The 55,149-nt window shown below is 65.7% G+C and carries 57 protein-coding genes (1 of these 57 cut by a window edge); 29 read left to right on the plus strand and 28 right to left on the minus strand.

Annotation, left to right across the window (positions count from 1 at the left end; translation table 11 throughout):
* Positions 1 to 122: 122 nt before the first annotated feature.
* From I8J34_RS08250 to I8J34_RS08265, 4 genes are all read left to right on the plus strand, one after another.
* Positions 123 to 1,130, plus strand: a complete 1,008-nt coding sequence (locus tag I8J34_RS08250) for a TRAP transporter substrate-binding protein (protein ID WP_214360921.1) — start codon at positions 123 to 125, stop codon at positions 1,128 to 1,130.
* A gap of 108 nt (positions 1,131 to 1,238) precedes the next feature.
* Positions 1,239 to 1,928, plus strand: coding sequence for a TRAP transporter small permease (locus I8J34_RS08255; RefSeq protein ID WP_214360922.1), 690 nt, complete (start codon positions 1,239 to 1,241; stop codon positions 1,926 to 1,928).
* A 3-nt stretch (positions 1,929 to 1,931) separates the two neighbouring features.
* The gene (locus I8J34_RS08260; RefSeq protein ID WP_214360923.1) at positions 1,932 to 3,293 is read left to right on the plus strand and encodes a TRAP transporter large permease; all 1,362 of its coding nucleotides are present in this window, start codon (positions 1,932 to 1,934) and stop codon (positions 3,291 to 3,293) included.
* Between the two features lie 128 nt (positions 3,294 to 3,421).
* Complete coding sequence (locus I8J34_RS08265) at positions 3,422 to 4,693, plus strand: GGDEF domain-containing protein (RefSeq protein WP_214360924.1); 1,272 nt, start codon at positions 3,422 to 3,424, stop codon at positions 4,691 to 4,693.
* A gap of 7 nt (positions 4,694 to 4,700) precedes the next feature.
* On the opposite strand, the gene I8J34_RS08270 is transcribed toward I8J34_RS08265, so the two are convergent.
* From I8J34_RS08270 to I8J34_RS08310, 9 genes are all read right to left on the minus strand, one after another.
* Positions 4,701 to 6,083: an Lcl C-terminal domain-containing protein gene (locus I8J34_RS08270; protein ID WP_214360925.1), complete on the minus strand. Its 1,383-nt coding sequence runs from the start codon at positions 6,081 to 6,083 to the stop codon at positions 4,701 to 4,703.
* A 7-nt stretch (positions 6,084 to 6,090) separates the two neighbouring features.
* Positions 6,091 to 6,906 (minus strand): ABC transporter substrate-binding protein, encoded by an 816-nt coding sequence (locus I8J34_RS08275; RefSeq protein ID WP_214360926.1) that lies wholly within the window; start codon positions 6,904 to 6,906, stop codon positions 6,091 to 6,093.
* On the minus strand, positions 6,888 to 7,607 hold the full coding sequence (locus I8J34_RS08280) for an ABC transporter ATP-binding protein (protein ID WP_214360927.1): 720 nt from the start codon (positions 7,605 to 7,607) through the stop codon (positions 6,888 to 6,890). Before I8J34_RS08280 ends, I8J34_RS08275 begins: the two co-directional genes overlap by 19 nt.
* Entirely contained in the window at positions 7,604 to 8,308 is a 705-nt protein-coding gene (locus tag I8J34_RS08285) for an ABC transporter permease (RefSeq protein ID WP_214360928.1), read from the minus strand. The genes I8J34_RS08280 and I8J34_RS08285 overlap by 4 nt, the downstream gene beginning before the upstream one ends.
* A gap of 6 nt (positions 8,309 to 8,314) precedes the next feature.
* A complete protein-coding gene (locus I8J34_RS08290; protein WP_214360929.1) occupies positions 8,315 to 8,620 on the minus strand; it encodes a hypothetical protein in 306 nt (101 codons plus the stop codon).
* A gap of 2 nt (positions 8,621 to 8,622) precedes the next feature.
* A complete protein-coding gene (locus tag I8J34_RS08295; RefSeq protein ID WP_214360930.1) occupies positions 8,623 to 8,874 on the minus strand; it encodes a MoaD/ThiS family protein in 252 nt (83 codons plus the stop codon).
* Positions 8,871 to 10,139, minus strand: a complete 1,269-nt coding sequence (locus I8J34_RS08300) for an NAD(P)/FAD-dependent oxidoreductase (RefSeq protein WP_214360931.1) — start codon at positions 10,137 to 10,139, stop codon at positions 8,871 to 8,873. The genes I8J34_RS08295 and I8J34_RS08300 overlap by 4 nt, the downstream gene beginning before the upstream one ends.
* A 112-nt stretch (positions 10,140 to 10,251) precedes the next feature.
* Complete coding sequence (locus I8J34_RS08305) at positions 10,252 to 12,099, minus strand: aldehyde ferredoxin oxidoreductase family protein (protein WP_214360932.1); 1,848 nt, start codon at positions 12,097 to 12,099, stop codon at positions 10,252 to 10,254.
* 12 nt (positions 12,100 to 12,111) lie between these two features.
* Positions 12,112 to 12,594 (minus strand): 4Fe-4S dicluster domain-containing protein, encoded by a 483-nt coding sequence (locus I8J34_RS08310; protein WP_214360933.1) that lies wholly within the window; start codon positions 12,592 to 12,594, stop codon positions 12,112 to 12,114.
* Positions 12,595 to 12,891: 297 nt separating this feature from the next.
* On the opposite strand from I8J34_RS08310, the gene moeA reads away from it, so the two are divergent.
* A complete protein-coding gene (moeA, locus tag I8J34_RS08315) occupies positions 12,892 to 14,133 on the plus strand; it encodes a molybdopterin molybdotransferase MoeA (RefSeq protein ID WP_214360934.1) in 1,242 nt (413 codons plus the stop codon).
* 67 nt (positions 14,134 to 14,200) lie between these two features.
* On the opposite strand, the gene I8J34_RS24950 is transcribed toward moeA, so the two are convergent.
* From I8J34_RS24950 to I8J34_RS08335, 4 genes are all read right to left on the minus strand, one after another.
* On the minus strand, positions 14,201 to 14,752 hold the full coding sequence (locus tag I8J34_RS24950; RefSeq protein WP_214360935.1) for an OmpA family protein: 552 nt from the start codon (positions 14,750 to 14,752) through the stop codon (positions 14,201 to 14,203).
* 198 nt (positions 14,753 to 14,950) lie between these two features.
* On the minus strand, positions 14,951 to 16,195 hold the full coding sequence (gene icd / locus I8J34_RS08325; protein WP_214360936.1) for an NADP-dependent isocitrate dehydrogenase: 1,245 nt from the start codon (positions 16,193 to 16,195) through the stop codon (positions 14,951 to 14,953).
* Positions 16,196 to 16,454: 259 nt separating this feature from the next.
* Positions 16,455 to 18,692, minus strand: a complete 2,238-nt coding sequence (locus tag I8J34_RS08330) for an NADP-dependent isocitrate dehydrogenase (RefSeq protein ID WP_214360937.1) — start codon at positions 18,690 to 18,692, stop codon at positions 16,455 to 16,457.
* A 262-nt stretch (positions 18,693 to 18,954) separates the two neighbouring features.
* Positions 18,955 to 19,683, minus strand: a complete 729-nt coding sequence (locus I8J34_RS08335) for a GntR family transcriptional regulator (protein ID WP_214360938.1) — start codon at positions 19,681 to 19,683, stop codon at positions 18,955 to 18,957.
* Between the two features lie 152 nt (positions 19,684 to 19,835).
* On the opposite strand from I8J34_RS08335, the gene I8J34_RS08340 reads away from it, so the two are divergent.
* The 10 genes from I8J34_RS08340 to aceK all read left to right on the plus strand — a co-directional run bounded on the left by I8J34_RS08340 (position 19,836) and on the right by aceK (position 33,218).
* Positions 19,836 to 20,633 (plus strand): cyclase family protein, encoded by a 798-nt coding sequence (locus tag I8J34_RS08340; protein ID WP_214360939.1) that lies wholly within the window; start codon positions 19,836 to 19,838, stop codon positions 20,631 to 20,633.
* Positions 20,630 to 21,622: a fumarylacetoacetate hydrolase family protein gene (locus I8J34_RS08345; protein ID WP_214360940.1), complete on the plus strand. Its 993-nt coding sequence runs from the start codon at positions 20,630 to 20,632 to the stop codon at positions 21,620 to 21,622. The genes I8J34_RS08340 and I8J34_RS08345 overlap by 4 nt, the downstream gene beginning before the upstream one ends.
* 32 nt (positions 21,623 to 21,654) lie before the next feature.
* Entirely contained in the window at positions 21,655 to 23,373 is a 1,719-nt protein-coding gene (locus I8J34_RS08350; protein ID WP_214360941.1) for a DUF1302 domain-containing protein, read from the plus strand.
* 21 nt (positions 23,374 to 23,394) lie between these two features.
* Positions 23,395 to 24,759 (plus strand): DUF1329 domain-containing protein, encoded by a 1,365-nt coding sequence (locus I8J34_RS08355; protein WP_214360942.1) that lies wholly within the window; start codon positions 23,395 to 23,397, stop codon positions 24,757 to 24,759.
* A 303-nt stretch (positions 24,760 to 25,062) separates the two neighbouring features.
* Positions 25,063 to 26,034, plus strand: coding sequence for a WD40/YVTN/BNR-like repeat-containing protein (locus I8J34_RS08360; RefSeq protein WP_230411759.1), 972 nt, complete (start codon positions 25,063 to 25,065; stop codon positions 26,032 to 26,034).
* A complete protein-coding gene (locus I8J34_RS08365; RefSeq protein ID WP_214360944.1) occupies positions 26,031 to 28,502 on the plus strand; it encodes an efflux RND transporter permease subunit in 2,472 nt (823 codons plus the stop codon). The genes I8J34_RS08360 and I8J34_RS08365 overlap by 4 nt, the downstream gene beginning before the upstream one ends.
* A complete protein-coding gene (locus I8J34_RS08370; RefSeq protein ID WP_214360945.1) occupies positions 28,495 to 29,895 on the plus strand; it encodes a spinster family MFS transporter in 1,401 nt (466 codons plus the stop codon). The genes I8J34_RS08365 and I8J34_RS08370 overlap by 8 nt, the downstream gene beginning before the upstream one ends.
* A 12-nt stretch (positions 29,896 to 29,907) precedes the next feature.
* Positions 29,908 to 30,588, plus strand: a complete 681-nt coding sequence (gene atoD / locus I8J34_RS08375; protein WP_214360946.1) for an acetate CoA-transferase subunit alpha — start codon at positions 29,908 to 29,910, stop codon at positions 30,586 to 30,588.
* 1 nt (position 30,589) lies between these two features.
* A complete protein-coding gene (locus I8J34_RS08380; protein ID WP_214360947.1) occupies positions 30,590 to 31,258 on the plus strand; it encodes a 3-oxoacid CoA-transferase subunit B in 669 nt (222 codons plus the stop codon).
* A 184-nt stretch (positions 31,259 to 31,442) separates the two neighbouring features.
* Positions 31,443 to 33,218: a bifunctional isocitrate dehydrogenase kinase/phosphatase gene (gene aceK, locus I8J34_RS08385; RefSeq protein WP_214360948.1), complete on the plus strand. Its 1,776-nt coding sequence runs from the start codon at positions 31,443 to 31,445 to the stop codon at positions 33,216 to 33,218.
* Here aceK and soxZ read toward each other — a convergent pair.
* A complete protein-coding gene (soxZ, locus tag I8J34_RS08390) occupies positions 33,205 to 33,516 on the minus strand; it encodes a thiosulfate oxidation carrier complex protein SoxZ (RefSeq protein WP_214360949.1) in 312 nt (103 codons plus the stop codon). The two genes, aceK and soxZ, sit on opposite strands and share 14 nt — an antisense overlap.
* A 17-nt stretch (positions 33,517 to 33,533) precedes the next feature.
* Positions 33,534 to 33,989: a thiosulfate oxidation carrier protein SoxY gene (locus tag I8J34_RS08395; RefSeq protein ID WP_214360950.1), complete on the minus strand. Its 456-nt coding sequence runs from the start codon at positions 33,987 to 33,989 to the stop codon at positions 33,534 to 33,536.
* A gap of 103 nt (positions 33,990 to 34,092) precedes the next feature.
* Between I8J34_RS08395 and I8J34_RS08400 the strand changes: the two genes are divergently transcribed.
* Both I8J34_RS08400 and I8J34_RS08405 read left to right on the plus strand, forming a co-directional pair.
* Positions 34,093 to 34,416 carry a c-type cytochrome gene (locus tag I8J34_RS08400; protein ID WP_214360951.1) on the plus strand — a complete coding sequence of 108 codons (324 nt, stop codon included), beginning with the start codon at positions 34,093 to 34,095 and terminating at the stop codon, positions 34,414 to 34,416.
* Between the two features lie 4 nt (positions 34,417 to 34,420).
* Positions 34,421 to 35,692: an NAD(P)/FAD-dependent oxidoreductase gene (locus tag I8J34_RS08405; protein ID WP_214360952.1), complete on the plus strand. Its 1,272-nt coding sequence runs from the start codon at positions 34,421 to 34,423 to the stop codon at positions 35,690 to 35,692.
* Here I8J34_RS08405 and I8J34_RS08410 read toward each other — a convergent pair.
* From I8J34_RS08410 to coaBC, 3 genes are read right to left on the minus strand one after another with little or no spacing between them, the layout of a single operon-like run.
* Positions 35,689 to 36,138 (minus strand): NUDIX hydrolase, encoded by a 450-nt coding sequence (locus I8J34_RS08410; protein WP_214360953.1) that lies wholly within the window; start codon positions 36,136 to 36,138, stop codon positions 35,689 to 35,691. The two genes, I8J34_RS08405 and I8J34_RS08410, sit on opposite strands and share 4 nt — an antisense overlap.
* On the minus strand, positions 36,135 to 36,584 hold the full coding sequence (gene dut / locus I8J34_RS08415; RefSeq protein WP_214360954.1) for a dUTP diphosphatase: 450 nt from the start codon (positions 36,582 to 36,584) through the stop codon (positions 36,135 to 36,137). Before dut ends, I8J34_RS08410 begins: the two co-directional genes overlap by 4 nt.
* Positions 36,585 to 36,593: 9 nt before the next feature.
* Entirely contained in the window at positions 36,594 to 37,793 is a 1,200-nt protein-coding gene (gene coaBC, locus I8J34_RS08420) for a bifunctional phosphopantothenoylcysteine decarboxylase/phosphopantothenate--cysteine ligase CoaBC (protein ID WP_214360955.1), read from the minus strand.
* Positions 37,794 to 37,845: 52 nt separating this feature from the next.
* Between coaBC and radC the strand changes: the two genes are divergently transcribed.
* From radC to rpmG, 3 genes are all read left to right on the plus strand, one after another.
* Positions 37,846 to 38,520, plus strand: a complete 675-nt coding sequence (radC, locus tag I8J34_RS08425) for a RadC family protein (RefSeq protein WP_214360956.1) — start codon at positions 37,846 to 37,848, stop codon at positions 38,518 to 38,520.
* Positions 38,521 to 38,613: 93 nt separating this feature from the next.
* Entirely contained in the window at positions 38,614 to 38,850 is a 237-nt protein-coding gene (gene rpmB, locus I8J34_RS08430) for a 50S ribosomal protein L28 (RefSeq protein ID WP_214360957.1), read from the plus strand.
* Between the two features lie 25 nt (positions 38,851 to 38,875).
* Positions 38,876 to 39,043, plus strand: coding sequence for a 50S ribosomal protein L33 (gene rpmG, locus I8J34_RS08435; protein WP_144179834.1), 168 nt, complete (start codon positions 38,876 to 38,878; stop codon positions 39,041 to 39,043).
* A gap of 141 nt (positions 39,044 to 39,184) precedes the next feature.
* Here rpmG and I8J34_RS08440 read toward each other — a convergent pair whose 3' ends face one another.
* Positions 39,185 to 39,388, minus strand: coding sequence for a cold-shock protein (locus I8J34_RS08440; RefSeq protein WP_144179836.1), 204 nt, complete (start codon positions 39,386 to 39,388; stop codon positions 39,185 to 39,187).
* A gap of 373 nt (positions 39,389 to 39,761) precedes the next feature.
* Between I8J34_RS08440 and clpS the strand changes: the two genes are divergently transcribed.
* The 4 genes from clpS (at position 39,762) to aceA (ending at position 44,519) form a co-directional block, all read left to right on the plus strand.
* Positions 39,762 to 40,070 (plus strand): ATP-dependent Clp protease adapter ClpS, encoded by a 309-nt coding sequence (gene clpS, locus I8J34_RS08445; protein ID WP_214360958.1) that lies wholly within the window; start codon positions 39,762 to 39,764, stop codon positions 40,068 to 40,070.
* Positions 40,071 to 40,072: 2 nt separating this feature from the next.
* A complete protein-coding gene (gene clpA / locus I8J34_RS08450; RefSeq protein WP_214360959.1) occupies positions 40,073 to 42,349 on the plus strand; it encodes an ATP-dependent Clp protease ATP-binding subunit ClpA in 2,277 nt (758 codons plus the stop codon).
* 98 nt (positions 42,350 to 42,447) lie between these two features.
* Positions 42,448 to 42,927, plus strand: a complete 480-nt coding sequence (gene rraA, locus I8J34_RS08455) for a ribonuclease E activity regulator RraA (RefSeq protein ID WP_214360960.1) — start codon at positions 42,448 to 42,450, stop codon at positions 42,925 to 42,927.
* Between the two features lie 278 nt (positions 42,928 to 43,205).
* Positions 43,206 to 44,519, plus strand: a complete 1,314-nt coding sequence (gene aceA, locus I8J34_RS08460; RefSeq protein WP_214360961.1) for an isocitrate lyase — start codon at positions 43,206 to 43,208, stop codon at positions 44,517 to 44,519.
* 202 nt (positions 44,520 to 44,721) lie between these two features.
* Here the strand turns inward: aceA and I8J34_RS08465 are convergent, their stop codons facing one another.
* On the minus strand, positions 44,722 to 45,393 hold the full coding sequence (locus I8J34_RS08465; protein ID WP_214360962.1) for a glutathione S-transferase family protein: 672 nt from the start codon (positions 45,391 to 45,393) through the stop codon (positions 44,722 to 44,724).
* 22 nt (positions 45,394 to 45,415) lie between these two features.
* Positions 45,416 to 45,961 (minus strand): RBBP9/YdeN family alpha/beta hydrolase, encoded by a 546-nt coding sequence (locus I8J34_RS08470; protein WP_214360963.1) that lies wholly within the window; start codon positions 45,959 to 45,961, stop codon positions 45,416 to 45,418.
* Positions 45,962 to 46,077: 116 nt separating this feature from the next.
* Here I8J34_RS08470 and gcvA (I8J34_RS08475) point away from each other — a divergent pair, with 116 nt between their 5' ends.
* The gene (gene gcvA, locus I8J34_RS08475) at positions 46,078 to 46,995 is read left to right on the plus strand and encodes a transcriptional regulator GcvA (RefSeq protein WP_214360964.1); all 918 of its coding nucleotides are present in this window, start codon (positions 46,078 to 46,080) and stop codon (positions 46,993 to 46,995) included.
* On the opposite strand, the gene I8J34_RS08480 is transcribed toward gcvA (I8J34_RS08475), so the two are convergent.
* Positions 46,944 to 47,195 carry a LiaI-LiaF-like domain-containing protein gene (locus I8J34_RS08480; RefSeq protein WP_214360965.1) on the minus strand — a complete coding sequence of 84 codons (252 nt, stop codon included), beginning with the start codon at positions 47,193 to 47,195 and terminating at the stop codon, positions 46,944 to 46,946. The genes gcvA (I8J34_RS08475) and I8J34_RS08480 overlap by 52 nt on opposite strands.
* 2 nt (positions 47,196 to 47,197) lie before the next feature.
* Complete coding sequence (locus I8J34_RS08485; protein ID WP_214360966.1) at positions 47,198 to 47,653, minus strand: Spy/CpxP family protein refolding chaperone; 456 nt, start codon at positions 47,651 to 47,653, stop codon at positions 47,198 to 47,200.
* 185 nt (positions 47,654 to 47,838) lie between these two features.
* Here I8J34_RS08485 and I8J34_RS08490 point away from each other — a divergent pair, with 185 nt between their 5' ends.
* Both I8J34_RS08490 and I8J34_RS08495 read left to right on the plus strand, forming a co-directional pair.
* Positions 47,839 to 48,573: a response regulator gene (locus tag I8J34_RS08490; RefSeq protein WP_214360967.1), complete on the plus strand. Its 735-nt coding sequence runs from the start codon at positions 47,839 to 47,841 to the stop codon at positions 48,571 to 48,573.
* On the plus strand, positions 48,570 to 49,892 hold the full coding sequence (locus I8J34_RS08495; protein WP_214360968.1) for a sensor histidine kinase: 1,323 nt from the start codon (positions 48,570 to 48,572) through the stop codon (positions 49,890 to 49,892). Before I8J34_RS08490 ends, I8J34_RS08495 begins: the two co-directional genes overlap by 4 nt.
* Here the strand turns inward: I8J34_RS08495 and I8J34_RS08500 are convergent.
* The 4 genes from I8J34_RS08500 to gcvA (I8J34_RS08515) form a co-directional block, all read right to left on the minus strand.
* The gene (locus I8J34_RS08500) at positions 49,870 to 50,481 is read right to left on the minus strand and encodes a gamma carbonic anhydrase family protein (RefSeq protein ID WP_214360969.1); all 612 of its coding nucleotides are present in this window, start codon (positions 50,479 to 50,481) and stop codon (positions 49,870 to 49,872) included. The two genes, I8J34_RS08495 and I8J34_RS08500, sit on opposite strands and share 23 nt — an antisense overlap.
* Positions 50,482 to 50,525: 44 nt before the next feature.
* A complete protein-coding gene (locus I8J34_RS08505; protein WP_214360970.1) occupies positions 50,526 to 51,899 on the minus strand; it encodes a pyridoxal phosphate-dependent decarboxylase family protein in 1,374 nt (457 codons plus the stop codon).
* Between the two features lie 100 nt (positions 51,900 to 51,999).
* The gene (locus tag I8J34_RS08510; protein WP_230411760.1) at positions 52,000 to 52,485 is read right to left on the minus strand and encodes a DUF3291 domain-containing protein; all 486 of its coding nucleotides are present in this window, start codon (positions 52,483 to 52,485) and stop codon (positions 52,000 to 52,002) included.
* A gap of 91 nt (positions 52,486 to 52,576) precedes the next feature.
* Positions 52,577 to 53,554, minus strand: a complete 978-nt coding sequence (gene gcvA, locus I8J34_RS08515; protein WP_214360971.1) for a transcriptional regulator GcvA — start codon at positions 53,552 to 53,554, stop codon at positions 52,577 to 52,579.
* Positions 53,555 to 53,664: 110 nt separating this feature from the next.
* Here gcvA (I8J34_RS08515) and I8J34_RS08520 point away from each other — a divergent pair, with 110 nt between their 5' ends.
* Positions 53,665 to 54,003: a DUF2917 domain-containing protein gene (locus I8J34_RS08520; RefSeq protein WP_214360972.1), complete on the plus strand. Its 339-nt coding sequence runs from the start codon at positions 53,665 to 53,667 to the stop codon at positions 54,001 to 54,003.
* A gap of 36 nt (positions 54,004 to 54,039) precedes the next feature.
* On the opposite strand, the gene I8J34_RS08525 is transcribed toward I8J34_RS08520, so the two are convergent.
* On the minus strand, positions 54,040 to 54,762 hold the full coding sequence (locus I8J34_RS08525) for a nitroreductase (protein ID WP_214360973.1): 723 nt from the start codon (positions 54,760 to 54,762) through the stop codon (positions 54,040 to 54,042).
* A gap of 285 nt (positions 54,763 to 55,047) precedes the next feature.
* On the opposite strand from I8J34_RS08525, the gene I8J34_RS08530 reads away from it, so the two are divergent.
* On the plus strand, positions 55,048 to 55,149 hold the start of the coding sequence (locus I8J34_RS08530) for an AMP-binding protein (protein ID WP_214360974.1). 1,560 nt of this gene lie beyond the right edge of the window; only the first 102 of its 1,662 coding nucleotides appear in the window; it begins with the start codon at positions 55,048 to 55,050; its stop codon lies beyond the right edge, outside the window.

Genomic DNA, 55,149 nt, shown 5'->3' on the forward strand with positions numbered 1-55,149 from the left:
GGGCCCAATGCTTCAAAGCGGGCTTGGCGTGACCCGAGGTGGTCACCAGCCTTGGTGGCAGGTCCGGACGGGTTCAAAAAACGATCCGGGCATGACCTAAATAATGTTGTGGAGGAGTACAAATGCGCAAACATCTCATCGCAGTAGCTGCAGCCGCTGTCATGGCGGGTCAAACGGGTTTGGTCCAGGCCGAAGGCGCGTGCGATCCGGGCGAAGTCGTCATCAAGTTCAGCCATGTGACCAACACCGACAAGCACCCGAAGGGCATCGCCGCCGAGTTGCTGGCCAAGCGTGTCAATGAGGAGATGAACGGCAAGGCCTGCATGCAGGTGTATCCGAACTCCAGCCTCTACAACGACGACAAGGTGCTCGAGGCGATGCTCAGCGGCGATGTGCAACTGGCCGCGCCGTCGCTGTCGAAGTTCGAGAAATTCACCAAGAAGTTCCGTCTCTTCGATCTGCCCTTCCTGTTCAAGGACATCGACGCGGTCGACCGCTTCCAGAACTCGGCCGACGGCCAGAAACTGAAGGAGTCGATGAGCCGCCGCGGTCTGACGGGGCTGTCCTTCTGGCACAACGGCATGAAGCAGCTGTCGGCCAACAAGCCGCTGATCAAGCCGGAAGACGCCAAGGGCCTGAAGTTCCGCGTGCAGGCCTCCGACGTGCTGGTGGCCCAGTTCGAGCAACTCGGTGCCAACCCGCAGAAGATGGCCTTCAGCGAAGTGTACGGCGCGCTGCAGACCGGCACCATCGACGGTTGCGAAAACCCGTGGTCCAACATCTACGGCCAGAAGTTCTTCGAAGTGCAGGACGGCATCACCGAGACCAACCACGGCGTGCTGGACTACCTGGTGGTCACCTCGACCGAATGGCTCAAGGGCCTGAAGCCGGACGTGCGCGAACAGTTCCTGAAGATTCTCGGCGAAGTCACCACCGAGCGTAACGCCGCGGTGAAGAAGGTCGACGAGGAGAACCGTCAGAAAGTCGCCGACACCGGCACCGTGATCCGTACCCTGACCGACGCCCAGCGTCAGGCCTGGGTCGATGCCATGAAGCCCGTGTGGAAGAAATTCGAGGGCGACATCGGAGCCGACCTGATGGAAGCGGCGCAGAAGGCCAACAAGGGTTAAGCCCGCCGGGGCACGACGGTGCCCCATTCTTGCGCCATCCGTATGCGCGGCGAGCCTCGCTCCCCGCGCATATTTTTGGCCCAACCTTGAGAACAAACGGAGAGGGAAATGACTGGAGAACCGAGCCGATTTTCCCAGATGGTGGAAAACGTCGAAGAGACGTTCATCGCGGTCATACTGGGATTCATGACACTGATCACGTTCGCCAACGTGGTCGCGCGTTATGTCTTCAACAGCAATATCTTGTGGGCACTGGAGGTCACGGTTGTCCTGTTCGCCTGGCTGGTGCTCGTCGGTGCCGCATACGGTGTAAAGAAGACCTTTCACATCGGGGTGGACGTCGTCATCAACCTGCTCCCGCCACCCGTGAAGAAAGTCTTCGCCGTGCTCGCGGTGGCCTCCAGCCTGCTTTTCGCGTTGCTGCTGCTCAAGGGCGCCTGGGAATACTGGTATCCGTTTGCCACCGAGCGGATCTGGATGGAAACCGATGACATCCCGATGCCAAGCATCCTGGCCTGGATCGGCCCGATCATCAACGAGGGCGAGGCCTACGAGAAGATGCCGCGCTTCGTGCCCTACTTCGCCCTGCCGCTGGGCATGGCCCTGCTGGTGTTGCGTCTACTGCAGGCCGGCTACCAAGTGCTGACCAACCAGCGCGACTCGATCATCGCGGCGCATGAAGTCGAGGAAATGATCGAAGAAGCGGCCGACGCCCATTCCGACGGCCACCATCACAACTCGGATCGCGCCATCGCCAAGATGAGCAGCGCGGCACAGAACAATAAAAAGGAGCACTGACCGATGGATATCGCGATCCTCTTTGGCATGGTCATCGGCTTCATGCTGATTGGCGTGCCCATCGCCATTTCGCTCGGTCTGTCGAGCGTCCTGTTCCTGATGTATCACTCCGACGCCTCGCTGGGCTCGGTTGCGCAAACGCTGTTCACCACCTTTGACGGGCACTACACGCTGCTGGCGATTCCGTTCTTCATCCTCGCCTCCAGTTTCATGTCGACCGGTGGCGTAGCGAACCGCATCATCCGCTTTGCCATCGCACTGGTCGGCTCCATCCGTGGCGGCCTGGGCATTGCCTCGGTGGTGGCGTGCATGATGTTCGCGGCCTTGTCGGGGTCCTCGCCGGCCACCGTCGTCGCCATCGGCTCGATCGTCATCGCCGGCATGGTGCAGGCAGGGTACAAGAAGGAATTCGCCGCCGGCCTGATCTGCAACGCCGGTACGCTGGGCATCCTGATCCCGCCGTCGATCGTGATGGTGGTGTATTCGGCCGCCACCGACGTGTCGGTCGGCCGCATGTTCCTGGCCGGTGTCGTTCCGGGCCTGATCGCCGGTCTGATGCTGATCATCGCCATCTACATCGCCGCCCGGGTCAAGAACCTCCCCGCGCAGCCCTTCCCCGGCTGGGGTGAAGTCGGCGAGGCGGCCAGGGATGCCTCCTGGGGCCTGTTCCTGATCATCATCATCCTCGGCGGGATCTACGGCGGCATCTTCACCCCGACCGAAGCGGCCGCGGTGGCAGCGATCTACGCGTTCCTGATCGCCAACTATGTCTACAAAGACATGGGGCCGTTCGCCGACGAAAACAACCGCCGCAACCCGCTGCTGAAGGCCGTGCAGGTGTTCTGGCATCCGGACACCAAGCACACCCTGTTCGAAGCCGGCAAACTGACCATCATGCTGATGTTCGTGATCGCCAACGCGATCATCCTCAAGCATGTGCTGACCGAGGAGCGCATCCCGCAGGCCATCACCGAGGCCATGCTGTCGGCCGGCTTCGGGCCGATCGCCTTCCTCATCGTGGTCAACGTGATCCTGCTCATCGGCGGCCAGTTCATGGAGCCGTCGGGCCTGCTGATCATCGTCGCGCCGCTGGTCTTCCCGATCGCCATCCAGTTGGGCATTGATCCGATCCACCTGGGCATCATCATGGTGGTGAACATGGAGATCGGCATGATCACGCCACCGGTCGGCCTCAACCTGTTCGTGACCGCGGGCGTGGCCCAGATGTCGGTGATGAGCGTGGTCAAGGCGGCCATGCCGTGGGTCGCCATCATGTTCCTGTTCCTGATCATCGTCACCTACGTGCCCTGGGTCTCGACCTGGCTGCCGACCTTGATGATGGGTCCGGAGATCATCACCAACTGATCGCCTCCGGGCGGACTGTCGGGGCCCCGGCATGCGCATCCGCGCGGCCGGGGCCCCGCTTTTTTTGGTCGGATGCCGGTGCGCACGCGCGGTATAGTGTGCCGTCGAATCGCAGCCCCATCCTTCCCATGCCGCCTTTGCAAAGAAAACTGACCGCCGCGCTCCTGGTGACCGGTCTGGCCTCCACGCTGTCGCTCGGCGGCATCGCCCACTGGATGCTGATGCGCGATTTCCAACAGTCGGTGATGGACGAAGCCTTCGCCCACTTCAGCGCCGACGCGCTCGCCTACCTGCAGCGCTACGGCAGCTGGGCGGAGGCCACACGCTACCAGCCCTTCCCCGAGTTCGTCCGCCAACGCCACCGCCCGCCCATGCCGGGCGATGCCCCGCGGCCACGGCAGGGCTTCGATCGCCGCGGCGCACCGCCCTTTCACTTTTTGATCATGGACCCGCAAGGCCGCATCCTGAAAGGCCTGGACGGTCTGCCCGAGGGCACGCTGGCCCCGCCGGAAGTGCGCGCCACGGCGCGGCCGATTCGTGTGGGCGACCGTGTCGAACTGCTCGCCTCACCGCAGGGCGAACCGGTGCTCACCCGACGCGACGAAGACTACCTCGCCGCCATGCGCCAGGCGCTGCTCACCGGCATGGCGGTCGCCGTGGTCCTGGCGCTGGCGCTCGGTCTGCTGATGGGCCGGCGCATGAGCACCAGCCTGCAACTGCTGACACACGCCATCCGCGGCATGCAGAAAAATCGCGAACTGCCGCGCCAGGTGACGGTTCGCTCGGGCGATGAGATCGGCGAACTGGCACAGGCCTTTAATGCCATGAACGCCGAACTGACCCAGGCGCACCGGGACCTGCGTGAATATGCCGAACTGACCGCCAGCCAATCCGCCCGGCTCAAGGAATTGAGCATCCGCGATCCGCTCACCGACCTGTTCAACCGCCGCCATTTCGACGAGCAGGCCAACAGCCTGTACCAGCAGGCGATGCGCTACGGCCATCCGCTGTCGGTGATGGTCGGCGACCTCGATTTCTTCAAGCAGATCAACGACGACTTCTCGCACGCGGTGGGCGACGAGGTGCTGCGCCGCGTGGCTGTGCTGCTGCGCGACGGCACGCGCAAGGCCGACCTGGTGGCACGCTACGGCGGCGAGGAGTTCGTCATCCTGTTTCCCGAATCCACGCTCGCGCAGGCCGCCCACTGCTGCGAGAAGCTTCGCCTGGCGATCGAAATCCATCCGTGGCACGAGGTGCATCCGCAGCTGCGCGTGACCATGAGCATGGGCTTGAGCGACACGCTCGCCGCCGGCAGCGTGGAGAAGATGATCGCCGAAGCCGACAGCTACCTCTACCAGGCCAAGCACGGCGGCCGCAACCGGGTGCTGCCGGCCGCCTAGGCCCCCGTCACGGCGCTGGGCGCACGCAGCGCGCGTAGTTGCGGATTCTCACCTCGTCCTGCTGGCCGCCCCGCCCCGCGCGATAGCGCGACGCCTCTCCCGCCTTGGGGTCGCTGCGCTGACCGCCGGCGCCGTGCACGTCCACACCATCGACGCTGGTGCACTTGCCGAAGCACACATACACCGCCTCGCTCGGCTGCTCGCCATGGGTGGTCGACGTCCAGAACCAACCGCGCGGATCGGCGATGCGGAACACTGACGTATCGATGGCCGGCGCCGGGCGGCCGTAGTCGACCAGGCTTTGCAACTCCTTGGCGTTGGGCAGCCGCCAGTCCTCATGGCCGGCCAGGCGCAGGGTCTCGCAGTAGGCCAGCGCGGCGCGCCAGTCGCGCGGCTGCCCGTCATCGGCCTGCTGCCACATCAAGCCGAAGGCGCGGTCGCTCACCGTGCCGTCGCCATTGGCCGCAAAGTCGTTGTCCCCCCAGGGCGCGCCACGCACGCAGCGGTAGAACAGGGCCGGGCCACCGGCAGCCGTGGGGGCCTGCTTGATGCGCCCGTCGAGAAAGTTGAAGAAGAAAGCCGCCTCTTCACCCGGCCGGTCCCAGTGATCGCCGCGGTAACGCGTGGCGGACCAGGTCTGCCCCATCATCTCGGGCCGGTGCGTGGCGGCGAAACGGTCGCCGCGCAACACATCGGCGCTGGGGGCGGAAAGCGCAAAGCGCGGATCGATGAAGGCGCGCCGGCCGGTCACCCCGGCAAAGTCGGCCAGCGAGAACAGTTCGGTGATGTTCGGCAGGCGCCAGTCATCATGCCCGCCCAGGCGCAGCGCCGTGCAGGCGGCCTGGGCCGACGGAAAATCGCGCCGCTGCGCGTTGTGCCCCTGCTGCCACATCAGACCGGTGACACGATCGCTCAGCGTGCCGTCGCCGTTGTCGCGATAGTCGCGCGGCGCACCCAGGTAGTGGGCATCCTGGCCGTAGTAGGCGGCGCCTGGTGGCGGACAGGGAATCGGGCGGGCGTCGTCGAAGCAACTGCCCTGGCCGGTATCCGGCAGACGGCCGCTCACCCGCGTGGCGCCTGCCGCACGGCTGGCGATCACGAGCTCCGGAGAAGAACCGCCCGGCGAGGAGGCCCCCGGCGGCCGGCCGGCGGTGCCATCCGGGCGCATCGCGCCGCGCGGCCCGTCGCCCGGCACGCACACCAGTGCCGGCTCGCGCATGCGGCGACAACTGCCGCGCACCTCGCCGTGCGGCGCATCGAAGGCACACGCCGCCCCGGCCGGCTGGTTCACGCAGGCGGCGAAGGCCGCCGGCGGCGGCCCTCCCGCCGGCCCCTGCGCCGACACGCAGAGGGGTGCACCGGCGATCAACAGCACACCCAGGCGGCACATTGCGGGCTTACTTGGCCTTCAGCGGGAAGAACAGCTGCTCGCCGTTGAGCTTGAAGTCGGCGATGGCCTGATGGCCGGCATCGGAGGTGATCCAGTCGATGAAGCGCTCAGCCGCCGCTTTCTTGACATGCGGATGCTTGGCCGGGTTGATCAGGATCACGCCGTAGGGGTTGTAGAGTTGCGGGTCGCCCTGGAAGAGGATCTTCAGATCCTGGCGGTTCTTGAAGTTGGCCCAGGAGCCGCGGTCGCTCAGCGTATACGCCCCGACGCCGGCCGCCATGTTGAGCGTGGCGCCCATGCCGGAACCGGAGGCCTTGTACCAGGGCTTGCCCTCCGGGTCCTTGCCCACGGCTTTCCAGAAGCGCAGCTCGGCCGCGTGCGTGCCGCTGCGGTCGGCGCGCGAGGCGAAGGTGCTGCCGCTGTCGGCGATTTTGGCAAAGGCCTCGTCGGCCGTCTTGGCGCCGGCCACACCGGCCGGATCGGCGGCCGGGCCGACGATGACGAAGTCGTTGTACATCACGTCCTTGCGGTAAGCGCCGTAGCCCTCGGCGACGAAGGACTCTTCCTTGGCGCGATCGTGCACCAGCAAGGCATCGGCATCGCCGCGCTTGCCCACGTCGAGCGCCTGCCCGGTGCCCAGCGCCACCACGTTGACCTGGATGCCGCTGGCCTTCTCGAAGATCGGCAGGATGTAGCCGAACAGGCCGGAGTTCTCGGTGGAGGTGGTCGACGCCAGCGTGATGGATTCGCCCGCCTGCACGGTCAGTGCAGCCGCGCTGAGTGCCAGCGCAGGAATGAGGCGCTTCAGAACGCCAGATGCCATGGGAGTTCTCCTTGGATGAACTGCCGCGCCTCTGCCGAGGCCGGCTGGGAAAAGAAGCGGCGCACCGGCACGTGTTCACGCACCCGCCCATCGGCCAGAAAGACAATATCATCCGCGAGGCGGGTTGCCTGTCCCAGGTTGTGCGTCGTCATCAAGATTTTCGTCCCCTCGGTGCGTATCTGCCGCACGATCCGCTCCACCGCTTCGACCGCCGAGGGGTCGAGACTCGAGGTCGGCTCGTCGAGCAGCAGCAGGCGCGGCCGGGTCAGCCACACCCGCCCCAGCGCCAAGCGTTGCTGCTCGCCGCCCGACAGCTGCCGGGCGTTGTCGTTGGCACGGTCGGCCAGACCGATCTGCTGCAACATCGCCATCCCTGCCAGGCGCCGCTCGCGCGCGCCCACGCCGCGCGGCACCAAGCCCAGCGCGATGTTGTCGATTACCGAGCTGCGCAGCATCACCGGGTGCTGGAAGACCATGCCGACGGCGAGCGGGTCGAAGGCGCCGCCGCCCCAGTCCAGCGTCCCGCCGGTCGGCGGGATCAGCCCGCACAGGGTGCGCAGCAGCACGCTCTTGCCCGCCCCGTTGGGACCGAGCACCACCGTGATGCCTTCGCCCGAGAGGGTCAGGTCGACCCCGTCGAGCACGGCACGCCCGTTGGGGCGGAACGTCACATCGCGCAGCTGCAGCGGAAACAGGCTCATTCGAAACGTCGCATCACGGTGGTGCGCAGGGCGAAGGCCCCCGCGTTGAGCAGCAGGATCAGCACCAGCAGGACGATGCCCAGCGCAATGGCCAACGGCAGGTCGCCCTTGCTGGTCTCCAACGCGATGGCGGTGGTCATGACGCGCGTGGCGCGATCGATGTTGCCGCCGACGATCATCACCGCGCCCACTTCGGACATCGCCCGGCCGAGCCCGGCGAGCACCGCCACCGACAGCGAGAAGCGGCAATCATGCAGCAGCACCCGCACGGTGTCCCACCAGCCGAAGCGCAGCGCGGCCAGTTCCTCCTGGTAGTTGCGCCAGGCATCTTCGACCACCTGGCGGGCGATCGCGGCCATCAGCGGCACCACCAGCACCACCTGGGCAATCACCATCGCCGATGGCGTGTACAGCAGGCCGAATTCGCCCATCGGCCCGGAGCGCGACAGCGCCAGATAAACCACCACGCCCACCACGACCGAAGGCAGACCCATGAAGCCATTGATGATGACCGCGGCGGTCTGCTTGCCGGGAAACTGCCCCACCGCCAGGCAGGCGCCCAGCGGCAGGCCGACGGCGGTGCCGATCAGCACGGCCAGCGAGCTCACCTGCAAGGAGCGCAGGACGATCTCGAGCACCTGCGCGTCGAAGCGCCACAGCAGGACGAAGGCCTCGGCAAAGGCCTGTGAGAATCCGCCCAAGATGGTTCAGCCTCCGCCGCGTTGCATGGCGCGGTCGAGCCGCGCGATGAGCGCTGCCCGCGCCTCCCGCGCGCCCGACAGGAACCGGAAATGGGTCTGCAGTACCGGCAGCGCAAACAGGCCGATGCGCCGCGGCGCCTGTGGCGCGGCCGTGATCTCCAGGCAGACATCGCCCGAGCTCACCCGAAAGCTGCCGTTCCCCAGCGATTCGACCCCGCCGGGCAAGGCGGCATGCAGGCTGCGTTCGAATTCTTGCGCACTGGCGCCCACTTCGCGTGAGAACTCGTCCAGTGACGGCGGCGTAAAGGCCAAACTCAGCCCCCCGCGACCGGTGGCCAGATGGCCAGTTCGTCGTTGTCTTCGAGCACATGCGCCGGCCGCTCGGCGGGAGGGATGAAGCGACCGTTGACCAGCACCAGGTGCGCGCACCTTTCGGGCACCTGGTGCTGCTCGATGACGGACTGGATGGTGGTCCCGGCCGGCAGGTCGAGCTCCACGATATTGCCCTTGCGCTCGGGTGGCAGATAGTCGACCAGCGAAGCGAAGAGCTTGAACTTCAATTTCATGCCACCGCCCGCAACAGACTCGTCGATTGGGTCGCCGACACATAGGCTTCGAAGAAGGCCATCGGGTTGGCCAGCAGGCGATCCTTCCAGTGACGCAGATGCAGTTTGCCCTGGATCATCCCGCGCAACGCACCGACATGGTCGGTGAGGCCGATGGCGGTGGCGCCGATCAGCACATCGCCCTTGAACTGCAGGCTGATGTAGCGGTAGGCCGCCTCGTCGCAGCGCTCGACGCCTTCGCCGTCCTTGTCGCCCCACCACTGGCCGAAGGAGGTCGAGATCAGGCCCAGCGTGTCGAGCACGTTGATGGCCAGCACACCGGGCAGGCAAGCTTGGCCGCCGGCCATGTTGAGCGCGGCGATACGCGCCTGGTCGGCCGCGTTGGGCTGGATCGCCGACACCAGATGCGCCCCGGTGAACAGGTCCGGCGCCTCGGCGACGTCGCCGGCCGCGTAGATGCCCGGCACCGAGGTTTCCATGCGCGCATCGACGATCACGCCCTTGGCCACATGCACGCCGGTGCCTTCGAGAAAGCCGACGTTCGGCGCCACGCCGGCAGCGACGATGACCACGTCGCAAGCCAGATGCTCGCCGGTGGACAGCGTCACATCGAGCGGTGCATCGCCGCTGCCGGTGTCGATGCGCTCGACGCCGGCCGAGGTGCGCACCGCGATGCCCTTGGACTCGACCCAGCGCTTGATCATGGCGCCGGCGGTCGGCGTCATCATGCGCGGCACCATGCGGTCGCCCATCTCGACCACCGTCAGGTCCACCCCGCGCTTGGCCAGCGCTTCCATGATGATGCAACCGATGAAACCGGCACCGAGTTGTAGCACCCGGCTGCCGGGCTTGGTCAATGCCGCGATGGCGCGGGCATCTTCGAGCGTCCAACAGGTTTGGGTCTGCGGGCGGTCGATACCGGGAATCGGCGGGCGCACCGGGTGCGAGCCGGTGGCCACCAGCAAGCGGTCGTAGTCTTCAAAGCTGCCATCGTGAAACAGCACCCGTTGGCGCGCGGTATCGACCGACACCGCACGGGCGGCCTTTTGCTGGATATCGAGCGCGGCGAAATGGCCGGCGCGTTTTCTGAGATACGTGCCGGACTCCTGGATGTTGCCTTCGAGCAGGTAGGGGATGGCCATGCGCGAGTACGGCGGCGCATCTTCGCAACCGGCCATGACGATGCGGCCGTCCGGATCGGCCTGACGCAGCGTTTCGGCGGCGATCACCCCGGTCGGACCATTGCCGAGAATCAGATAGTTCATCGGGCGCTCCTCATACACGACATCGACCCGTCCGCCAGAGGCGGCAACGGGCCGACAGCAAGCGAAGCCGGCCGCAGCAAGGCTGCGACCGGCGCTCGGGCCGAGACCAGGGTCAGAGCCCGAGCCGGGCGACAGTCGCCTCGGTCGGCACGCCTTCCGGCGTCCAGCCACGAGCCTGATAGTACTCCGGGATCATCTTGTCGATGCCGCTCACCAGCCCCTTGGCCGGCCCGGTCTTGGCAGGCTCGGTCTTCAAGCGTGGCGGGAGGTCGTCGTCCTTGCGGGTGAAGCCCGCCGCCATGTTGAATTGCCGCTCCATGTTCCAGATACGCTCGCCGACCAGGTTGAGCTTGTCCATCGACCAGTCGCCCTCGCAGGCCGCCTGCAGCTGTGGCTGCACATCGGCCAGTGTCCAGGCGAAGGAGGTGAACACGCAGATGCCCGCCGAATCGAAGACCGCGGTGGCGTCCTGAAAGGCCTTGACCAGCTCCGGTTTGCCCTCGGTGACCAGCGGATCGGTCTTGACCGGGATGCCCAGCACCTCGGAGGCCACGGTGTAGCTGCGCAGATGACAGGCGCCACGGTTGGAGGTGGCGTAGGTCAGACCCATGCCCTGGATGCCGCGCGCGTCGTAGGCCGGGAACTCCTGGCCCTTGACCGTCATCGACAACTCGGGATGCCCGTACTTCTCGCACAGCCGCTTGGAGCCCTGACCGATCTCGACGCCGAAGCCTTCACCATGGGCGGTCATCTCGGTCAGCCGTGCCAGTGCCTCGGCCGAGCCGAAGGGTGCGTCGACACCGATCTGCTCTTTCGTGAGCACGCCCATTTCATACAGCTCCATCACCGCGCCGATGGTCGCGCCGAAGGAGATCGGGTCCATGCCGTCTTCGTTGCACAGCAGGTTGGCGTATTGTAGCGCTTCGAGGTCGCCGACCCCGTTGGCGGCGCCCAGCGCCCAGGCCGCTTCGTATTCCAGGCCGCCGGAGGCGCCCCAGTACTCGGGCTTGTTCACCACCGTGAAGTGCCCCTTGTCGATCTCGGCAATCCGCCCGCAGGCGATGGTGCAACCGAAACAGGCGGCATTGGTCACCAGTTGCGACTTGCCGTCCGACTCGCGCTTCTCGTGCATGGCCTCGGCCGAAATCTTGGCCGCATCCTCGAACTGCACGTCCTTGTGATTGCGGGTCGGCAACGAACCGATCTCGTTGATCACGTTCATCAGCACCTGGGTACCGTATTTGGGCAGGCCCTGGCCGGTCACCGCGTTGTCGGCCAGCACCTTCTTGGCCGCGATGGTGGCCGCCATGAAGCCCTTGAAGTCCTTGATGCCGCCGACGCCCTTGGTGCCGCGCAACGCCACCGCCTTGAGGTTCTTAGACCCCATCACCGCACCCACGCCGGAACGCCCGGCCGCCCGGTGCAGGTCATTGACCACACAGGCGAACAGCACCTGGTTTTCGCCGGCGCGGCCGATCGAGGAGACGCGGATCTGCGGGTCCTGATGCTGCTGTTTGATGGTCTCTTCGGTTTCCCAGCAGGTCTTGCCCCACAGGTGCGCCGCATCGCGCAACTCGGCCCGGTCGTTCTCGACGAACAGATACACCGGTTTGGGCGACTTGCCTTCGAAGATGATCATGTCCCAGCCGGCGAACTTCATCTCGGCACCGAAGAAGCCGCCCGAGTTCGAACAGGCGATGGCGCCGGTCAGCGGGCCCTTGGTGACCACCGTGTAACGCCCGCCGGTCGACGCCATGGTGCCGGTCAGCGGACCGGTGGACATGATCATCTTGTTCTCGGGGGACAAGGGATCGACCTTGGGGTCGATCTCGCTGATCAGATACTTGCTCGCCAGACCGCGCGAGCCGAGATACTCATCGGCCCATTGCATGTTCAGCGGCTCGGAAGTGCACGTGCCTTCGGTGAGGTTCACGCGCAGGATTTTTCTGGCCCAGCCCATGATATGTCCTCCTCAAGCCGCCGCAGCGCCGGTGTTGGTGTTGGCCTTGGCCGCCCACTGGCGCATCTTGTCCAGGCCCGTCCAGTCAGCGTCGATATAGGTGATCGCCGCGGTCGGACAGGCCGCCGCACAGGCCGGATTGTCGTCGCACAGGTCGCACTTCTGGACCTTGCCCGAGTCGTGAACATAGTTGATGGTGCCGAACGGACAGGCGATGGTGCACACCTTGCAGCCCACGCAGATATCTTCATGGACCACCTTGGCGCCGGTGGCCGCATCGAGCTGGATCGCATCGACCGGACAGGCCTTCATGCACCAGGCTTCGGCGCACTGGGTACAGGTGTAGGGGACCTTGCGGCCCTCATCCTCGAAATTGAATACCTTGATCCGCGACTTGGACGGATTGAAGACCCCATGATGCTCGTATGAACAGGCCATCTCGCATTGCAGACAGCCGGTACATTTGGCGGGATCGATGTGGAGAGACTTCAACATCGGCCGACTCCTCCTGACTTGGTTGAGTTCGGGCGACGGGTCTCTGACGGACCGAAAAACGTGCCTCGCAGCCATCCGGCAGCGGCACACTTCGAACATACGCCCGTTATGATTCTCCCTCACGCGCCCGCCGGGGGCCGGCGCGATCGAAACCTCAGCATACGCCCACCGACTCGATTGTCAACGCAGCGAAAACCCGCGCCGGATGGTGCTTTCAGCCAGGATTGCCTACTATTGAGCTGAACGCAGTGCAACACGCCTTCCGCCCTTATTGCCAGACCACCCGGGACGCTCACCATGACCACACCCGCCGACACCACCGCCCGCGCCGCGCTCGATGTCGAGCAAGCCTACGCGCTCATTCATGACGGCCTGAAGCCGGTGCACGGCTGGGAGCAGGTGGCCATTCGCGGCGCGCTCGGTCGCGTCCTCTCGCAAGACGTGATCGCACCGCACAATGTGCCGGCCCACGACAACTCGGCCATGGACGGCTACGCCATTCGCACCGACGACTGCACCTCCGGCGCCACACTGAACATCGTCGGCACCGCCTTCGCCGGCAATGCCTTCTCCGGCATCGTCGGCCCCGGCCAGGCCGTGCGCATCATGACCGGGGCGATGGTGCCGCGCGGCGCCGACTGCATCGTGCCGCAGGAAGAGGTGATTCAGGCCGACAAGCAGACGGTCCAGATTCCGGTCGGGCGCAAGGCGGGCCAGAACATCCGCCGCGCCGGCGAAGACCTGGCCCAGGGCGAGCCTGCGCTGTGCGCCGGCAAGCGCATCGGCCCGGCCGAGCTGGGCCTGATCGCTTCGCTGGGCATCGCCGAAGTCACCGTCTATCGCCGCCTGCGGGTCGCCTTCTTCTCCACCGGCGACGAGGTGGCGTCGATCGGCAAGCCACTGGCGCCCGGCCAGATCTACGACAGCAACCGCTACACCCTGTATGGCGCGCTGACCCGGCTCGGTTGCGAGGTGCTCGACATGGGCGTCATCCCCGACCGGCCCGACATGCTGGAGGCAGCGTTTCGCGATGCCGCCGCCGCGGCCGACGTGATCCTGACCTCCGGCGGGGTCTCGGTGGGCGAGGCGGATTTCATCAAGGAGATGGTCAACCGGCTCGGTCAGGTCGCTTTCTGGAAGATCAACATCAAGCCCGGCCGGCCGATGGCCTTCGGCAAGCTCGACAAGACCTGGCTGTTCGGCCTGCCCGGCAATCCAGTCGCGGTGATGGTGACCTTCTACCAGTTCGTGCAGGACGCGCTACTGGCGCTGATGGGCGTCAGCCCGCTGCCGGCACGGCCGCTGCTGGCGGCGCGATGCACCGCCACGATCCGCAAACGCCCCGGCCGGCGCGAGTTCGTGCGTGCCATCGTGCAGGCGGAGCCCGCGGGCTGGGCGGTGGCACCGACCGGCGCACAGGGCTCGGGCGTGCTGCGCTCGATGTCCGACGCCAACTGCTTCATCGTGCTGCCCGAGGCACAGGCCGACGTCGCCGAAGGCGACGCGGTCGCCGTCCAGTTGTTCGACGGCCTGATCTAAAGCGCACAGCGCCACCAACGACAACGCCGGCATGCGCCGGCGTTGTCGTTTGGGTAAGGTGGGCCGCTCAGTTCGCGCCGATCATCAGCTCGACCCGGCGGTTCGCCGCCCGGCCTTCGCGCGTGGCATTGTCGGCCACCGGCTCATCCTCGCCCCGCCCTTCGGACGACAGGCGCTCTTCGGCCACGCCCCGCTCGACCAGGGCACGGCCCACGGCCGCGGCCCGCGCCTCGGACAAGCGCTGGTTGTAGGCATTGTCGCCTGCGCTGTCGGTGTGCCCGACGATGAGGGCATGCACCTGCGGTACGGTCGCCAGCGCGCCGGCCAGTTTGTCGAGCGCATCGTTGGCGCCCGCGTTCAGCTCGCTGCGCCCCGAGCGGAAGGTCATGGTGCCCGGCAGCGTCACCCGTGCGCTGTCCCCCTCCATCTCGACGCCCAGCCCCAGGTCTTTCAGCCCGGCCAGTTCGGCGGCGAGCAGCTGCATCGCCGTCTTTTCCGGCACCGCGCTGGCAGCACGTGTCGGCTCGGCGGCCGATGGAGCGGCGGCATGCTCCGATGTCGTGGCGCAGGCAGACAACAGCAGGGCGGACAATGCCGCGGTGATCAGGGACGACTTCATGGACAGACCTCTCGGCTAGATAGGGTGGACAATGCGCGGGCCTTTCAGACATCCGTGCGCTTCGCACGGTGTGCCTCAGGAAACCCCGTGATGGGGCCGCATCATACACATCTGCACATGCTATTTCCATATGACATGCGACACCCAGCAAAAGAAAAACCCCGCCGCAGCGGGGTTGGCCTTGTCGTGTTCTGCGCCTCACATGCGCTCGATCATCGCATCGCCGAAAGCCGAGCAGGAGACCTCGGTCGCCCCGTCCATCAATCGGGCGAAATCGTAGGTCACGACCTTGTCGCCGATCGCCGCTTCCATGCCCTTGATGACCCGGTCCGCCGCGTCGACCCAACCCATGTGCCGCAGCATCATTTCGGCGGAGAGGATCAACGAGCCCGGATTGACCTTGTCCAGCCCGGCATATTTCGGCGCCGTGCCATGGGTGGCTTCGAATACCGCGCACTGGTCGGAGATGTTGGCCCCCGGGGCAATGCCGATGCCGCCGACCTGGGCGGCGAGCGCATCGGAGACGTAGTCGCCGTTCAGATTGAGCGTGGCGATCACGTCGTATTCGGCCGGACGCAGCAGGATCTGCTGCAGAAAGGCATCGGCGATCACGTCTTTGACGATGATTTCGCGACCCGTGTTCGGATTGGCGAACTTGCACCACGGGCCGCCGTCGATCTCGGTCGCACCAAATTCGTTCTTGGCCAGGGCATAGCCGAAGTCGCGGAAGCCGCCCTCGGTAAACTTCATGATGTTGCCCTTGTGCACCAGCGTGACGCTGGCACGGTCGTTGGCAACGGCGTACTTGATGGCGGCACGCACCAGGCGCTCGGTGCCTTGCTTGGACACCGGCTTGATGCCGATGGCCGAGGAGTCCGGAAAGCGGATTTTGGTCACCCCCATCTCGTTCTGCAGGAAGGCGATGACCTTCTTGGCGCCATCGCTCATGGCCTGCCATTCGATGCCGGCGTAGATGTCTTCGGTGTTCTCACGGAAGATCACCATGTCGGTCTTGGAGGGGTCCTTCAGCGGCGAGGGCACGCCCTTGAAGTAGCGCACCGGCCGCACGCACTGGTAGAGATCGAGCTCCTGGCGCAGCGCCACGTTGAGCGAGCGGATACCACCGCCGACCGGGGTCGTCATCGGCCCCTTGATCGACACCGAGTATTCGCGCAGCGCGTCGAAGGTCTCCTGGGGCAGCCATTCGTCGGGGCCATACAGCTGGGTCGATTTCTCGCCGGCGAAGACTTCCATCCAGTGGATCTTCTTCTCGCCCCCGTAGGCTTTCTGCACGGCGGCGTCGATCACCTTGATCATCACCGGGGTGATGTCCACGCCGATGCCGTCGCCTTCGATGAAGGGGATGATCGGATGATCCGGGACGGTCTGGCCGGGAACGATCTTCTCGCCGCCGGCGGGAACTTTGATGTGAGATGCGCTCATGGTGTCTCCCTCCTCAAGAACGTGTGTCGAAGGAATCCGCGGACTTCAGCAGGCTTTCGCGGGTGGCGCGCATGCCCTTTCAGGGTGTTGACGAAGCGGACCGGACTCGGGCATGGAGCGCACAATCCAGCCCTGATTATGGCTTAAATCGCACGAAGCTTCTCGCCACGGCCGGGGCCGTGCACAAACACAAACGCCAGCGACCTGCGCTGGCGTTTGTGTGTGACGACGATCCGGCGCGAGCGCCGGTCTCAGGCCATCAGATCATGACCGCATCGAGTGTCGCGTTCAGCGTGGCGCTCGGGCGCATCACGGCCGCGGCCTTTTCCGGGTCGGCCAGGTAGTAACCACCGATATCCACCGCTTTCCCCTGCACGGCGCTCAGCTCGGCCAAAATCTTCTGCTCGTTGTCGGCCAGCGACTTGGCCAGCGGGGCGAAATGCGCCTTCAGTTCGGCGTCTTCGTCCTGTGCGGCCAGTGCCTGCGCCCAGTACAGGGCTAGGTAGAAGTGGCTGCCGCGGTTGTCGAGTTCGCCGGTCTTGCGCGAGGGCGACTTGTCGTTGTCGAGCAGCTTGCCGGTGGCTTCATCCAGCGTCTTGGCGAGCAGCTTGGCCTTGGCGTTGCCTTCCTTGATGCCGAGGTCTTCGAGCGATACCGCCAGCGCCAGGAATTCGCCCAGCGAATCCCAGCGCAGGTGGTTCTCTTCGACCAGCTGCTGCACATGCTTGGGCGCGGAGCCGCCGGCACCGGTTTCGTACATGCCGCCGCCGGCCATCAGCGGGACGATCGACAGCATCTTGGCCGAGGTGCCCAGCTCCATGATCGGGAACAGGTCGGTCAGGTAGTCGCGCAGGATGTTGCCGGTGACCGAAATGGTGTCCTGGCCGCGCACGACGCGCTCCAGGGTGTAGCGCATGGCGCGCACCTGCGACATGTGCTGGATGTCGAGGCCGGTGGTGTCATGGTCCTGCAGGTACTTCTCGACCTTCTTGATCAGCTCGTTTTCATGCGGACGGTAGGGGTCGAGCCAGAACACGGCCGGCATGCCGGAGTTGCGCGCACGGGTGACGGCCAGCTTGACCCAGTCGCGGATCGGCGCGTCCTTGACCTGGCACATGCGCCAGATGTCGCCCTCTTCCACGTTCTGCAACAGCAGCACTTCGCCGGTGGCCAGATCGGTGATGTTGGCCACGCCCGCCTTGGGGATCTCGAAGGTCTTGTCGTGCGAGCCATATTCTTCGGCCTTCTGTGCCATCAGACCGACGTTCGGCACCGTGCCCATGGTTCTTGGGTCGAAGTTGCCGTTGGTTTTGCAGAAGTTGATCATCTCCTGGTAGATACGGGCGAAGGTCGATTCGGGCATTACCGCCTTGACGTCCTTCTGGCGCCCGTCGGCACCCCACATCTTGCCGCCCGAGCGGATCATGGCCGGCATCGAGGCATCGACGATGATGTCGTTGGGCGAGTGGAAGTTGGTGATGCCCTTGGCCGAATCGACCATCGCCAGTTCGGGGCGGTGTTCGTGGCAGGCGTGCAGGTCGTCGATGATCTCTTCGCGCAGCGAACGCGGCAGGTCGGCGATCTTGTCGTACAGATTGACCATGCCGTTGTTGACGTTGATGCCCAGCTCGCGGAACAGGGCAGCATGTTTCTTGAAGGCGTCCTTGTAGAAGATCTTGACGCAGTGACCAAAGACGATGGGGTGCGAGACCTTCATCATCGTCGCCTTCACGTGCAGCGAGAACATCACGCCGGATTGGCGCGCGTCTTCGATCTGCTCTTCGTAGAAGTCGCACAGCGCTTTCTTGCTCATGAACATCGAGTCGATGATCTCGCCGTCCTGCAGCGCGACCTTCGGCTTGAGCACGATGGCCTCGCCGTCCTTGGTGATCAGCTCCATCTTGACGTCGCGCGCGCGGTCCAGCGTCATCGACTTCTCGCCATGGTAGAAGTCGCCATGCTTCATGTGCGAGACATGGGTGCGCGAGGCCTGGCTCCACTTGCCCATCGAGTGCGGATGCTTCTTGGCGTAGTTTTTCACCGCGGCCGGTGCGCGGCGGTCGGAGTTGCCCTCGCGCAGCACCGGGTTGACCGCCGAGCCGAGGCACTTGCCGTAACGGGCCTTGAGCGCCTTGGCTTCGTCGGTGGCGGCGGTTTCCGGGTAGTCGGGAATCGCGTAGCCCTTGGACTGCAGCTCCTTGATGCAAGCCACCAGCTGGGACACCGAGGCGCTGATGTTGGGCAGCTTGATGATGTTGGTGTCCGGCTCCTGCGTCAGACGACCCAGCTCGGCGAGGGTGTCCGGCACCTTCTGCTCGTCGGTCAGGTAGTCGGAGAATTCCGCCAGCACGCGGGCGGCCACCGAGATGTCACTCGTCGTCACGTCGATCCCGGCCGGCGCCGCAAAGGTGCGGATGATCGGCAACAGGGAGCATGTCGCCAGCAAAGGCGCCTCGTCGGTGAGGGTGTAGATGATCGTCGGACGCTTGGTACTCATGCATTTCTCCCTGGTTTTAGTCGTGGCGCAAGGCCGGTCAGATGCAGTGCTGCAGGCCGAGTCTGCCCAAAGCGCACCGTATTCGCGTTCAGGCAGGTCAAGGTTAGCGCGTAATTATAATGCGGGTTCCTTACACCTCGCTGGCAATCCTATGGTTGACTGACCATCGGTCGCAGCGCACGGTCATTTGCATTGGATCGCTTAGCCGTTGCGGCCGTTCGCTCTCGTATCGATCAGCGTTGGGACCAAGCACTTGAGCTTCCTAGGCAAGCTGACGGTTCCGCCTGCTCTTCGGCTCGGCATTGGTGTGGGGCCGCACCCCGTCCGCGCCCTCTGGATAGACGCTTTGCAAGGTCAAGTCGATGTGTTCGGACAGGGCCGAGCAAGCGCGGTCGACATCCCGGCTCAGCACAACGTCGGCAAGTTGCTGGTGCACCTCAGCCGCCTCGTCAAGGCCGTGCCACTGGCGCATCATCACCGCACGATAACGCTGGGCCTGATCGTAAAACAACTGCTGCAACGACAACAGGCGGGGCGAGTCGCAGGCAGCGAGCAAGGCTGTGTGGAACTGGCGGTGAGCACGTTCCACATCGGTTCCGGTCGGCGGGTCGGCCTCGCGCGCCCGCACCGCCAGGCGGTGCAGGCGGGCCGAGGCGGCAACGATTCCCACGTCCCACTCGTCGTCACCGTTGGCGATCGCGCTCTTCAAAGCTTCGCACTCAATGGACTTGCGCACCCGCGTGATGTCCTCCAGATCAGCCTGAGACACCTCGGCAACGCGAAAACCGCGACGGCTGTCGAACACCACGAACCCGTCCGACGACAATTTCGCCAACGCCTCGCGCAGCGGTGACGCGCCAATCTCGTAGCGCTTCTTGAGTTCGGCAATAAGCAGCTTTCTCCCCGGTTGAAGCGCACCGCTCACGATATCGGCGCTCAGGCGCTCGATCGCGACCTCTATCAGTGTCCTGTCCGGTCCTTGTTCGTTCATCCCTCCCTCCATCGGCATTCGGCTTGATTGTCGTTTTCAATTACCTAAACGTCAACATTGACATTTTGTCGATAAAGTTAAAAACTACCGTCAAACAAGAAGTAGAACGATGAACCGCGGCCCGACCGCACCTGAGCTGGAGACCTCTGCAGATGAAGATACGACGCTTCGTTGACCTTTCGGTCACGCTGGAAAACGGCGTACCGGCCGACCCACCCGGACTTCAGCCACAAATCGACTATATCGACCACCGCACCGGAGCTCAGCACCTGAGCGCGCTGTTCCCCGGTCTACGCCCGGAAGATCTGCCCAACGAAGAAGGATGGGCGGCCGAAGATCTGCGCCTTCATACCCACAGCGGCACCCATATGGACGCCCCCTGGCACTACGCGTCCACCATGGACCGCGGCCGTCCGGCCATCCCGATCGACGAAGTACCCCTCGACTGGTGTTTTCGCCCCGGAGTCAAGCTGGATTTCCGTGCCAAGGCAGACGGCCATGTCGTCACCGCAGCGGAAATGGAGGCGGAGTTCCAGCGCATCGGCTACGCGCTGCAGCCGCTCGACATCGTGCTGGTCAACACCTCGGCCGGCGCGGTCTATGGCCAGCCCGACTACATCGATCGCGGCTGTGGTCTGGGGCGAGAAGCCACCCTGTGGCTGCTGAACCGGGGAACTCGTGTCGTCGGCACCGATGCCTGGAGCTGGGACGCCCCGTTCTGCTACACCCGCGAACGCTATGCCGCCACCGGCGACCCCTCGATCATTTGGGAGGGGCACAAGGCGGGTCTCGAAATCGGCTACTGCCAGATGGAAAAGCTCGCCAACCTCGATCAGCTTCCCGATCACGGCTTTCTGGTGAGCTGCTTCCCTTACAAGATCAAGGGCGCCTCGGCCGGTTTTACGCGCTGTGTCGCCCTATTCGTCGGCGAAGAGGAGAATAAGACTTGATACTCGCCACTTTCATCACGCCGGCAGGCGAATTCCGCCTCGCCGTAGTACGCCGCGACGCTCAGATCCTGATCGACCTGCAGGCCGCGTACCGGGCTCGTCACGACACAGATCATCCTGCCCTGACCGGCATGCAAGCCCTGATCGATTCCGGCAACGCCGGACTTGCCTTGGCCAGAGAGCTCGAGCGGACAATAGAAATGCAGGCTGAGTGCACAGTGCCGTTGGCTACGGTACGCCTCGCAGCGCCGCTACCCTGCCCGCCCCAGATGCGCGACTTCTCTACCTTCGAGACGCACATGCGCCAGGCGGCAGTCGGCATGGCGCGTCTGCGCGGAGCACGCCAAGGCAGTACGCAGGCACTGCCGCAACCCTCCGACATCGTGCTGCCCGAAGCGTTTACCCGCCAGCCGCTGTACTACAAGACCAATCGCTTCAGCGTCGTGGGGCACCAACACGAAGTGGTCTGGCCCAGTTATTCCGAGCGTTTCGACTATGAGCTCGAGTTCGGCATCGTCCTGGGCCGTGGCGGACGCGACATTCCACGCGAGCGCGCCGCCGAGCACATCTTCGGCTACACCATCTTCAACGATTTTTCCGCCCGAGATGCGCAGGAATTCGAGATGACCGCCCCTTTTGGACCGACCAAAGGCAAGGATTTCGACACGGGCAATGTGCTCGGGCCGTGGATCGTCACTGCTGACGAACTACCGAATCCCTATGCGTTACGCATGACCGCTCGCATCAATGGCGAAATCTGGTCCGACGGCAACAGCCGCGACATGATCCATCGTTTCGAGGACATGATCGCCCACGTGTCACGCGACGAAACCCTTTATCCCGGCGAGTTCTTCGGCTCCGGCACCAGCGGAGGCGGCTGCGGCCTCGAGCTCGATCGCTGGCTTCAGCCCGGCGATGTGGTGGAACTGGAGGTGGAAGGTATCGGCGTCCTGCGCAACCGCGTCGTAAGGCCTGCGGTCCCCGACTGACCCCGGAGGCGGCCATCTGCAGGCCACCCGTGATGCTCAGTAGCAAACCCAAAATAACCGAGGAGACAAACATGACCAGGCTGTACTTCGATCCCGCACGACGGGCCATCCGCCGCGCATCTGCCCAGGTGCGCCCCACTGTGCTCGCCGCAGCCGTAAGCACCGCGCTGTTGCCCACAAGCGCCGCCCTGGCCTTCGATATCGATACCGGAAACCCGGACATACGGCTGCGCTGGGACAACACCGTCAGCTACACCGCCGGTTTCCGCGCTCAGGATCAGTCCGACACCCTGACCGCGGATCGCAATCAGGATGATGGCAACCGCAACTTCGGCACCGGCCTTATCAGCAACCGGATCGACCTGCTCTCCGAGCTCGACCTCACTTACGGCAACTTCGGTGCCCGCCTCTCCGGCGCCGCCTGGTACGACGACGTTTACAACCGCAGCAACGACAACGACTCGCCCGCCACCGCCAACCACAGTTCGACCGAGCACGACGAATTCACCGACCGCACCCGAGACCTCCACGGCCGCAAGGCGGAGCTGCTCGACGCGTTCGTCTTTGGCCGCGGCGAGCTCTTCGGCAAGCGCTCGAGCTTCCGTCTGGGGCGACATTCCGTGCTTTACGGCGAGAGCCTCTTCTTCGGCGCCAACGGCATCGCCGGCACCCAGGGCTCGGTCGACATCATCAAACTGCAGAGCAATCCGAACGCCCAGTTCAAGGAAATCATCCGGCCCACCAACCAAGTGTCGGCCTCGATACAGCTAGCTGACGGCGTGACGCTCGGTGGCTACTACCAATTCTCCTGGGAGGCATTGCGCACGCCGGCGGTCGGGAGTTACTTCGGCACCACCGACAACGCATTCGGTGGTGGTGCCGAACGTCTGTTCGTCGGCCCGTTCGGTGCATGGCTGAATCACCGTCACGACTTGAAAGCAAAGGATTCCGGCCAAGGCGGCGTGCAACTGCGCCTCAGCACCGGTGACTGGGACTTCGGCCTCTACGCCACCCGCTTCCACTCCAAAACCCCGACCCTCTACCAGACCTTCTCCGGTCCCGTGGCGCCCTTCAACGCCAATCGCGGCATCGGCGAGTTCTACTGGGTATATCCCGAAGGTATCAGCGCCTTCGGTGCCAGCTTCAGCACCTCGATCGATTTCGTGAATGTTGCCGGTGAGATTTCGACCCGCCGTAACACACCGCTTGTCTCCGATGGTGTGAACGTCACCGGCACCAACGCTGACAACAGCCACCATCCCGCCTACGCGGTAGGCAATACCGCCCACGCCCAAGTGTCGATCCTGGCCAGCCTGCCGCCCAACTTTATCGCACAGGAATCGAGTCTGGTGGCCGAAATCGCCTGGCACCGCCTATTGTCCGTCACCAAGAATCCTCAAGCCCTCAACCCCTTGGCAACGCGCGATGCCACCGCGCTGAGACTGGTGTACACCCCCACCTACCGCCTGCTCTTCCCGGGCACCGACGTGCGATTCCCGATTGGTATCGGTTACTCGCCCGACGGTCGCTCGCCGGTCATCAGCAGCGGCTTTGGCACCTACCACGGCGGCGACGTGAGCATCGGCATGCGTGCCACCTATCTCGACCGCTGGAACTTCGGGGTGAACTACACCCATTACTTCGGCAAAGAAGACAACTTTCTCACCGGTACCGTGCCCCCGCATATCACCCAGGCGCAGTCGCTGCGTGACCGCAACTTCGTGACGCTGTCGGTCAGCCGCTCGTTCTGACCCTCCGAGGAGACAACTACTATGAAGACCCGCAATACGCTTATCGCCCTCAGCCTGCTGGGCGGTTTCCTGGCCTCCTCCGCTGGCCAGGCCGCCGTCAGCGCCGACGAAGCGGCCGCGCTCAAGACGACCCTCACGCCTTTGGGTGCGGAAAAGGCCGGCAACAAGGACGGCAGCATTCCGGCCTGGACCGGCGGCTACAGCACTGTTCCCGCCGGTTTCAAGCCGGGAAACCGCCGTCCCGATCCCTTCTCCGCTGAGAAGCCGCTGTTTTCCATCACCGCCAAGAACATGGCGCAATACGCCGACAAGTTGAGCGACGGCGCTCAGGCGATGCTGAAGAAGTACCCGGACAGCTACCACATCGACGTCTATCCCACCCACCGCACCGCAGTGGCGCCACAGTGGGTCTACGACAACACGTTCAAGAACGCGACCCGTGCCAACCTGGTCGAAGGAGCCGCCGGCCCCATGGTGGAAGGCGCCTATGGCGGCATACCCTTTCCCATTCCCAAGACCGGCGCCGAAGTCATGTGGAATGCACTACTCGCTTGGCGCGGCGAATCGTGGAGCTGGGACGGCCACAACGTACTGATTACACCGGAAGGCAAAGCCGTGGTCACTGCCAACGGCCCCGGCCAACTGCAGATGCCGTATTACTTCAAAGACGGCGAGACCGATTTCAAGGGCGAATACTGGATGCTGCGTCGCATCAACGCCGGACCTCCGATTCGCGCAGGCGAAGGCATCCTGAGCCGTCTGAATCTCGACCCCGAAAACGATCGCTCGTGGGTCTACCTCACCGGTCAACGCCGCGTGCGTCGCCTGCCCAACTCCTGCTGCGACACCCCGCTACCCTCGGCTGCGGGCGTGCTCTCCATCGACGAAGTGTCGGTCTACACCGGACGCATGGACACCTTCAACTGGAAGCTACTCGGCAAGAAGGAGATCTTCGTTCCCTACAACGCCAACAAGATTCTGCAACCGACCAGCAACGCCGATGTTCTCGGCGAACATCATCTCAACCCCGAGCATGTGCGCTGGGAATTGCATCGCGTGTGGGTGGTCGAGGCCAGTCTTGCGCCCGGCAAGCGCCACCTCGCACCGAAGAGCATCTACTACATCGACGAGGATACGTGGATGCCGCTACTCGGCGATCGTTGGGACAAAAGCGATCGGCTGTGGAAGACCATGTGGCAGATGCCTTTCGTGATGCCGGACATTCCGGCGGTACACACTAACCTTTACGGGTTTTACGATCTCGTGTCGGGCGCTTGGTTCACTATCGGCATCATGAACGAGACCACCAACCAGTACAGTGTATCGACGCGCTACAAGGACTCCTTTTTCAGCCCCGACTCGCTCGCCGCCGAGGGCGTGCGCTAAATCATCTGCCCCCCGGTGCCCGCGCGCCGCCTCACTGGGGCACTGCGGGCATTGCAGAAGTCTGGCCTGGTTTCTGCGACACCGGCGGCTCGGGCAAGACGCCCCACGTTGCGACAAGACGGCGGGGCATGAATCTACCGAACGGAGCGGCGGTAACGCCGTCGCTACCTGCATAGAGCGAAGCTGATGAACCTACGAATTGCAATCGCCTTGGCTTTGGCCGCGACGTTGCCGGCTTTGGCCGCTGCGCCGGCCGCACCTTCACCCAGCGCAGTCGCCCTCCCCTTGGACCGCCCTGCCTTGATGTCGACACGGGCCGAGCACTCGGTACTTCTCGACATTGCCCGCTCGGGTGACCGCTTGGTGGCGGTGGGCGAGCGCGGACGTATCCTGCTGTCCGACGATGACGGCGCGCACTGGCGCCAGGTGGCAAGCCCAGTCAGTGTGACGCTGACCGCGGTGCAGTTCGCCACCCCTGAGATGGGCTGGGCCGTCGGCCATGAAGGTGTCGTTCTCCACAGCCGCGATGGCGGCACGACCTGGGAAAAGCAACTCGATGGTCGCCAAGCCGCCCAGCTTGCCATGGCGGCGGCAAACGCCGCCGCGCGCGATGCGCTGCCCGATGCCGAACAGCGGCTCAAGGAAGCCGAGCGGCTCGACGCGGATGGCCCCGACAAGCCCTTCCTCGCCCTCCATTTTTCCAACGCCCGCCGCGGTATCGTGGTGGGCGCCTACGGCCTCATATTCACCACCGAAGATGGCGGCGCCACCTGGTTGCCGGCCATGCACCGCGTGGACAACCCTCGCGGCCTGCATCTCTACGCCGTGCAACGGCGCGGTGACACGACTTGGCTGACCGGCGAGCTGGGTTTCCTGGCGCGCGCCGACGGTGACGGCACCCCCTTCGTGCGCATTGAAACCCCCTATGCCGGCAGCCTCTTCTCGATGGCGTTCGGCGCCCATGACCAGTTGTGGCTGTTCGGCCTGCGTGGTAACGCCTGGCGGAGCACCGACGGCGGCACGACCTTCCAGCAACTGGCAGTACCGACGCCCGCCTCGTTGATCGCCAGCACGCTTCTGAGCGACGGCCGTGTGGTGGCGCTCAACCAAGCCGGCCAGTTGCTGATCGAAGCCGGCGACAGTCTGCACGCCCTGTCCGTTCCACCCGGCGCGCCCTTGACAAGTGCCGTCCTCGCGAGCGACGGCCGCCTGGTGGCCAGTTCGTGGTCCGGCCCGCGACGGCTGCCTGCCAATCTCCTCGGAAGCCCGAAATGATCAGTCACGACACCTTCACGGCAGCAACGCAGCCCCCCGAGATGGCCGCCTTCGACCACCACTCCGGCTCCCGGCTTGAACGCATCCTGTTCAACCATCGCGTGATCGTAGTGAGCCTGTGCGTCTTGATTACCGTCATGCTGGGCTGGCAGGCCGCCCACTTGCGCCTCAACGCCAACTTCGAAAAAACCATTCCCACCGGGCACCCCTACATCGCCCAATACCTGGAGCACCGCAGCGAACTGACTGGCTTGGGCAATGCCGTTCGCATTGCAATCGCGACTCGTGGCGAATCGATCTACGACAAGAACTACCTGGCCACTCTGCAGGCGCTGTCGGATGAACTGTTCGTCATGCCGGGCGTCGATCGCGCCCAGATGAAATCTCTGTGGACCCCGTCAACGCGCTGGAGCGGCGTCACCGAGGAGGGGCTGGACGGCGGCCCGGTGATTCCCAAGGATTACGACGGCTCTGCGGCCTCGGTGGCGCAGGTGCGGGCCAACGTGCTGCGTTCGCGCGAGATCGGCCAAACGGTGGCCTTCGACCACAAGTCCACCCTCGTCTTCGTCCCGCTGCTGACGACCGTCGATGGGCGGCCGCTCGACTATGGCGCCTTCTCCGACCAACTCGAGCGCGTGCGCGACAAGTACCGTTCGGCAAATGTCGATATCCACATCACCGGTTTTGCCAAGGTGGTGGGCGACCTCCTTGACGGACTGCGCCAGATTCTCGCCTTCTTTGCCGCCGCCATCGCCATCACCACCGCCGTACTCTATGCCTACACTCGCTGCTGGCGCAGTACCCTGCTGGTCGTGGCCTGCTCGCTGGTGGCGGTCGTCTGGCAGCTCGGTCTGCTGCCGCTGCTCGGCTACGAACTCGACCCCTACTCCGTGCTGGTGCCCTTCCTGGTTTTCGCCATCGGCATGAGCCACGGCGCGCAGAAAATGAACGGCATCATGCAGGACATCGGGCGTGGCATGCACAAACTCGTTGCGGCGCGCTACACCTTCCGGCGCTTGTTTCTCGCTGGGCTGACCGCTTTGTTGTGCGACGCAGTCGGCTTCGCGGTACTGACCATCATCCGCATCGAGGTCATTCAGGACCTCGCCATGATCGCCAGTCTGGGCGTGGCGGTGCTGGTGTTCACCAACCTCATCCTGCTCCCGATCCTGCTGTCCTATGTGGGCGTTTCACCCGTCGCCGCCACGCGCAGCGCACACGCTGAAGGACGGGAGGGGAGCGAGGGCAGCGTGCTGTGGCGCTTCCTCGATCGCTTCACCCAGCGCCGCTGGGCGATTCTGACGCTCGCGGCAAGCCTCGCGCTGGCACTGGTCGGCTACACGGTGAGCCAACAGCTTAGAGTCGGAGACCTCGATCCGGGCGCACCGGAACTGCGCGCCGACTCCCGCTACAACCGCGACAACGCCTTCATCACCGGCCACTATGGCGCCAGCAGTGACGTATTCGCAGTGATGGTGAAAACGCCCGACGGCGGCTGCGCCAACTACGACACATTGATGCGCATCGATGCGCTCGAAGAGCGGCTGCGCGAACTGCCTGGCGTGGAGGCCACCAACAGTCTGGCGCTGATGAACCGTCAAGTCATGGTGGGGCTGGCCGAAGGCAACCCCAAATGGTATGACCTCTCACCCAGTCAGGCGATGGTCAACACCATTACCTCCAATGCACCGCGCGGACTTTACAACGACACCTGCAATCTGCTCACCGTCTACACCTATCTCACCGACCACAAGGCCGACACCCTGACCCGGGTGGTCGACATGGTGGAGGCCTTTGCCACCGCCAACAACAATGACCAAGCCGCGTTCCTGCTGGCTGCGGGCAATGCCGGCATCGAAGCGGCGACCAACATCGTCGTCGCCCACGCCAACCGCGAAATGCTGCTGTGGGTCTATGGCGCGGTGATCGTGCTGTGCATGGTGACCTTCCGTTCCTGGCGCGCCGTGGTGTGCGCGGTGCTGCCGCTGATGCTCACCTCGGTACTATGCGAGGCATTGATGGTATGGCTGGGTATTGGCGTCAAGGTCGCCACGTTGCCGGTCATCGCCCTTGGCGTGGGCATCGGCGTGGACTACGCCCTGTATGTGATGAGCATCATGCTGACCCAGCTGCGCCTTGGCCGAAGCCTGTCGGCGGCCTACCTCCAGGCCCTGATCTTCACCGGGAAGGTGGTGATGCTCACCGGCATCACCCTCGCTGTCGGCGTGGCCACCTGGGCCTTCTCGCCCATCAAGTTCCAGGCCGACATGGGCATTCTGCTGGCCTTCATGTTCCTGTGGAACATGCTCGGCGCCCTGATCCTGTTGCCCGCACTCGCCAATTTCCTGCTCAAGCCGACGCCGCAAGCGGAGGTAGTCCCAGCCAATTCACAGCCAACCGGGGATTCCCGACCGGTCGCCGACAAATCGTCCCAGCCCTTCCTGATGGAGGCCCGCCAGAATGCGTGAAAACTCACTCCCGACCACGACCGCCGGCACCCTTAGGCCCTCGCTGGCCTGGTACCTGCTCGGCGTGCTGCTGATCGCCAACGTGCTGTCCTTCGTCGATCGCCAGATTCTTTCGCTGCTGGTGCAGCCGATCCGCGCCGATCTGGGCATCAGCGACACCGAGATCAGCCTGCTGCAGGGCTTCGCCTTCACCGTCCTGTATTCGGTGCTGGGCCTGCCGCTCGGCCGCTACGCCGATCATCGCAACCGCAAGTGGCTGATTGTCTGCGGGGTGGTGATCTGGAGCCTCATGACCATGGCCTGTGGCCTGGCCGACACCTACGGCAAGCTGTTCGTCGCCCGCATCGGCGTTGGCATCGGCGAGGCGACCCTCGCACCTGCGGCCTATTCGATGATCTGCGACGCCTTCTCCGCCCGCCGCCGCGGTACCGCCCTGGGGCTCTACTCCAGCGGAATCTATCTCGGCATCGGCGCTTCCATCGCCATTGGTGGCTTTGTGCTTGCCGCCTTGCATGGCGCTTCGGAAGTTGTCTTGCCGCTGTTCGGTGCGGTGCGCGCGTGGCAGGCCGCCTTCATTCTGGTCGGCGCCCCTGGCCTGCTGCTCGCCCTGATCCTGACGACGGTGCGCGAACCCGCGCGCCAGAGCGGATCGACCCGCCCGACCACACTCGCCGAGACCTTCGCCTACCTGTCCCGTCACCGCACCCTGTTCGGCCTGCAACTGCTCGGCTACGCGCTCATTGCGCTGGCAGCCTACGGCGTCGGCACCTGGGTGCCCACCGTGTTCATCCGCAGCCACGGGTGGACAGCGGCACAGGCGGGCATCAACTACGGACTGTTCGTGACTCTGCTGGGCACGCTCGGCGGACTGGCCTCGGGCGCGCTCTCGGATCGCTGGCTGGCGTCCGGGCGTGGCGATGCCCGCCTGATGCTCACGATCATCAGCCTCGCACTGTGGTTGCCACTGCTTACCGCGGGCATGCTGGCCGGCGATTCGGGCAACGCGCTCATCCTGCTCGGCGTAGCGGCGAGCTTGTCGAGCATGGCGAACAGCCTCGGCCCCACGGCCTTGCACGACATCGTGCCCGGCTGGCTGCGCGGCCAAGCCACCGCCCTGTTCTTCTTCGTCATCAACATGATCGGACTGGGCGTCGGCCCCACGGCGGTGGCACTGGTCACCGACCACGTGTTCCACGACGACCTCGCCCTGCGCTACTCGGCGCTCGTCGTGGCGCTGCCGGCGGTGATCTGCGGCGGCGTACTCCTGCTGCTCGCTCGCCGCCGCTATCTGGCCTTGCGTGCGGAACTTGCTGGCGGATCGGTGATGCCGGCCGCCCCATCGACGCCCCCCGCGGGCGCCGGGCATACGGTCCAACCGGCCGAGTCGCACTGAGCAGAGGCACACATGCAGGCGACGGACACGAAGCGTCGGAGCAAATTGGCTTGCCCCGACGAGCTCAACCACCATTTGCGTGACGGCATGCGCATCATGTTCGGCGGCTTCATGGGCGTCGGTACGCCGGAACGACTGGTCGCGGCGATCCTGCGCCATGGCGCTCGCCGCCTGACCTTGATCGGCAACGACACGGCTTTCCCGCATAGCGGCGTCGGCCCGTTGATCGCCAGCGGTCAGGTCGAGCGCGTCATCACCTCTCATATCGGCACCAACCCGGTTACCGGCCGCAAGATGCTGGCCGGTCAGATCGCGGTGGAACTGGTTCCGCAGGGGACGCTGGCCGAGCGTATCCGTTGTGGCGGCGCCGGCCTGGGCGGGGTGCTCACCCCGACCGGCGTGGGCACCATGGTCGCCGAAGGCAAGATGCGGCAGCTTATCGACGGTCGCGAATATCTGCTGGAGCTCCCGCTGCGTGCAGAACTCGCGATCCTGCATGCCAAACGCGCCGACCAAGCCGGCAACCTGGTGTACGAACGGGCCGCACGCAACTTCAATCCCTTGATGGCCCTGGCGGCCGACAAGGTGATCGCCGAGGTTGAGGAGATCGTCGACACGGGCGAGATCGACCCTGACCAAGTGATGACGCCGGGCATTCTGGTGGACCACCTGATCCTCGCCGAAAGCCACTGACATGGACGCCAAGACACGCATCGCGCGCCGCGTGGCGCAAGAGCTCCACGACGGTGACGTCGTCAATCTGGGTATCGGCCTGCCGACACTCGTCGCACATCACCTGCCCTCAAACATCGAAGTCTGCCTGCAGTCGGAAAACGGCTTCATCGGCCTGGCGCCGCTCACCGGCGAGCCCGAACCCGGGCTCGTCAACGCCGGCGGCCAGCCCTGCGGCCTGGCGCCGGGCGGGGCAATGTTCGACAGCGCGATGTCTTTCGCGCTGATCCGCGGCGGTCACGTGGACGTCACCGTCCTCGGCGGCCTGCAGGTTGACCAGCACGGGAATCTCGCGAACTGGATGGTGCCGGACAAGATGATCCCCGGCATGGGCGGGGCGATGGATCTGGTCACCGGCGCCAAACGGGTGATCGTGGCGATGGAGCATTGCACCAAGGACGGTGCGCCGCGCTTGCTCGAGCGCTGCACCCTGCCGCTCACGGCAGCCGCCCGCGTGTCACTGGTGGTGACCGAGCTCGCGGTGTTCAGTTGCGACCGCGGCCGATTCACGCTCGAAGAATTGGCGCCGGGTGTCGACCTGGCAACACTCGCCGCACGGACCGGCGCCGGCTTCGATCTGGCGCTACCCGCAGCCGCCCATCACCGTAACAGCCTGCGATCAATGTGTTGAATCCCCGCGCTTGCCCGCAGTCGCGCAAGCTCAAGGCCACGCTCCACCAAAAAAGCATCGTGATCATCTTGCTTCATCCGCCTGGCCACTACCGCCGTTTCGCAGCATGGGCCGAATGCTAAGATCCTCCCATTCGGCCCACTGCCACGCCGGCCACGTCCCGGCTGCCCTGCAAGGAAACCGCATGGATGCCGCTCTCGGAGAAAACCTGGTGGCCCAGTCGATCGCCCGGGCGCTGATCGAAGGCTTCAACAAGCACTACCGGATCTTTCGCGAAACCAGCTACAAGGCCAAGGGCCTGTTCGAGGCTGGCGACTGGCAGGCCCAGCTCGACGCGGTGCGCAACCGGGTGCAGTTCTACGACGATCGGGTGGACGAATGCGTGGCGCGCCTGCACAGCGAATTCGACGCCGATTCGCTGGACGACGCGACCTGGCAGCAGGTCAAGCTGCACTTCATCGGCATGCTGATCAACCACAAGCAGCCCGAGCTGGCCGAAACCTTCTTCAACTCGGTGTGCTGCAAGATCCTGCACCGCACCTATTTCAACAACGACTACATCTTCGCCCGCCCGGCCATGGCGGTGGAGTACATCGAGTCCTACCCGCCGGTGTATTCGAGCTACTACCCGCGCGACGACGGCCTGCGCCGCACCGTCCGGCGGATCATCGAGGATTTCGACTGGGAGCGCCCCTTCGAAGATCTCGACCGCGACGTCGGCCTGATCCTGCGCGCCGTGCGCGACTTCCTGCGCGGCTGGCCGGCGATGGAGGTCAACAGCCAGATCCAGGTGCTGTACGCGGCCTTCTACCGCAACAAGACGGCCTACATCATCGGCAAGGCCATCAACGGCTACCAGGAATACCCCTTCGCCATCGCGGTACGCCACAACGATGCCGGCATGCTGTATGTCGACACCATCCTGCTCGAGCCCTGGCGCATCTCGCTGCTGTTCTCGCTCTCGCGCGCCTACTTCCTGGTCGACATGGAAGTGCCCTCGGGCTACGTGGGTTTTCTTCGCAGCATCATGCCCAACAAGCCGCGCAGCGAGCTCTACACCATGCTCGGCCTGGGCAAGCAGGGCAAGACCATGTTCTTCCGCGACCTGATCTCGCACCTGCGCCACTCGAACGACCAGTTCATCATCGCGCCGGGCATCCGCGGGCTGGTGATGCTGGTGTTCACGCTGCCCTCCTACCCCTACGTGTTCAAGCTGATCAAAGATGTGTTCGGCAGCTCCAAGACCATGGACCGCGCCACGGTCAAGAAGAAGTACCTGTTGGTCAAGCAGGTGGACCGGGTCGGGCGCATGGCCGACACCCTGGAATTCTCCAACGTGGCGCTGCCGCGCTCACGCTTCGCCCCCGAACTGCTCGAAGAACTGGGCAACCTCGCCCCCTCCGCCTTCGAGATCGACGGTGACGCGGTGGTCATCCGCCATCTGTACATCGAACGGCGCATGACGCCGCTCAACATCTACCTCGAACGCGCCGACGAGGCCCAGATCGACCATGCCGTGCGCGAATACGGCAACGCCATCCGCGAACTGGCCTCCGCCAACATCTTCCCCGGCGACATGCTGTGGAAGAACTTCGGCGTCACCCGCTACGGTCGCGTCGTGTTCTACGACTATGACGAGATCGAGTACATGACCGACTGCAACTTCCGCCGCATCCCCCCGGCCCCCAATCCGGAGATGGAGATGTCGAGCGAAGCCTGGTATTCGGGCGGGCCGCATGACATCTTCCCCGAGGAGTTCGCCACCTTCCTGCTCGGCAAGCCGGCCATCCGCAAGGCCTTTCTCAAATACCACCGCGACCTGCTCGACGCGCCGTTCTGGCAGGCCGTGCAGGCGCGGCTGCGCGAAGGTCATGTGGAAGACTTTTTCCCCTATCCGCCGGAGCTGCGTTTTTGCCATCGCCCGCGCACGGACGCCGGCGGCCCCCTCAACGCACCGTAACGCTGTCGCTGCGCTGCTCGCCGCGGTTGTCGCGCCAGCGCACGCTCACCGTGTCGCCCGGCACGCCGCCGGCAAAGGAAAACACCAGGTAGGGATCGCGCGACACCGACGGGCCGAAGCGCGCCTGCAGCACCACGCGGGCGTTGTGCAGCACGGTCAGGTCGGTGATGTAATGCGCCGGCACCAGCGCACCGTCGGGCAGGCGGCGGCGCCCGGTTTCCATTGGATGGGCCGCCATCAAGCGTACCTGCGTCATGCCCTCGCTTGCGGTGGCACGAATGCGGACCGGCTCGGTCATGGGCTTCTCCTGCTCGCTCAAGCGCAACCGCCCTGCACGATCTTGATCTCGCGCCGGGCCACATGAAAGCCGCCCTCGGCCTCGACCAAGGCAATCACATGGCTGGTCTTGGCCATCTTGATGCGCGTCTGCAGTTGGGGCGCAGTGCCCTCGGGCAGGTCGAACAGCGCCGCCAGCGTGGTCGGATTCTGATCGACCAGCAACGCGATCTGGCGCGAGGCCGGCACACGCGAGACCACCTCCACCGGCACCATGGCACCGTTCTCGACGATCTCCGCCGCGTGAATCTCGACCGCGGCACTCTCGGTCGCACCGGCAGCGCCCAGCGCCTCCATCACCGCAGCCACGCCATGGATGGCGAACACCGGCTCGGCAGCATGCGCGGGGAAAGACACGACACCCGCCGCGCCCAGCCAAGTCAGCACGCCGACCGCCCCCCCGCCCTTGAGTACCCTCCGCCTCGCCTGATCCATCCCTGTGTCACCCTCGCCCCATGTCGGCCTATCGTGCCACAAGCCGTGCCATCACGGCATCAGCCGGTATCATGTCGGCCGACCGGCAGGCGATCAGGAGGCGATGTTGAAACGGATCTGGATTCTTTCCCTCGCGGGCATGTGGGCGGCCGCGGCACCGGCGCATGCCCAGGGCATGGCGGACACCACCGCGCGCAGCCTGGCGGCCACCTGCGCCAACTGCCACGGCACGAACGGCCACAGCGCGGGCGGCACCGAGTCCCTCGCTGGGGTGCCGCGCGACACCCTGCTGCGCAAGCTCGAAGCCTTCCGCAGCGGCGAGAAGCCCGCCACCATCATGCATCAGATCGCCAGGGGCTACACCCCCGAGCAACTGGCGCAGATCGCCACCTATTTCGCGGCCCAGCGCCCGAGCGCACGGAACTGAGGCCATGATCGATCGACGCCATTTTCTGACCGCCCTGGGCGCCACCACCGCCGCGGCCGCCCTGCCCGGCTGCGCCTCGCTCGGCGCCTCCGCCCGCAAGGCCCATGTGGTGGTGGTCGGCGGCGGCTTCGGCGGCGCCAGCGCCGCCAAATACCTGCGCCTGTGGAGCGACGGGCGCGTACGCGTCACCCTCGTCGAGCGCAACGCCCGCTTCATCTCCTGCCCGATGTCCAACCTGGTCATCGGCGGTCTGCAGTCGATGGCTCACATCACGCACGACTACGCCGGCCTGCGCGACCGCCACGGCGTGCGCCTCGTGCACGACAGCGTCACCGCGATCGACACTGTCGCGCGTGAAGTGCGTCTGGCCGGCGGCGAACGTCTGCACTACGACCGGCTGCTACTGTCGCCGGGGATCGACTTCATGACCGAGGCCGTCGAAGGCCTGGCCGGCCACGAAGATCGCATTCCGCATGCCTGGAAGGCCGGCGAGCAGACCCTTCTGCTGCATCGCCAGCTGGCGGCCATGCCCGAAGGCGGCGTCTTCGCCATCCACATCCCCAAGGCGCCCTTCCGCTGCCCGCCGGGCCCCTATGAGCGCGCCAGCCTGGTGGCCGACTACTGCCTGCGCCACAAGCCGCGGGCCAAGGTGCTGGTGCTCGACGCCAATGCCGACATCCAGTCCAAAAAGGGCCTCTTCCTCGCCGCCTGGAAGGCCCGCTACCCCAACATGATCGAGTACCGCCCGAACAACCAGCTGCTGTCGGTCGATGCTGCCACGCGCACCGCCCGGCTGGAGTTCGAGGATGTGAAGGCCGACGTGCTCAACGTGATCCCGCCGCAGCGTGCCGGCCGCGTGGCCGACCTGATCGGCAGCCACCTGGCCAATGGCCGCTGGGTGCCGGTGAACTGGCTCACCACGGAGGTCGCGGACATGCCGAACGTGCATGTGATCGGCGATGCCGCCTTGCCGGCACCGCGCATGCCCAAGTCGGGCCACATGGCCAATCAGCAAGCCAAGGTCGCTGCGGCGGCCATCCTGCAGATGCTGGCCGATCAGCCGCCCAACCCGGCACCGATGGTGATGAATACCTGCTACAGCTTCGTCGGCAGCGACAGCGCCATGCATGTGGCGTCGGTGCACCGCTTCGATGCGGCGGAAAACACCTTTCTGCCGGTCGAGGGTGCCGGCGGTCTGTCGGCCGTGGCCAGCCCGGCGGAGGCCGCGGCTGCCCAGGCCTGGGCGCGCAACATCTGGGCCGATACGCTGGGTTAGAACGAAACGCCCGGCCAGCCCTGCTCCACGACCCAGGGTGCCGGCAACTCACAGGCCAGCGCATCGCGGATATAGGTGACGGTGTTGCCGGGCACGGCGTGCGGCGGCGCCCACAGCAAGGCATCGCACTTGTCCGGCTCGGCACGACGCGGCTCGCCGCGCCAGCGATGGGCCCGCAGGAAAAAATCGATACGGTTGGTGTCGGACAGGCGGTGCACCACGCCGACCAGATCCAGGTCGGCGGCGTCGATGCACACGTCGAGCTCTTCGGCCATCTCGCGGATCGCCGCCATGCGGATCGACTCGCCCGGCTCCACATGGCCGCCCGGCAGACTGAACAGCCCGTCGAAGAAGCCGGTATTGGCCCGGCGCATCAGCAGCACCGCGCCATCGCGCTCGAACAGCACATGCACACCGGTCGGGATGCCGGCCGACGCAGCCGTCATCTCGATCCGGTGCTGCCGAAACCGCCGGCGCCACGCGTCGAGGCGGCGAACTGCTCGACCACGTTGAAGGTGGCCTGCAGCACCGGCACCACCACCAGCTGCGCGATGCGCTCCATCGGCTCGATCTTGAACGGATGTTTGCCGCGGTTCCAGGTGGAGACGAAGATCTGCCCCTGGTAGTCGGAATCGATCAGGCCCACCAGATTGCCCAGCACGATGCCGTGCTTGTGGCCCAGCCCCGAGCGCGGCAGGATCATCGCCGCCAGACCCGGATCGTCCAGATGAATGGCCATGCCGGTGGGCACCAGCACGGTATCGCCAGGCATCAGCTCCAGCGGCAGGTCGATGCAGGCACGCAGGTCCAACCCGGCCGCGCCCGGCGTGGCATAGGCCGGCGGATGGGTTTTGAGGCGCTCGTCGAGCAGGATGACGTCAATCGGGTGCATGTGGCTTCCTCACAGGGTTCGACGGGCCGCCAGCAGGTCGGCCAGATGCTTGACGATGCTGCGCGCCAGGTTGTCCTTGGCCGCGCGCGGCACGGGGTGGCGGCCGGCATCGTCATAAATGATGACCTGGTTGTCGTCCTGGCCCAAGCCGTCTTGGACCAGGTTGCCGACCACCATCGGCAGGCGCTTGTTGCGGCGCTTGCCCTCGGCATAGGTATCCAGATCGCGGCTCTCGGCAGCAAAACCGACGCAGAACGGCGGATTCGGCCGCGCGGCCACCTCGGCCAGGATGTCGGGATTCGGGGTCAGCGTGATGCTCATCGCCTCGCCCGACTTCTTGATCTTGTGCTCGGCCGGCGTCGCCGGGCGGTAGTCCGCCACCGCCGCCACGCCGATGAACACGTCGGCATCCTCGATGCTGGCGGAGACCGCGTCGCGCATCGCCAGCGCCGACTGCACATCGATGCGCCGGACACCATAGGGCGTCGGCAGGGCCACCGGCCCGCTCACCAGCACAACCTCGGCGCCGGTCTGGGCGCAGGCCCGCGCCAGCGCGTACCCCATCTTGCCGGAGCTGCTGTTGGTGATGCCACGCACCGGATCGATCGCCTCGAAGGTCGGCCCCGCCGTCAGCACCACCTTGCGCCCGGCCAGGCACTTGGCTTCGAAATGGTGGATGACGGCCTCGCACAGCACCTCGGGTTCGAGCATGCGCCCCAGGCCGACCTCGCCACAGGCCTGTTCCCCCTCGTCGGGCCCCAGCAACTCGACGCCGTCATCGGCCAGCTGCCGCGCATTGCGCTGGGTGGCCGGATGCAACCACATCTGGCGGTTCATCGCCGGCGCCACCATCAGCGGGCAATCGCGCGCCAGGCACAGCGTGGTGAGCAGATCGTCGCAGCGGCCCTGCACCAGGCGGGCCATGAAGTCGGCCGTGGCCGGCGCCACGATGATGCCGTCGGCGTCGCGCGTGAGATCGATGTGCGCCATGTTGTTGGCCATGCGCGGATCCCACAGGTCGGTCCACACCGGATGGCCGCTGAGCGCCTGAAAGGTCACCGGGGTGACGAAACGAGCGCCGCCCTCACTGAGCACCACATGCACGCTGGCACCCGATTTGACCATCAGCCGTGTCAATTCGGCGGCCTTGTATGCCGCCACGCCGCCGGTGACGCCGAGGATGATCTTCCTGCCCTTCAGTTCAATCATGACAATCACATATACTGAGCGCTGATTCCAGCCTGAGCGAGGATTGTACTGCATGGCCATCACCGATTGGCCCGCTGGCGAGCGCCCGCGGGAGAAGCTGATTCAGCGCGGCGCAGCGGCCTTGTCGGATGCCGAACTGCTGGCCATTTTCCTGCGTGTCGGGGTGCGCGGAAAAAGCGCCGTCGATCTCGCTCGCGACCTGATTGCCCACTTCGGCACGCTCTCCGGCCTGTGTCACGCCAGGCGCGATGCCTTCGCCGCCTTTCCCGGCATGGGCCTGGCCAAGTATGCCCAGTTGCAGGCGGTCATGGAGATCGCCCGGCGCGCGCTGGCCGAAGACATCGGCGAGGGTGATGTCCTCAGTGCTCCCGAGGCCGTGCGTCACTGGCTGCGCCTGCACCTGGGCGCCCTGCCCCATGAAGTGTTCATGGTGCTGCTGCTCGACGCGCAGAACCGGTTGATCCTCGCCGAAACCCTGTTTCGGGGCACCCTCACACAAACGAGCGTCTATCCGCGGGAAGTCGTAAAATTCGCGCTCACGCACAATGCCGCGGCGGTGATCCTGGCGCACAACCATCCGTCCGGCAACGCCACCCCCAGCGCGGCCGACCAGGCGCTCACACGGGATTTGCGCAGTGCGCTGGCGCTGATCGACGTGCGCGTGCTCGACCATTTCGTCGTCACGCAGGCGAGGATCACGTCGTTTGCTGAAAGCGGACTGCTGTAGTTTTCGTCTTTTGAAAACAAGTCCTTGAATTCCAAGCCCTGAGTGTTGTACACTCGGCGGCTTTTCGAAAACCGATTTCCCTGGAGCACAACCATGGCTCGCGTTTGCCAAGTGACCGGTAAGGCACCGATGGTGGGCAACAATGTTTCCCACGCCCAAAACAAGACCAAGCGTCGCTTTTTGCCGAACCTGCAGTACCGCAAGTTCTGGAGCGAGGCTGAAAACCGCTGGATTCGCCTGCGCGTCTCGAGCGCCGGCCTGCGCACCATCGACAAGAAAGGCGTCGACGTGGTCGTGGCCGATCTGCGCGCCGCTGGCGCCAAAATCTAACCCAGCTCACTAGACGGAGACTGACATGGCCAAAGGCGGTCGCGAAAAAATCAAGCTCGAGTCCAGTGCTGGCACCGGACACTTCTACACCACCAACAAGAACAAGCGCACGATGCCCGAGAAGCTGGAATTGAAGAAATTCGATCCGGTCGTTCGCAAGCACGTGATGTACAAGGAAACCAAGCTGAAGTAATCCCTCAGCTGCCGGGTTCGCCCAGCCGGTTTCGATCAAAGGCCCGCCATTGGCGGGCCTTTGCTTTTCTCCCCCGCGCCGGCGGAGCAAAAAAAAGCTGCCCGGGGGCAGCTTTTTTCAACGCATTCTGCCTAGGCAGAATTAGCCACGCTGGATGTTCGAGGCTTGTTTGCCCTTCGGACCCTGCGTCACTTCGAAAGTGACCTTGTCACCTTCTTTGAGCGATTTGAAACCGTTCATGTTGATGGCGGAGAAGTGCGCGAACAGATCTTCGCTGCCGTCATCAGGGGTGATAAAACCAAAACCTTTGGCGTCGTTGAACCACTTAACAGTACCAGTTGCCATGTTGCCTATTTCCTCGCGATTACATCAATGATACGCCCGTGAGCCGGGCCGATCCCCCTGGTCAATCGAAGGGTCGGTGTTCTGAAACCGCCAATCGACGCGAAAGGTACGCGTCAGCTTTTACCCATATCTCCACCCGCCGTCAAGCACTTCCTGGCACCCTCGCCATGTGCAGCGCAGCAATTCGTTGAAGCCGCCGCGGGCAGGCGCCGACGGCATCATCAATTACCCTTGTTTTATATAGGTTTTTCCTAATCAACACAGGTGTACGCGGCGCACCACCGATGACGCAAGAATTTTGGATCGAAACTTTGTTCACGGGCCGACCTAACGCCGGCTTGCCATCCCATAGCGCTCCATTAGAATGGCTCTCATGGCAGTCAGGAAACAAGACGATTCTTTACTTGAAGCGGAGAAGACACGCGTTGGTCCGCCGCGCATGTACAAAGTGCTTCTGCTCAATGACGACTTCACGCCGATGGATTTCGTCGTCAGCGTACTGCAACGTTTTTTTGCCATGGATCGCGAACGCGCAACCCGTGTCATGCTCCAAGTCCATACGGAAGGGCGCGGCGAGTGCGGAACGTTTCCGAAGGACATCGCGGCGACCAAGGTCGAGCAGGTCATCGCTCATGCCAGGCAACATCAACATCCTTTGGCCTGTGTGATGGAGGAGAACTGAGAATGATTGCGCAAGAACTGGAAGTCAGCCTTCACATGGCCTTTGTCGAGGCGCGCCAGAAGCGGCATGAGTTCATTACCGTGGAACACCTGCTGCTGGCCCTGCTCGACAACCCGTCTGCGGCCGAAGTGCTTCGGGCCTGCTCGGCCAATATCGAGGCGCTGCGCCGCGAGCTGGTCGAATTCATCGGCGAACACACCCCCACGGTCGGTGGCGACGAGGAAATCGACACCCAACCGACCCTGGGATTCCAGCGCGTGATTCAGCGCGCCATCCTGCATGTGCAGTCGTCCGGCAAGAAGGAAGTCACCGGCGCCAATGTGCTGGTGGCGATCTTCGGCGAGAAGGAATCGCACGCGGTGTATTTCCTGCAGCGCCAGGAGGTGTCACGCCTCGACGTGGTGAATTTCATCTCGCACGGCATCGCCAAGGGCGGTCACGGCAACGCGCCCGAAACGCCCAAGGGCCAGGACCCCGAGCAGGAAGCCCAAGAAGTCGAGGGCACCCAGCCGGGCGGCGCCCTGGAGAACTTCACCCAGAACCTGAACCAGCAGGCGCTGATGGGCAAGATCGACCCGTTGATCGGGCGCGACAAGGAAATCGAGCGCGTCATCCAGACGCTGTGCCGGCGGCGCAAGAACAACCCGCTGCTGGTCGGTGAGGCCGGCGTCGGCAAGACGGCCATCGCCGAAGGCTTGGCACGCCGCGTGGTCGAGGGACGCATTCCCGACGTGCTCGTCGATGCGCAGGTCTACGCACTCGACATGGGCGCCCTGCTGGCCGGTACCAAGTACCGCGGCGATTTCGAGCAGCGGCTCAAGGCCGTGCTCAAGCAGTTGCTCGAAAACGAGAACTCGATCCTCTTCATCGACGAGATCCACACGCTGATCGGGGCCGGCGCGGCCTCGGGCGGCACGCTCGACGCGTCCAACCTGCTCAAGCCGGCGCTCTCCAGCGGCCAGCTCAAGTGCATCGGCGCGACCACCTACAGCGAATTCCGTCAGATCTTCGAAAAAGACCACGCCCTGTCACGGCGCTTCCAGAAGATCGACGTGCCCGAGCCCTCGATTGCCGAAACGGTGGAAATCCTCAAGGGGCTCAAGAGCCGCTTCGAGGAACACCACAAGGTGCGCTATTCGTCGGCCGCGCTGGCCTCGGCCGCCGAGCTGTCGGCCAAGTACATCAACGACCGTCACCTGCCCGACAAGGCCATCGACGTCATCGACGAGGCTGGCGCCGCCCAGCGCATCCTGCCCAAGTCCAAGCAGCGCAAGACCATCGGCAAGGGCGAGGTCGAGGAGATCGTGGCCAAGATCGCCCGCATCCCGCCGCGCACCGTGTCCAATGACGACAAGGCCGCGCTCAAGACGCTCGACCGCGATCTCAAGAACGTGGTGTTCGGCCAGGACCAGGCCATCGACGCGCTGGCCAAGGCGATCAAGATGTCGCGCTCCGGCCTGGGCAGCCCGGGCCGGCCGATCGGCAGCTTCCTGTTCAGCGGCCCCACCGGGGTTGGCAAGACCGAGGTGGCGCGCCAGCTCGCCTACACGCTGGGCATCGAGCTGGAGCGCTTCGACATGTCCGAGTACATGGAGCGCCATGCCGTCAGCCGACTGATCGGCGCGCCCCCGGGCTATGTCGGCTTCGACCAGGGCGGTCTGCTGACCGAGGCCATCACCAAGAAGCCGCACTGCGTGCTGCTGCTCGACGAGATCGAAAAGGCGCATCCGGACATCTTCAACATCCTGCTGCAGGTGATGGACCACGGCACCCTCACCGACAACAACGGTCGCCAGGCCGACTTCCGCAACGTGATCCTCATCATGACCACCAACGCGGGCGCCGAGGCGATGCAGAAGACGGTGATGGGCTTCGCGGCCAAGCGCGAGAGCGGCGACGAGATGGCCGACATCAAGCGCATGTTCTCGCCCGAATTCCGCAACCGGCTGGACGCCACCATCTCCTTCCGGCCGCTGGACAACGAGATCATCCTGCGCGTTGTCGACAAGTTCCTCACCCAGCTCGAGGCCCAGCTGCACGAGAAGAAGGTCGAAGCCACCTTCTCCGACAAGCTGCGCACCTGGCTGGCGGCCGAAGGCTTCGATCCGCTGATGGGCGCCCGCCCGATGGCGCGCCTGATCCAGGACACCATCCGCTCGGCGCTGGCCGACGAGTTGCTATTCGGGCGGCTGGCCAACGGCGGCCGAGTGACCATCGACCTCGACGACGAGGAGAAGGTGATCCTCACGCTGGACGAGGCCCTGGCACACACCCACTGAATCCGTGTCACACGGCATCGGGCGGCTCATCGAGCCGCCCTTTTTTTGTCTGCGGCCCTGCTAAACTGCCGGCCACATTCACTGCCCAGGAGAGGACCATGAGCTTCCAGAATGCCGATCTGTGCGACCAGTTCGATGCCGACGTCCGCGTCGTTTCCCCGATGTTTCGCAGCTTTGGCGGCAAGAGCGCGTTTCACGGGCCGATCGCCACGCTGAAGGTGTTCGAGGACAACAGCCTGGTGCGCACCGCCCTGGAGGGCGCCGGCAACGGCCGCGTGCTGGTCATCGACGGCGGCGGCTCGATGCGCTGCGCGATGGTCGGCGACCAGCTCGCCGTGCTGGCGGTCAACAACGGGTGGGCCGGCATCGTCGTCTATGGCTGCATCCGGGACGCCAAGGCCATCGGCCACATGCCCGTCGGCGTCTTCGCGCTGGACACCCATCCGCGCAAGAGCGTCAAGAAAGGCGCCGGCGACGCCGACATTCCGGTGACTTTCGGCGGGGTCACCTTCACCCCCGGCGAACATCTCTATGCCGACGAAGACGGCGTGATCGTCGCGAGCCGGGCACTGAGCTGACCGTCGGCGCGTCAGCCGAAACTTCGGTGCATCAGCACCAAAAATGATTTCACAGGGACGAAAAGCCTTTCGTATTGCGAAACACGACATCTAATAGTCTGAAAAACAACAACTATTTTTTTCTTATATCTTATATAAGACCTATTGCTGCTGTGCAAAAAGGCGCCTATAATTTTTCCACAGCCGGATGCTTCAGGTCGTTCGTTGGTGAAGCACCGCCCGACGGCCCACAACGACAGGCTCCCTCCCTGTTTTCATCGCAACACAAGGAAATCATCATGTCCCAATCCCGTGATCAGCAAATCGCCGCCCTGAAAAAAGACTGGGCAGAAAACAGCCGCTGGAAGAGCGTCAAGCGCGGTTACAGCGCCGAAGACGTGGTCCGTCTGCGCGGCAGCCTGCAGCCCGAGTACACGCTGGCCCAGCGCGGTGCCGAAAAGCTGTGGGAAAAAGTGAACGGCGGCGCCAAGAAAGGCTACGTGAATGCCTTCGGCGCCATCACCGCCGGTCAGGCCATGCAGCAGGCCAAGGCCGGCCTCGAAGCCGTGTATCTGTCCGGCTGGCAGGTCGCCGCCGACGGCAACACCTCCGAAACCATGTACCCCGACCAGTCGCTGTATGCCTACGACTCGGTGCCGACCATGGTTCGCCGCATCAACAACACCTTCAAGCGTGCCGACGAGATCCAGTGGTCGCGTGGCATCAACCCGGGTGACGAAGGCTTCGTCGATTACTTCCTGCCGATCGTCGCCGACGCGGAAGCCGGTTTCGGCGGCGTGCTGAACGCCTTCGAACTGATGAAGAACATGATCGCCGCCGGTGCCGCCGGGGTGCACTTCGAAGACCAGCTGGCCGCCGTCAAGAAGTGCGGCCACATGGGTGGCAAGGTGCTGGTGCCGACCCGCGAAGCCATCGAGAAGCTGACCGCCGCGCGCTTTGCCGCCGACGTGATGGGCGTGCCGACGCTGATCCTGGCCCGTACCGATGCCGAAGCCGCCAACCTGATCACCAGCGACTACGACGCCAACGACAAGCCCTTCCTCACCGGTGAGCGCACCCAGGAAGGCTTCTACCGCGTCAAGAACGGTCTGGAGCAGGCCATCAGCCGCGGCGTGGCCTATGCCCCCTACGCCGACCTGGTGTGGTGCGAAACCGGCACGCCGGACCTGGGCTTTGCCCGCGAGTTCGCGCAGGCCGTGCATGCCGCCTGCCCGGGCAAGCTGCTGTCCTACAACTGCTCGCCGTCCTTCAACTGGAAGAAGAACCTGGACGACGCGACCATCGCCAAGTTCCAGGACGAGCTGTCCGCCATGGGCTACAAGTACCAGTTCATCACCCTGGCCGGCATCCATGTCAATTGGTACAACACCTTCCAGTTCGCCCATGCCTATGCCCAGGGCGAAGGCATGAAGCACTACACCGAGATGGTGCAGGAGCCGGAATTCGCCGCACGCGAAAAGGGCTACACCTTCGTGTCGCACCAGCAGGAAGTGGGCGCGGGCTACTTCGACGATGTCACCACCGTGATCCAGGGCGGCTCGTCCAGCGTCAAGGCGCTGACCGGTTCGACCGAAGAAGAGCAGTTCCACTAAGCCGCTGTCGCGTTGCCGGCCCGATCAGGCCGGCGCCGACAACACAAGGGCCGTTCGCTTGCGAACGGCCCTTGTGTTTTGTGTCGACCTGCGTGCCGGTCAGCGGCCGATCGACCGCCTCACCGGCGTCAGTCGCACCCCCCGTAGACCTGCGCCATCGGGGATCGGCACGCCCGCGACCCGACGGGCGGGCGCCCCACCCTCAACGCGGGCCGCCATAACTGTCGGCCACCGCATCGTAGGCCGGCAGCGCCACGGTCTCGGCCAGCGCCGCATCCGCCCACGCGACCATCGCCGGATGCGCCAGCATCGCGTCGCGATAGGCGGCGGCCACCGGCGGCAGCTCGACGTTGTAGGTGGCAAAGCGCTGCACCACCGGCGCGAACATCGCGTCGGCCACCGAGAAGCGGCCGAACAGCCACGGCCCGCCGTCTCCGGCGAACTGCGTGCGCGCCTCGGTCCAGATCGCCACGATGCGGTCGATGTCGGCCTGCACCTCGGCGCTCGGCGTCTTGCCCTTGAGACGCAGCTTGATGTTCATCGGCATCGCACTGCGCACCGCGCCGAAGCCCGAATGCATCTCGCACGACACACTGCGCGCCCGCGCCCGGGCCAGCGCATCGTCCGGCCACAGCCCGGGGTGACGCTCGGCGAGGAATTCGGCAATCGCCAGCGTATCCCACACCTGGAAGCCATCCACATGCAGGCACGGCACCAGGCCGTTGGCCGAATAGGCACGGTGGGCAGCATGTGCCCCCTTGCCGCTGACTTGCACCTGGTGCTCCTCGAAGGGGATCTCGAAATGCTTGAGCAGCAGCCACGGCCGCAGCGACCAGGACGAGTAGTTCTTGTTGCCGAAATACAGCGTGTACATCGTGGTCTCTCCTTGGAATCATTCAATCGGTCAGCGCCGCGGCGCACAGGGTATCGAGCAGCGCCAGGCCGTCGGGCCAATTGCCCAGCCCGGCATCGGCGTTGATGTGGCCGGCATCGCCGATGTCTTCGAAGCGGCTGCCCCAGCAGTCGGCAAACTGGCGCGCCCGCGCCATCGGCACATAGGGGTCGTTGCGGCTGGCCACCACGATGGAGGCAAACGGCAGCGGCCGCAAGGGCATCGGCGCGAAGCCGCGCACCTCTGCCGGCGTGTGAGCCGGCGAGTCCACATCGGCCGGTGCCACCAGCAGCGCGCCGCGCACCCGGCCGCCGTGCTGGCGCGCCCAGTGTGCCACCAGCGCGCAGCCCAGGCTGTGGGCGATCAGCACCACGTCGTCGCGGCAGCTGTCGACCGCCGCTGCCAAGGTCGCCACCCAGGCCTTGCGCTGAGGCGCATCCCAGTCATCCTGCACCACCCGGCGCACCTGCGGCAGCGCCCGCGCCCAGTGGCTTTGCCAATGGGTCGGCCCGGAACCGCCGAGGCCCGGGATCACCAAGCATGTTGTCATTCCCACCTCCGCTACAATGTGACCGTCGTTTCAAAATCAACTTCGGAATCACTCTATCGTGGCGTCGGGGCGACGTATATCGATAAGGATTCGACAACAATGTGAAGGATGCTCACATGCCACGGATTCCACCGCTGTCCGCCCTGCGCGCCTTCGAAGCCGTCGCCCGGCTCGGCAGCGTGGTCAAGGCCGCCGCCGAGCTGCACCTCACCCACAGCGCCATCAGCCACCAGCTGCGCGCGCTCGAAGACACACTCGGCCAGCAGCTGTTCGACCGCCGCGGCAAGCGCCTGGCGGTGAACGAAAACGGTCGCGTCTACGCCATGCAGGTGCGCTATGCCCTGTCCGACCTGTCGCGTGCCACCGGCTCCTTCCTGGCCCAGTCCCGCGACGACGAGCTGGTGATCGGCACCATCCCGTCCTTCGGCGCGCACTGGCTGGTACCGCGCCTGCCGCATTTCACCTCGGCCTATCCGGACCTCAAACTCTCCGTGCGCGCCGGCCTGCGGGTGGCCGACCTCGACGCCGAAGGCATCGATGTGGCCATCCGCATGGGCCATGGCGGCTGGGACAAGGTGCAGCAGCGCGAGCTGTTCGCCGACCGCCTGGTGGCGGTGGCCGCACCGCACTTCCGGGGCGGACGCCTGCCGCGCACGCCGGCCGAGGTGGTGGCTGCGCCCTTGCTGCTGTCCGTCGAGAACTGGCGCCCCTGGCAGGAGGCCGCCGGCCTGCCCGCGGACGATCTGCACGGCATGCACTTCAACGACTCCAACCTGGTGCTCGAAGCCGCCCGCCGCGGCCAGGGCGTGGCACTGTCGCGCCTGTCGCTGGTGCACGGCGCCCTGCAGGACGGCCAGCTGGTGCAGCTCACCGACATCAGCGTGCCCTACACCACCCCCTACTGGCTGGTGTGGCCGGTGCGCAGCGCCGGACGGGCCAGCGTGGCGCAATTCAGCCAGTGGCTGGATGCCGAGATCGACGCCTACTTGGCCAACGTATCGGCAGGCATCGCCGGCGGCGTCTCCGACGTCTGAGTACCGCATCGCGCCGCGCGGTGTCGGCCGCAGTGGCGGTGACGGCCGAACAGCGCCGCCACGCCCAGCGCGATCAGGATCAGCGGCCAGAAAGTCGCCACCGCCTCGCGCAGCGCCTGGGCCGGCAGCACGCCGAGATTGGCCAGCAAGAACACCGTGCCGACGCCGATCAAGAGGAAGGGGAAGAGTCGCGGCCGCATGCTCAGCCCTCCGCGCCATGCCAGCCACGACGGTGCGTCGGACGGAAGCGGAACTCCCGGTCGAACACCGCCTGCTGGTCGGCATCCAGCGCTGGGTAGAGCGCCTTCGTCGCCTCGGTCACGGTGCTCACCAGCGCCTGCCCCTGATCGAGCCCGTGCTGCAGCTTGTCGAGCCGCCCCAGCGCGGTGGCCGGCATCGGTGTGCTGCGCCAGTCGGCCACGGCTTTTTCCACATCGCCGGCCTTGGCAGTCAGCGCCGCCTCGAAGGTATCCCAGGCGCCCTGCTGTTGCGGGGTGAGCTTGAGTGCGGCTTCGAGCCCGTCGAGCTTGGCCGTCGTCTTGCGTACGATGGGCGGGTGCTCGCACCACTCGCCGCCGCGCGCCACCACGGCCGTGGCGCCCAGGCCGGCCAGCGTCAGCACGCCCAGCGTGCCGATGATCCAGGTCTTGCGTTTCATGATCTGCTCCTGTCGCGGGTCACCCCAACGGTGACGACGGCCCCAGTATCGGCAGGCCATGTAAGCCGCGTTTGTCTGGGCCCCCGCCGGTGCGCAAGACTGTGTATCGGCCGGTGAGATTGATACATTGGCATACAAAGCGGCCGGCCCGCTGCGGTATAACCGCCCCACCACGGAGCGCCCAATTGACCGACACCCCCGACCACATCCTCATCGTCGATGACGACCGCGAGATCCGCAGCCTGTTGTGCGACTACCTCGAACGCCAGGGCCTGCGCTGCACCGCCGTGGCCGACGGCCGCCAGATGCAGGCCGCGCTGGCGGCGCATCGCGTCGACCTGATCGTGCTCGACCTCATGCTGCCCGGCGAGGACGGCCTCGCCCTGTGCCGCCGGCTGCGCGTCGATTCGCAGATCCCCATCCTCATGCTCACCGCCCGTGGCGACGACATGGACCGCATCCTCGGCCTGGAGATGGGCGCCGACGACTACCTGGCCAAGCCCTTCGTGCCACGCGAGCTGCTGGCGCGCATCAGCGCCGTACTGCGCCGCACCCGCGCCCTGCCGCCGAACCTGGCCGAGCCGACGACCCATGGCCGCTACCAGGACTTCGCCGGCTGGCGGCTCGACACCGCCGAGCGCCACCTGATCGCCCCCGACGGCGTCACCGTGCCGCTCACCGGCGGCGAATACCGCCTGCTGGCGGTCTTCCTCGCCCACCCGCAGCGCGTGCTCAACCGCGACCAGCTGCTCGAACTCACCCAGGGGCGCGAGGCCGACGCCTTCGACCGCTCCATCGATCTCCTGGTCAGCCGCCTGCGCGCCCGGCTGCGCGACGACGCGCGCGAGCCGGCCATCCTCAAGACCGTGCGCGGCGAAGGCTATGTGCTGGCCGCCGCCGTCGCCGGCGCAGCCGAATGAGCCGGCGCTGCAAACCCCGCCGCGGCCACAGCCTGTTCCGCCGGCTGATGCTGATCTGGCTGTTCGGCCTGGCGGTGGTGATCACCGTCAGCCTTGGCCTGTCGCTCGGTGCCAGCGGCCGCGCCCTGCGCCAACAGCTGTACACCCAGATGGCGCACGACGTCGCCTCGGCGGTGCGGCTGATGGACTACCTGCCGCCGGCCGAGCGCGCCGACTGGCTGGCCACGCTCGACCGCCCCTACTACCGTTTCGCGCTGACGCCGCCGCCGGCGCGCGGCTACAGCGGCGATCGCCTGGATGACGACGAAGCGGTCGCCCTGTTGCGCGCGCTGATCGGCGACCGCCCGCTCACGCTGCGCGGCGAATGGTCCGGCCCCGAGCATCGCCCCGCGCTGTATGTCGGCCTCGCGCTCGCCGACGGCACGCCCTTCAGCGTCACCCTCACCTCCCCGGCCAACCTCATGCCACGCGGCCGGCTGTTCGCCGCCGTCGCCCTGCTGGTGCTCGGCGTGATGGCGCTCACCTGGCTGGCCGTGCGCATCGCCACCCGCCCGTTGTCGCGCCTGGCCGCAGCCGCCCGCGCGCTGGGCGACAACCCCGAGCGCGCCCCGTTGCCCGAAGACGGCCCACGCGAAGTGCGCGAGGCGGCGCATGCCTTCAACCAGATGCAGACCCGCATCCGCCACCACATGGCCGAGCGCACCCAGATCCTCGCCGCCATCTCGCACGACCTGCAAACCCCCATCACCCGCCTGCGCCTGCGCACCGAAATGCTCGACGACGCCGTCACCCGCACCCGCTTCGACGCCGACCTCGACGCCATGCAGGCGCTGGTGCGCGAGGGGCTGGACTACGCGCGCAGCCTCGAATCCCACGAAGCGCCCCGCCCCATCGACCTCAACGCCCTGCTCGACACCTTGCGCCTCGAAGCCGAAGAGATGGGCATGCCGGTCAGCGTTACCGGCCGCGCCGCGACGGCCTGCACCGGCCGCCTGCACGCCCTGCGCCGGGCGCTGTGGAACCTGATCGACAACGGTGTGAAATACGGCGAGCGGGTGGACATCACGCTGGCCGACACCGATGCCGGCTGGCAGATCGACATCCGCGACCACGGCCCCGGCCTGCCCGAGACCGAGCGCGAGGCCGTGTTCGAGCCCTTCTACCGGCGCGAAGCCTCGCGCAACCGCGACACCGGCGGCACCGGCCTGGGCCTGGCGATCACCCGCAACTTGCTGCGCGCGCAGGGCGGCGAGGTGGTGCTGGCCAATGCCGAGGGCGGCGGCCTGTGCGCGCGGGTCAGTCTGCCTCGGGCGGTGTGACCGGCGCGTCGTCCCGATGGCTGCCGAGACTGGCCGACAGCTTGCGGGTGATCTTCTCCATGCTCGCCTCGGCGCGCTCGAAGCCATAGACGAATTTGGGGAAGTTCAGCGGCGCCTGAGCTGCCCAGATCGCCTCGTGCTGGTCGGGCGGCAGGATGCGCAGCGGATCGCCCACCGCCACCCAGCCGATCGGCACCGTCTCGCCCGCCGGCAGCGCGGTACGCAGATGCACCACGGCATTGATGCGCACCTCGCAACCTGGCCCCAGCTGCGCGCCATGGAACACCGAAGCGCCGGTGGCGATGAACACGTCGTCGGCCACCGTGCAGCCGACCACATGCGCGCCCGGCCCGACCAGGCAATGCTTGCCGATCGTCAGCGCATGATCGGCGGTGCTGCGCAGCACCGCGTTCTCGAGCACGATCACGCATTCGCCCAGTTCGATGCTGCTGCCTTCGGCGATGATCTGCGCGCCATGCATGACGCGGCAGCCGGGGCCGATGCGCACCTTGCCGCAGACCGTAGCGGTCGGCGCCACCCAGGCGTCGGGATCGATATCGGGAGTGTGGCCGAGGTGGGTCAGCAGCATGGTGGCGCTCCGTGTCAGGGTGTCCGGATGGTGGCGGGAAAGGATCAGCCGAGCAAGGCCCCCTCGATCGCGGCCCACACGCGGTCCATGTCGGCTGGCGTGGTGGACCAATTGCTGATGGCGCCGCGAATGGCGTTCTGGCCGAACAGCACCGTCGGCGTCATGAACACCTCGCCCGAGGCGTTGATGCGCGCCAGCAGGGCCGCGGCGTCGCCCTCGACCGGGGCGAAGCAGAAACCGTTGAGCGTCACCGGCGCCAGCAGGCGCAGGCGCGACTCGCCCGCGATGCGCTCGCCCAACCAGCGCGCCTGGTCGCAGTTGCGCTCGACGATGGCCGCCATGCCGGCGCGGCCGTAGGCGCGCAGCGCGAACCACGCCGGCAGCGCGCGCAGGCGGCGCGAGTTCTCGGGCGTCAGCTGCAGAAAGTTGCCCGGCTCGATCTCGCCGCGCAGGTAGGCCGCCTGGTTGCGGAAGACCTCGGCCTGCAACGGCAGATGCCGGGTCAGCGCCACCGCCGAGTCGTAGGGCACGTTGAGCCACTTGTGGCAATCGACGGTGATCGAGTCGGCCGCCTCCCAGCCGGCCAGGCGTGGGCGGTAGCGCTTGCTGGCCGCAGCGATGCCGGCGAAGGCGGCGTCCACATGCAGCCAGAAGTCAAAGCGGTCCTTGAGCGCGGCGATGGCGTTCAGATCATCGAAATCGCAGGTATTCACCGTGCCGGCATTGGCCACCACGATGCACGGCCCGGGCGCCCCTGCCAGCGCCTCGGTCAGCGCGGCTACATCGATCGCCTCGCGGTTCGGCAGGGCCGCCACCCGCTGCAGGCTCTGCCGCCCCAGGCCGAGCATGGCCAAGCTCTTGACGGTGCTCGAATGCGCGCCGGCGCTGAGCACCCGCACCGGCCCCAGCGCCGCCACGCCGGCCTCGGCGACATCCACCCCGGCCTGCGCACCAAGCCATTGCCGGCCGGTGGCCAGGCCGACGAAATTGGCCATGGTGGCGCCGGACACGAAGGCGCCGTTGAAGGCATCGGGCAGGCCGAGCATGTCGCGGAAGCGCGCGAGGGTTTCCAGCTCCAGCGCGCCGGCGTTGGAATCGGCCGAGCCGGTGGCGTTCTGGTCGATGACACTCGCCAGCCAGTCGCCGATCAGCGCGGCGGGCGTCACACCGCCGGTGACGAAGCCGAAGTAGCGCGGCCCGGCACTGGCGGCCAGGCCGGCCGAATAGCGGGCAGTGAAGTCGGCGAGGGCGGCGCGGGCGCCATTGCCGGTGTCGTCGGGCGCCGCCGGCGAGATGCCGCCGGCCACGGGGCGCGACGGCATGCCGGCGAGCAGGTCGATCGCCTGTTCGCAAACATCATGCAGCAAGGTGTCGATACTGGCCTGGTCGTCGGCGAGGAAATCAAAGCTGGGAGTCATGAGGCACTCGCTGCAGTCGGTCAAAACCTCACGGTGCGCGCGGCGCGAGAAATCGCAAAGAGACAATCGCGCCGCCGCCGACCGGGCCAGCGCCGACGCGTCAGCCGGCGGTTGTCAGCACCCCGCGGCCAACCGGCCGCCCCTCGGCATCGAAGGCCTCGCGGAAGCTGAAGGCCGCAGGCGACGGGCCGTTGGCCTGCAGCTCGGCCAGGCGTGCCATCGCTTCGCCGATATCGGGCCGGTGCCCGGCCGGCACCCACCACAGCACCATGTGCATGTCGGCCGCCTTGGCGAACCATTCGCGCCGACGTGTCATCACCGTCTTGTGGGCCGAGCGGTAGACATAGTCGAACAGCGCCTCGCTGCTCTCCCACACCGACAGGTTGTAGATCATGTCGGCATCGTCCGGCAGGCCGGTGCCGCCCTCGCGGGCATCGCCCTCGAAGCGCCAGACGAAGCCGGGGCTGCGTTCGGCCAGGGCGTTGATCTCGTCGAGCCGGGCCACGAAGTCGGCCAGTTGCGGCGAATCGATGGGTGCCAGCAGGCGGGCGACGTTCAGCTGGGCCAGTTGCACGGGCGGGGGCATCGGACACTCCTTGCAGATCGGGATGCGTGCATCTTCGCGCGTGGGCGGCGGCAGGACAAACGCGTCTTTTTCACAGCAGCCACAGTTTCATTCACGCAGGCGGCGGGCCGAAGCCGGCCGCGGCATCGGCCGCCATCTCGGCGCGCAACCAGTCGATGAAGGCCTGGCGCAGCGGCGTGTCGCCGCCGCGCAGCGGCAACACCAGCCAGAAGGCCCAGCGCCGCGGCTGGCCGTGCTCGTCGACACCGAGCTCGGCCGACACCTCCTGCCCTTCGCGGTACATCACCGGCACTTCGATGTCGAACAGGCGCGTGAGCTGGCCGTGGCGCAGCGCCAGCGCCGCCAGCGAGCCACGCGCCAGCGCCACGCCCTGACCGTCGATGGCTGCCTGCACCACCAGGCCGGAGTCGTTGTGCATCAGCCCGGCGGTGGGTTCCGGCCAGTCGAGCCCGGCGGCGCGGAACCACGGCAGCCAGTCCTCGCCGAACGAGCGCAGCAGGGGCAGGCCGGCCAGCCCGGCCGGCGTGCGCGGCAGGCGGCCGGCGAAGCGCGCCCCCACCACGGGGAACAGCACATCCTCCATCAGCAACTCATAGCGCACCCCGGTATAGCCGCCGAAGCCCCAGCGGATCGCCACATCCACGCCGTCGCGCACGAAATCGGAGCGCTCGGTGGTGGACACCACATTCACCTCGCAGCCCGGGTTGGCCTCGATGAAGGCGGCGATGCGCGGCGCCAGCCAGCGCCCGGCGAAGGAGGGCATGACGCTGATCGACAGGCGGTTCACGTTGATCCGCCGGCGCAGCATGCCGACAGTGTCGGAGAGTTGGCGCAAGGCCTCGTTGGCCACCGCCAGCAACTCCTGGCCGGCATCGGTCAGCACCACCGCCCGGCCCTGGCGCGAGAACAGCGGAAACTCGAGCCAGGCCTCCAGCGCACGGATCTGGTGGCTCACCGCGCTGTGCGTGACATGCAGCTCCTCGGCCGCACGCGAGAAGTTCAGATGCCGCGCGGCTGCCTCGAAGGTGCGCAGGGCGGGCAGCGGGGGGAGCTTTCCGGGGGCTTCCATGAGCAAATTCTATTCACACAAGGGAGAGAAACGATCGTTTCCGGAATTGTGCCGCAACGCCCATGATTAGGCCATGCAGGACATGACATCATGCTTTCCGGAGAAGATCAATGAAAGCCACGCTAACACAAACCCCCCAGGATCTGGCCGCCGGTTCGCTGCGTTCGATCACCGATTTTCAGGGCGGATCGGTGCGCTGCCTGCGCGGCCGTTTGTGGATCACCGCGGAAGGCCATGCCCAGGACGTGTGGCTCACTGCCGGCGGCACGCTCGCATTGCCCGACCCAGGCAAGGTGGTGATCCAGGCCGACATCGACAGCACGGTGTCGCTGGTCGCCCCGCCGTCGCACCTGCCGCTGACCGTGTTGCTGCAGCAGCTGCGCCAACGCCTGCAACGGCACACGCCGGCCACCGCCGCGATCGGGCCGAACGGAAAGGTGATGTGCTGACCGGAGGGCCGCCCCGGCCGCCGGGGCGGCGGCCCGTCAGGTGTCGTGGAAGACCGTGAACTCGGACACCGCGGCCCGCTCGGTAACGAGGGTGTTCTCGATGCGCGCCGGATCGGGGTAGCCCAGGCTCATGCCGCACACGAACATCTCGTCGGGCCCCAGCGCCAGTTCCTCGGCGATGACCCGGTGGTATTTCATGAACGCCGCCTGCGGACAGGTGCCCAGGCCACGCGCGCAGGCAGCGACCATGATCGACTGCAGGAACATGCCGTAGTCGAGCAGGCTGCCCTGCGCCATGATGCGGTCCACGGTGAAGAACAGGCCGACGGGCGCATCGAAGAAATCGTAGTTCCGGCCGTGCTGGGCGTGCATCGCCGCCTTGTCGGACTTTTCGATGCCGACCAGGCCGTACAGATCCCAGCCCACCCGACGACGGCGGTCCAGGTAGGGCGAACGCCATTCGCGCGGATAGTAGGCCCACTCGTCCGAAAAACCGGCATCGAGCGCCGGATCGGCACGAATCCGGCGAATCGCGTCGCTGACCCGGTTCCTCGGCTCGCCCATCAACACATGCACCTTCCAGGGCTGGATATTGGTACCGCTGGCCGCGAAGCGCGCCACCCCGAGAATGCCTTCGACCACATCGCGCGGTACCGGCGTCGGCAGAAAGGCCCGCACGCTGCGGCGCGAGACGATCGCCCAATCCACCGCCGCCTGCAGCGCCGGTGCCGGCACGGGGCTTTGCGCGGTTCTTTCCATGAGGTTCCTCCCCTTCTAGGTCCGGACACGGCGGGCGTTCGGCACCGCCGGTCGCCGATGAGCGCCATGTTAGCGATCGCCCGCCGATTCGAGTGTCGCTTTCGAGACAATTGCCGGACCGGGCCCGCCCACCCCCTCAGCCGCCGATCGGCCCCGCGCTCGGCGATTGTCTTGCACAGGACAGTGCCCGTCCCCGCACGCCTCCTATAGTGCGCATCGCGAGTGCGCCGGCAGCCATCGGCCCGGCACGCTTGGCCGCCACAACCAAAACGAGGAGACAGTGCCATGCACACGAACATCTACCAACACGGCCTGGCGCGCAACGACGCCAACCATGTGGCCCTCACCCCCCTGCACTTTCTCGACCGCTGCGCCGACGTGTTTCCT

This window comes from Denitromonas iodatirespirans (genome assembly GCF_018524365.1).
GTDB lineage: Bacteria > Pseudomonadota > Gammaproteobacteria > Burkholderiales > Rhodocyclaceae > Nitrogeniibacter > Nitrogeniibacter iodatirespirans.

Excerpts from the sequence above, each read along its gene's own strand:
- I8J34_RS08250 (WP_214360921.1), top strand. The coding sequence starts at position 123 with ATGCGCAAACATCTCATCGCAGTAGCTGCAGCCGCTGTCATGGCGGGT.
- I8J34_RS08255 (WP_214360922.1), top strand. The coding sequence starts at position 1,239 with ATGACTGGAGAACCGAGCCGATTTTCCCAGATGGTGGAAAACGTCGAA.
- I8J34_RS08260 (WP_214360923.1), top strand. The coding sequence starts at position 1,932 with ATGGATATCGCGATCCTCTTTGGCATGGTCATCGGCTTCATGCTGATT.
- I8J34_RS08265 (WP_214360924.1), top strand. The coding sequence starts at position 3,422 with ATGCCGCCTTTGCAAAGAAAACTGACCGCCGCGCTCCTGGTGACCGGT.
- I8J34_RS08270 (WP_214360925.1), bottom strand. The coding sequence starts at position 6,083 with ATGTGCCGCCTGGGTGTGCTGTTGATCGCCGGTGCACCCCTCTGCGTG.
- I8J34_RS08275 (WP_214360926.1), bottom strand. The coding sequence starts at position 6,906 with ATGGCATCTGGCGTTCTGAAGCGCCTCATTCCTGCGCTGGCACTCAGC.
- I8J34_RS08280 (WP_214360927.1), bottom strand. The coding sequence starts at position 7,607 with ATGAGCCTGTTTCCGCTGCAGCTGCGCGATGTGACGTTCCGCCCCAAC.
- I8J34_RS08295 (WP_214360930.1), bottom strand. The coding sequence starts at position 8,874 with ATGAAATTGAAGTTCAAGCTCTTCGCTTCGCTGGTCGACTATCTGCCA.
- I8J34_RS08300 (WP_214360931.1), bottom strand. The coding sequence starts at position 10,139 with ATGAACTATCTGATTCTCGGCAATGGTCCGACCGGGGTGATCGCCGCC.
- I8J34_RS08305 (WP_214360932.1), bottom strand. The coding sequence starts at position 12,099 with ATGGGCTGGGCCAGAAAAATCCTGCGCGTGAACCTCACCGAAGGCACG.
- I8J34_RS08310 (WP_214360933.1), bottom strand. The coding sequence starts at position 12,594 with ATGTTGAAGTCTCTCCACATCGATCCCGCCAAATGTACCGGCTGTCTG.
- moeA (WP_214360934.1), top strand. The coding sequence starts at position 12,892 with ATGACCACACCCGCCGACACCACCGCCCGCGCCGCGCTCGATGTCGAG.
- I8J34_RS24950 (WP_214360935.1), bottom strand. The coding sequence starts at position 14,752 with ATGAAGTCGTCCCTGATCACCGCGGCATTGTCCGCCCTGCTGTTGTCT.
- icd (WP_214360936.1), bottom strand. The coding sequence starts at position 16,195 with ATGAGCGCATCTCACATCAAAGTTCCCGCCGGCGGCGAGAAGATCGTT.
- I8J34_RS08330 (WP_214360937.1), bottom strand. The coding sequence starts at position 18,692 with ATGAGTACCAAGCGTCCGACGATCATCTACACCCTCACCGACGAGGCG.
- I8J34_RS08335 (WP_214360938.1), bottom strand. The coding sequence starts at position 19,683 with ATGAACGAACAAGGACCGGACAGGACACTGATAGAGGTCGCGATCGAG.
- I8J34_RS08340 (WP_214360939.1), top strand. The coding sequence starts at position 19,836 with ATGAAGATACGACGCTTCGTTGACCTTTCGGTCACGCTGGAAAACGGC.
- I8J34_RS08350 (WP_214360941.1), top strand. The coding sequence starts at position 21,655 with ATGCTCAGTAGCAAACCCAAAATAACCGAGGAGACAAACATGACCAGG.
- I8J34_RS08355 (WP_214360942.1), top strand. The coding sequence starts at position 23,395 with ATGAAGACCCGCAATACGCTTATCGCCCTCAGCCTGCTGGGCGGTTTC.
- I8J34_RS08360 (WP_230411759.1), top strand. The coding sequence starts at position 25,063 with ATGTCGACACGGGCCGAGCACTCGGTACTTCTCGACATTGCCCGCTCG.
- I8J34_RS08365 (WP_214360944.1), top strand. The coding sequence starts at position 26,031 with ATGATCAGTCACGACACCTTCACGGCAGCAACGCAGCCCCCCGAGATG.
- I8J34_RS08370 (WP_214360945.1), top strand. The coding sequence starts at position 28,495 with ATGCGTGAAAACTCACTCCCGACCACGACCGCCGGCACCCTTAGGCCC.
- atoD (WP_214360946.1), top strand. The coding sequence starts at position 29,908 with ATGCAGGCGACGGACACGAAGCGTCGGAGCAAATTGGCTTGCCCCGAC.
- I8J34_RS08380 (WP_214360947.1), top strand. The coding sequence starts at position 30,590 with ATGGACGCCAAGACACGCATCGCGCGCCGCGTGGCGCAAGAGCTCCAC.
- aceK (WP_214360948.1), top strand. The coding sequence starts at position 31,443 with ATGGATGCCGCTCTCGGAGAAAACCTGGTGGCCCAGTCGATCGCCCGG.
- soxZ (WP_214360949.1), bottom strand. The coding sequence starts at position 33,516 with ATGACCGAGCCGGTCCGCATTCGTGCCACCGCAAGCGAGGGCATGACG.
- I8J34_RS08395 (WP_214360950.1), bottom strand. The coding sequence starts at position 33,989 with ATGGATCAGGCGAGGCGGAGGGTACTCAAGGGCGGGGGGGCGGTCGGC.
- I8J34_RS08400 (WP_214360951.1), top strand. The coding sequence starts at position 34,093 with ATGTTGAAACGGATCTGGATTCTTTCCCTCGCGGGCATGTGGGCGGCC.
- I8J34_RS08405 (WP_214360952.1), top strand. The coding sequence starts at position 34,421 with ATGATCGATCGACGCCATTTTCTGACCGCCCTGGGCGCCACCACCGCC.
- I8J34_RS08410 (WP_214360953.1), bottom strand. The coding sequence starts at position 36,138 with ATGACGGCTGCGTCGGCCGGCATCCCGACCGGTGTGCATGTGCTGTTC.
- dut (WP_214360954.1), bottom strand. The coding sequence starts at position 36,584 with ATGCACCCGATTGACGTCATCCTGCTCGACGAGCGCCTCAAAACCCAT.
- coaBC (WP_214360955.1), bottom strand. The coding sequence starts at position 37,793 with ATGATTGAACTGAAGGGCAGGAAGATCATCCTCGGCGTCACCGGCGGC.
- radC (WP_214360956.1), top strand. The coding sequence starts at position 37,846 with ATGGCCATCACCGATTGGCCCGCTGGCGAGCGCCCGCGGGAGAAGCTG.
- rpmB (WP_214360957.1), top strand. The coding sequence starts at position 38,614 with ATGGCTCGCGTTTGCCAAGTGACCGGTAAGGCACCGATGGTGGGCAAC.
- rpmG (WP_144179834.1), top strand. The coding sequence starts at position 38,876 with ATGGCCAAAGGCGGTCGCGAAAAAATCAAGCTCGAGTCCAGTGCTGGC.
- I8J34_RS08440 (WP_144179836.1), bottom strand. The coding sequence starts at position 39,388 with ATGGCAACTGGTACTGTTAAGTGGTTCAACGACGCCAAAGGTTTTGGT.
- clpS (WP_214360958.1), top strand. The coding sequence starts at position 39,762 with ATGGCAGTCAGGAAACAAGACGATTCTTTACTTGAAGCGGAGAAGACA.
- clpA (WP_214360959.1), top strand. The coding sequence starts at position 40,073 with ATGATTGCGCAAGAACTGGAAGTCAGCCTTCACATGGCCTTTGTCGAG.
- rraA (WP_214360960.1), top strand. The coding sequence starts at position 42,448 with ATGAGCTTCCAGAATGCCGATCTGTGCGACCAGTTCGATGCCGACGTC.
- aceA (WP_214360961.1), top strand. The coding sequence starts at position 43,206 with ATGTCCCAATCCCGTGATCAGCAAATCGCCGCCCTGAAAAAAGACTGG.
- I8J34_RS08465 (WP_214360962.1), bottom strand. The coding sequence starts at position 45,393 with ATGTACACGCTGTATTTCGGCAACAAGAACTACTCGTCCTGGTCGCTG.
- I8J34_RS08470 (WP_214360963.1), bottom strand. The coding sequence starts at position 45,961 with ATGACAACATGCTTGGTGATCCCGGGCCTCGGCGGTTCCGGGCCGACC.
- gcvA (WP_214360964.1), top strand. The coding sequence starts at position 46,078 with ATGCCACGGATTCCACCGCTGTCCGCCCTGCGCGCCTTCGAAGCCGTC.
- I8J34_RS08480 (WP_214360965.1), bottom strand. The coding sequence starts at position 47,195 with ATGCGGCCGCGACTCTTCCCCTTCCTCTTGATCGGCGTCGGCACGGTG.
- I8J34_RS08485 (WP_214360966.1), bottom strand. The coding sequence starts at position 47,653 with ATGAAACGCAAGACCTGGATCATCGGCACGCTGGGCGTGCTGACGCTG.
- I8J34_RS08495 (WP_214360968.1), top strand. The coding sequence starts at position 48,570 with ATGAGCCGGCGCTGCAAACCCCGCCGCGGCCACAGCCTGTTCCGCCGG.
- I8J34_RS08500 (WP_214360969.1), bottom strand. The coding sequence starts at position 50,481 with ATGCTGCTGACCCACCTCGGCCACACTCCCGATATCGATCCCGACGCC.
- I8J34_RS08505 (WP_214360970.1), bottom strand. The coding sequence starts at position 51,899 with ATGACTCCCAGCTTTGATTTCCTCGCCGACGACCAGGCCAGTATCGAC.
- I8J34_RS08510 (WP_230411760.1), bottom strand. The coding sequence starts at position 52,485 with ATGCCCCCGCCCGTGCAACTGGCCCAGCTGAACGTCGCCCGCCTGCTG.
- gcvA (WP_214360971.1), bottom strand. The coding sequence starts at position 53,554 with ATGGAAGCCCCCGGAAAGCTCCCCCCGCTGCCCGCCCTGCGCACCTTC.
- I8J34_RS08520 (WP_214360972.1), top strand. The coding sequence starts at position 53,665 with ATGAAAGCCACGCTAACACAAACCCCCCAGGATCTGGCCGCCGGTTCG.
- I8J34_RS08525 (WP_214360973.1), bottom strand. The coding sequence starts at position 54,762 with ATGGAAAGAACCGCGCAAAGCCCCGTGCCGGCACCGGCGCTGCAGGCG.